At 68.7% G+C, this 54,333-nt stretch carries 59 protein-coding genes and 1 tRNA gene (2 of these 60 only partly in view); 36 read left to right on the top strand and 24 right to left on the bottom strand.

All coding sequences use genetic code 11. The annotated features are described in order from the left end of the window. The 5 genes in view from LT972_RS02985 to secY are tightly spaced (at most 3 nt apart) and all read left to right on the top strand, a layout consistent with a single transcriptional unit that may run on beyond the window. A protein-coding gene (locus LT972_RS02985) for a 50S ribosomal protein L18 (protein ID WP_232571714.1) crosses the window boundary here: on the top strand, window positions 1-391 show its 3' portion. It extends 161 nt beyond the left edge of the window; only the last 391 of its 552 coding nucleotides appear in the window; its start codon lies off the left edge, out of view; the stop codon is at window positions 389-391. A 3-nt stretch (window positions 392-394) separates the two neighbouring features. Next, window positions 395-1,033 carry a 30S ribosomal protein S5 gene (locus LT972_RS02980; protein WP_232571713.1) on the top strand — a complete coding sequence of 213 codons (639 nt, stop codon included), beginning with the start codon at window positions 395-397 and terminating at the stop codon, window positions 1,031-1,033. Further along, window positions 1,033-1,497 (top strand): 50S ribosomal protein L30, encoded by a 465-nt coding sequence (gene rpmD, locus LT972_RS02975; protein WP_232571712.1) that lies wholly within the window; start codon window positions 1,033-1,035, stop codon window positions 1,495-1,497. Before LT972_RS02980 ends, rpmD begins: the two co-directional genes overlap by 1 nt. A 2-nt stretch (window positions 1,498-1,499) precedes the next feature. Beyond that, window positions 1,500-1,961 carry an uL15m family ribosomal protein gene (locus LT972_RS02970; protein WP_232571711.1) on the top strand — a complete coding sequence of 154 codons (462 nt, stop codon included), beginning with the start codon at window positions 1,500-1,502 and terminating at the stop codon, window positions 1,959-1,961. A gap of 3 nt (window positions 1,962-1,964) precedes the next feature. Next, a complete protein-coding gene (gene secY, locus LT972_RS02965) occupies window positions 1,965-3,428 on the top strand; it encodes a preprotein translocase subunit SecY (RefSeq protein WP_232571710.1) in 1,464 nt (487 codons plus the stop codon). Between the two features lie 52 nt (window positions 3,429-3,480). Here secY and LT972_RS02960 read toward each other — a convergent pair whose 3' ends face one another. Continuing rightward, on the bottom strand, window positions 3,481-6,096 hold the full coding sequence (locus LT972_RS02960) for a PAS domain S-box protein (protein ID WP_232571709.1): 2,616 nt from the start codon (window positions 6,094-6,096) through the stop codon (window positions 3,481-3,483). Window positions 6,097-6,203: 107 nt separating this feature from the next. Between LT972_RS02960 and trkA the strand changes: the two genes are divergently transcribed. Genes trkA through LT972_RS02945 form a run of 3 tightly spaced genes read left to right on the top strand, consistent with a single transcriptional unit; the run spans window position 6,204 to window position 11,485 of the window. Continuing rightward, window positions 6,204-7,547 carry a Trk system potassium transporter TrkA gene (gene trkA, locus LT972_RS02955; RefSeq protein WP_232571708.1) on the top strand — a complete coding sequence of 448 codons (1,344 nt, stop codon included), beginning with the start codon at window positions 6,204-6,206 and terminating at the stop codon, window positions 7,545-7,547. Then, a complete protein-coding gene (locus tag LT972_RS02950) occupies window positions 7,544-9,109 on the top strand; it encodes a TrkH family potassium uptake protein (protein ID WP_232571707.1) in 1,566 nt (521 codons plus the stop codon). The genes trkA and LT972_RS02950 overlap by 4 nt, the downstream gene beginning before the upstream one ends. A 48-nt stretch (window positions 9,110-9,157) precedes the next feature. After that, complete coding sequence (locus LT972_RS02945; protein WP_232571706.1) at window positions 9,158-11,485, top strand: amino acid permease; 2,328 nt, start codon at window positions 9,158-9,160, stop codon at window positions 11,483-11,485. A gap of 3 nt (window positions 11,486-11,488) precedes the next feature. On the opposite strand, the gene LT972_RS02940 is transcribed toward LT972_RS02945, so the two are convergent. From LT972_RS02940 to LT972_RS02930, 3 genes are all read right to left on the bottom strand, one after another. Continuing rightward, window positions 11,489-13,717 carry an amino acid permease gene (locus LT972_RS02940; protein WP_232571705.1) on the bottom strand — a complete coding sequence of 743 codons (2,229 nt, stop codon included), beginning with the start codon at window positions 13,715-13,717 and terminating at the stop codon, window positions 11,489-11,491. Beyond that, complete coding sequence (locus tag LT972_RS02935) at window positions 13,710-14,147, bottom strand: universal stress protein (protein ID WP_232571704.1); 438 nt, start codon at window positions 14,145-14,147, stop codon at window positions 13,710-13,712. The genes LT972_RS02940 and LT972_RS02935 overlap by 8 nt, the downstream gene beginning before the upstream one ends. A gap of 187 nt (window positions 14,148-14,334) precedes the next feature. Next, entirely contained in the window at window positions 14,335-14,745 is a 411-nt protein-coding gene (locus LT972_RS02930) for a hypothetical protein (RefSeq protein ID WP_232571703.1), read from the bottom strand. A gap of 113 nt (window positions 14,746-14,858) precedes the next feature. On the opposite strand from LT972_RS02930, the gene LT972_RS02925 reads away from it, so the two are divergent. From LT972_RS02925 to LT972_RS02900, 6 genes are all read left to right on the top strand, one after another. Then, on the top strand, window positions 14,859-15,506 hold the full coding sequence (locus tag LT972_RS02925; RefSeq protein WP_232571702.1) for an adenylate kinase: 648 nt from the start codon (window positions 14,859-14,861) through the stop codon (window positions 15,504-15,506). A 142-nt stretch (window positions 15,507-15,648) separates the two neighbouring features. Beyond that, window positions 15,649-16,527 carry a DUF106 domain-containing protein gene (locus LT972_RS02920; protein ID WP_232571701.1) on the top strand — a complete coding sequence of 293 codons (879 nt, stop codon included), beginning with the start codon at window positions 15,649-15,651 and terminating at the stop codon, window positions 16,525-16,527. A gap of 245 nt (window positions 16,528-16,772) precedes the next feature. Continuing rightward, window positions 16,773-17,351 (top strand): (d)CMP kinase, encoded by a 579-nt coding sequence (gene cmk / locus LT972_RS02915; protein ID WP_232571700.1) that lies wholly within the window; start codon window positions 16,773-16,775, stop codon window positions 17,349-17,351. A 2-nt stretch (window positions 17,352-17,353) separates the two neighbouring features. Then, window positions 17,354-18,247, top strand: a complete 894-nt coding sequence (locus LT972_RS02910) for an RNA-guided pseudouridylation complex pseudouridine synthase subunit Cbf5 (RefSeq protein ID WP_232571699.1) — start codon at window positions 17,354-17,356, stop codon at window positions 18,245-18,247. Window positions 18,248-18,299: 52 nt separating this feature from the next. Next, window positions 18,300-18,370, top strand: a tRNA-Pro gene (locus tag LT972_RS02905). Window positions 18,371-18,783: 413 nt separating this feature from the next. Further along, window positions 18,784-20,934, top strand: a complete 2,151-nt coding sequence (locus LT972_RS02900; protein WP_232571698.1) for a PAS domain-containing protein — start codon at window positions 18,784-18,786, stop codon at window positions 20,932-20,934. A gap of 12 nt (window positions 20,935-20,946) precedes the next feature. Here the strand turns inward: LT972_RS02900 and LT972_RS02895 are convergent, their stop codons facing one another. Next, window positions 20,947-21,321, bottom strand: a complete 375-nt coding sequence (locus tag LT972_RS02895) for a hypothetical protein (protein WP_232571697.1) — start codon at window positions 21,319-21,321, stop codon at window positions 20,947-20,949. 75 nt (window positions 21,322-21,396) lie between these two features. Further along, on the bottom strand, window positions 21,397-22,545 hold the full coding sequence (locus tag LT972_RS02890) for an NAD(P)/FAD-dependent oxidoreductase (protein WP_232571696.1): 1,149 nt from the start codon (window positions 22,543-22,545) through the stop codon (window positions 21,397-21,399). 97 nt (window positions 22,546-22,642) lie between these two features. On the opposite strand from LT972_RS02890, the gene LT972_RS02885 reads away from it, so the two are divergent. Next, window positions 22,643-23,617: an ornithine cyclodeaminase family protein gene (locus LT972_RS02885; RefSeq protein WP_232571695.1), complete on the top strand. Its 975-nt coding sequence runs from the start codon at window positions 22,643-22,645 to the stop codon at window positions 23,615-23,617. Here the strand turns inward: LT972_RS02885 and LT972_RS02880 are convergent. The 6 genes from LT972_RS02880 to LT972_RS02855 form a co-directional block, all read right to left on the bottom strand. Continuing rightward, window positions 23,614-24,318: an ABC transporter ATP-binding protein gene (locus LT972_RS02880; RefSeq protein ID WP_232571694.1), complete on the bottom strand. Its 705-nt coding sequence runs from the start codon at window positions 24,316-24,318 to the stop codon at window positions 23,614-23,616. The genes LT972_RS02885 and LT972_RS02880 overlap by 4 nt on opposite strands. Before the next feature lie 85 nt (window positions 24,319-24,403). After that, a complete protein-coding gene (locus LT972_RS02875; RefSeq protein ID WP_232571693.1) occupies window positions 24,404-25,159 on the bottom strand; it encodes an ABC transporter ATP-binding protein in 756 nt (251 codons plus the stop codon). Beyond that, window positions 25,156-26,199, bottom strand: a complete 1,044-nt coding sequence (locus tag LT972_RS02870; RefSeq protein ID WP_232571692.1) for a branched-chain amino acid ABC transporter permease — start codon at window positions 26,197-26,199, stop codon at window positions 25,156-25,158. The genes LT972_RS02875 and LT972_RS02870 overlap by 4 nt, the downstream gene beginning before the upstream one ends. Next, window positions 26,196-27,104: a branched-chain amino acid ABC transporter permease gene (locus LT972_RS02865; protein ID WP_232571691.1), complete on the bottom strand. Its 909-nt coding sequence runs from the start codon at window positions 27,102-27,104 to the stop codon at window positions 26,196-26,198. The genes LT972_RS02870 and LT972_RS02865 overlap by 4 nt, the downstream gene beginning before the upstream one ends. A gap of 3 nt (window positions 27,105-27,107) precedes the next feature. Next, window positions 27,108-28,403, bottom strand: a complete 1,296-nt coding sequence (locus LT972_RS02860) for an ABC transporter substrate-binding protein (RefSeq protein WP_232571690.1) — start codon at window positions 28,401-28,403, stop codon at window positions 27,108-27,110. A gap of 93 nt (window positions 28,404-28,496) precedes the next feature. Next, window positions 28,497-29,210 carry a helix-turn-helix domain-containing protein gene (locus LT972_RS02855; protein WP_232571689.1) on the bottom strand — a complete coding sequence of 238 codons (714 nt, stop codon included), beginning with the start codon at window positions 29,208-29,210 and terminating at the stop codon, window positions 28,497-28,499. A gap of 91 nt (window positions 29,211-29,301) precedes the next feature. Between LT972_RS02855 and LT972_RS02850 the strand changes: the two genes are divergently transcribed. The 4 genes from LT972_RS02850 to LT972_RS02835 all read left to right on the top strand — a co-directional run bounded on the left by LT972_RS02850 (window position 29,302) and on the right by LT972_RS02835 (window position 31,649). Continuing rightward, window positions 29,302-30,081 carry an MOSC domain-containing protein gene (locus tag LT972_RS02850; protein ID WP_232571688.1) on the top strand — a complete coding sequence of 260 codons (780 nt, stop codon included), beginning with the start codon at window positions 29,302-29,304 and terminating at the stop codon, window positions 30,079-30,081. 142 nt (window positions 30,082-30,223) lie between these two features. Continuing rightward, a complete protein-coding gene (locus tag LT972_RS02845; protein WP_232571687.1) occupies window positions 30,224-30,706 on the top strand; it encodes a DUF6789 family protein in 483 nt (160 codons plus the stop codon). Between the two features lie 180 nt (window positions 30,707-30,886). Beyond that, window positions 30,887-31,153: a phage repressor protein gene (locus LT972_RS02840; protein ID WP_232571686.1), complete on the top strand. Its 267-nt coding sequence runs from the start codon at window positions 30,887-30,889 to the stop codon at window positions 31,151-31,153. 109 nt (window positions 31,154-31,262) lie between these two features. After that, the gene (locus tag LT972_RS02835) at window positions 31,263-31,649 is read left to right on the top strand and encodes a hypothetical protein (RefSeq protein WP_232571685.1); all 387 of its coding nucleotides are present in this window, start codon (window positions 31,263-31,265) and stop codon (window positions 31,647-31,649) included. Window positions 31,650-31,740: 91 nt separating this feature from the next. Here the strand turns inward: LT972_RS02835 and LT972_RS02830 are convergent, their stop codons facing one another. Beyond that, the gene (locus tag LT972_RS02830) at window positions 31,741-31,935 is read right to left on the bottom strand and encodes a cold-shock protein (protein WP_232571684.1); all 195 of its coding nucleotides are present in this window, start codon (window positions 31,933-31,935) and stop codon (window positions 31,741-31,743) included. Window positions 31,936-32,129: 194 nt separating this feature from the next. On the opposite strand from LT972_RS02830, the gene LT972_RS02825 reads away from it, so the two are divergent. Genes LT972_RS02825 through LT972_RS02815 form a run of 3 tightly spaced genes read left to right on the top strand, consistent with a single transcriptional unit; the run spans window position 32,130 to window position 33,991 of the window. Then, window positions 32,130-32,819, top strand: a complete 690-nt coding sequence (locus LT972_RS02825) for an RAD55 family ATPase (RefSeq protein ID WP_232571683.1) — start codon at window positions 32,130-32,132, stop codon at window positions 32,817-32,819. Next, window positions 32,819-33,259 (top strand): hypothetical protein, encoded by a 441-nt coding sequence (locus LT972_RS02820; protein ID WP_232571682.1) that lies wholly within the window; start codon window positions 32,819-32,821, stop codon window positions 33,257-33,259. Before LT972_RS02825 ends, LT972_RS02820 begins: the two co-directional genes overlap by 1 nt. A 39-nt stretch (window positions 33,260-33,298) precedes the next feature. Beyond that, entirely contained in the window at window positions 33,299-33,991 is a 693-nt protein-coding gene (locus tag LT972_RS02815; protein ID WP_232571681.1) for a DUF4097 family beta strand repeat-containing protein, read from the top strand. Window positions 33,992-34,002: 11 nt separating this feature from the next. Here LT972_RS02815 and ilvD read toward each other — a convergent pair whose 3' ends face one another. Further along, window positions 34,003-35,709: a dihydroxy-acid dehydratase gene (gene ilvD / locus LT972_RS02810; RefSeq protein ID WP_232571680.1), complete on the bottom strand. Its 1,707-nt coding sequence runs from the start codon at window positions 35,707-35,709 to the stop codon at window positions 34,003-34,005. Between the two features lie 721 nt (window positions 35,710-36,430). Between ilvD and LT972_RS02805 the strand changes: the two genes are divergently transcribed. The 7 genes from LT972_RS02805 to LT972_RS02775 all read left to right on the top strand — a co-directional run bounded on the left by LT972_RS02805 (window position 36,431) and on the right by LT972_RS02775 (window position 41,865). Next, window positions 36,431-37,396 carry a glycosyltransferase gene (locus tag LT972_RS02805; RefSeq protein WP_232571679.1) on the top strand — a complete coding sequence of 322 codons (966 nt, stop codon included), beginning with the start codon at window positions 36,431-36,433 and terminating at the stop codon, window positions 37,394-37,396. A 227-nt stretch (window positions 37,397-37,623) separates the two neighbouring features. Further along, entirely contained in the window at window positions 37,624-38,589 is a 966-nt protein-coding gene (locus LT972_RS02800) for a beta-ribofuranosylaminobenzene 5'-phosphate synthase family protein (protein WP_232571678.1), read from the top strand. A gap of 53 nt (window positions 38,590-38,642) precedes the next feature. Further along, complete coding sequence (locus LT972_RS02795; protein ID WP_232571677.1) at window positions 38,643-39,482, top strand: RAD55 family ATPase; 840 nt, start codon at window positions 38,643-38,645, stop codon at window positions 39,480-39,482. 43 nt (window positions 39,483-39,525) lie between these two features. Continuing rightward, window positions 39,526-40,509, top strand: a complete 984-nt coding sequence (locus LT972_RS02790; RefSeq protein ID WP_232571676.1) for a hypothetical protein — start codon at window positions 39,526-39,528, stop codon at window positions 40,507-40,509. Next, window positions 40,502-41,026, top strand: a complete 525-nt coding sequence (locus LT972_RS02785) for a hypothetical protein (protein WP_232571675.1) — start codon at window positions 40,502-40,504, stop codon at window positions 41,024-41,026. The genes LT972_RS02790 and LT972_RS02785 overlap by 8 nt, the downstream gene beginning before the upstream one ends. Window positions 41,027-41,034: 8 nt before the next feature. Then, a complete protein-coding gene (locus LT972_RS02780) occupies window positions 41,035-41,349 on the top strand; it encodes a transcription factor S (RefSeq protein WP_232571674.1) in 315 nt (104 codons plus the stop codon). Between the two features lie 90 nt (window positions 41,350-41,439). Then, window positions 41,440-41,865, top strand: coding sequence for an NUDIX hydrolase (locus tag LT972_RS02775; RefSeq protein WP_232571673.1), 426 nt, complete (start codon window positions 41,440-41,442; stop codon window positions 41,863-41,865). Here the strand turns inward: LT972_RS02775 and LT972_RS02770 are convergent, their stop codons facing one another. After that, window positions 41,866-42,726: a ZIP family metal transporter gene (locus LT972_RS02770; protein ID WP_232571672.1), complete on the bottom strand. Its 861-nt coding sequence runs from the start codon at window positions 42,724-42,726 to the stop codon at window positions 41,866-41,868. A gap of 82 nt (window positions 42,727-42,808) precedes the next feature. Here LT972_RS02770 and LT972_RS02765 point away from each other — a divergent pair, with 82 nt between their 5' ends. After that, a complete protein-coding gene (locus LT972_RS02765; protein ID WP_232571671.1) occupies window positions 42,809-43,492 on the top strand; it encodes a YqjF family protein in 684 nt (227 codons plus the stop codon). Window positions 43,493-43,501: 9 nt separating this feature from the next. On the opposite strand, the gene LT972_RS02760 is transcribed toward LT972_RS02765, so the two are convergent. Then, complete coding sequence (locus LT972_RS02760; RefSeq protein WP_232571670.1) at window positions 43,502-44,176, bottom strand: SDR family oxidoreductase; 675 nt, start codon at window positions 44,174-44,176, stop codon at window positions 43,502-43,504. A 48-nt stretch (window positions 44,177-44,224) separates the two neighbouring features. Next, window positions 44,225-45,043 carry a rhodanese-like domain-containing protein gene (locus LT972_RS02755; RefSeq protein WP_232571669.1) on the bottom strand — a complete coding sequence of 273 codons (819 nt, stop codon included), beginning with the start codon at window positions 45,041-45,043 and terminating at the stop codon, window positions 44,225-44,227. Between the two features lie 118 nt (window positions 45,044-45,161). Here LT972_RS02755 and LT972_RS02750 point away from each other — a divergent pair, with 118 nt between their 5' ends. Beyond that, entirely contained in the window at window positions 45,162-46,025 is an 864-nt protein-coding gene (locus LT972_RS02750) for a DUF6159 family protein (RefSeq protein WP_232571668.1), read from the top strand. On the opposite strand, the gene LT972_RS02745 is transcribed toward LT972_RS02750, so the two are convergent. Beyond that, a complete protein-coding gene (locus LT972_RS02745) occupies window positions 46,022-46,396 on the bottom strand; it encodes a cupin domain-containing protein (protein WP_232571667.1) in 375 nt (124 codons plus the stop codon). The two genes, LT972_RS02750 and LT972_RS02745, sit on opposite strands and share 4 nt — an antisense overlap. 316 nt (window positions 46,397-46,712) lie before the next feature. On the opposite strand from LT972_RS02745, the gene LT972_RS02740 reads away from it, so the two are divergent. The 3 genes from LT972_RS02740 (at window position 46,713) to sugE (ending at window position 49,043) form a co-directional block, all read left to right on the top strand. Further along, complete coding sequence (locus LT972_RS02740; protein WP_232571666.1) at window positions 46,713-47,372, top strand: HAD family hydrolase; 660 nt, start codon at window positions 46,713-46,715, stop codon at window positions 47,370-47,372. A 73-nt stretch (window positions 47,373-47,445) separates the two neighbouring features. Further along, window positions 47,446-48,636: a redox-regulated ATPase YchF gene (locus LT972_RS02735; RefSeq protein WP_232571665.1), complete on the top strand. Its 1,191-nt coding sequence runs from the start codon at window positions 47,446-47,448 to the stop codon at window positions 48,634-48,636. A 77-nt stretch (window positions 48,637-48,713) separates the two neighbouring features. Continuing rightward, window positions 48,714-49,043, top strand: coding sequence for a quaternary ammonium compound efflux SMR transporter SugE (sugE, locus tag LT972_RS02730; RefSeq protein ID WP_232571664.1), 330 nt, complete (start codon window positions 48,714-48,716; stop codon window positions 49,041-49,043). 48 nt (window positions 49,044-49,091) lie between these two features. Here the strand turns inward: sugE and LT972_RS02725 are convergent, their stop codons facing one another. After that, on the bottom strand, window positions 49,092-50,036 hold the full coding sequence (locus LT972_RS02725; RefSeq protein ID WP_232571663.1) for a PAS domain-containing protein: 945 nt from the start codon (window positions 50,034-50,036) through the stop codon (window positions 49,092-49,094). Between the two features lie 125 nt (window positions 50,037-50,161). Between LT972_RS02725 and LT972_RS02720 the strand changes: the two genes are divergently transcribed. Next, the gene (locus tag LT972_RS02720; protein WP_269780543.1) at window positions 50,162-50,446 is read left to right on the top strand and encodes a translation initiation factor eIF-1A; all 285 of its coding nucleotides are present in this window, start codon (window positions 50,162-50,164) and stop codon (window positions 50,444-50,446) included. Window positions 50,447-50,547: 101 nt separating this feature from the next. Here the strand turns inward: LT972_RS02720 and LT972_RS02715 are convergent, their stop codons facing one another. Together LT972_RS02715 and LT972_RS02710 are read right to left on the bottom strand one after the other, a co-directional pair. Beyond that, on the bottom strand, window positions 50,548-50,979 hold the full coding sequence (locus LT972_RS02715) for a universal stress protein (RefSeq protein ID WP_232571661.1): 432 nt from the start codon (window positions 50,977-50,979) through the stop codon (window positions 50,548-50,550). Window positions 50,980-51,042: 63 nt separating this feature from the next. Next, complete coding sequence (locus LT972_RS02710; protein ID WP_232571660.1) at window positions 51,043-51,270, bottom strand: hypothetical protein; 228 nt, start codon at window positions 51,268-51,270, stop codon at window positions 51,043-51,045. Between the two features lie 178 nt (window positions 51,271-51,448). Here LT972_RS02710 and LT972_RS02705 point away from each other — a divergent pair, with 178 nt between their 5' ends. Further along, a complete protein-coding gene (locus tag LT972_RS02705) occupies window positions 51,449-51,814 on the top strand; it encodes a rhodanese-like domain-containing protein (RefSeq protein WP_232571659.1) in 366 nt (121 codons plus the stop codon). A 100-nt stretch (window positions 51,815-51,914) separates the two neighbouring features. Here LT972_RS02705 and LT972_RS02700 read toward each other — a convergent pair whose 3' ends face one another. The 3 genes from LT972_RS02700 to LT972_RS02690 form a co-directional block, all read right to left on the bottom strand. After that, the gene (locus LT972_RS02700) at window positions 51,915-52,202 is read right to left on the bottom strand and encodes a hypothetical protein (RefSeq protein WP_232571658.1); all 288 of its coding nucleotides are present in this window, start codon (window positions 52,200-52,202) and stop codon (window positions 51,915-51,917) included. Window positions 52,203-52,208: 6 nt separating this feature from the next. Further along, window positions 52,209-52,775 (bottom strand): hypothetical protein, encoded by a 567-nt coding sequence (locus tag LT972_RS02695; protein ID WP_232571657.1) that lies wholly within the window; start codon window positions 52,773-52,775, stop codon window positions 52,209-52,211. A gap of 223 nt (window positions 52,776-52,998) precedes the next feature. After that, window positions 52,999-54,333, bottom strand: the 3' portion of a protein-coding gene (locus tag LT972_RS02690) for an alkaline phosphatase D family protein (protein ID WP_232571656.1). 420 nt of this gene lie beyond the right edge of the window; 1,335 of the gene's 1,755 nt are visible here — the last part of the coding sequence; the start codon falls outside the window, past its right edge — the gene reads right to left on this strand; its stop codon occupies window positions 52,999-53,001.

Here is a 54,333-nt window from a genome sequence, read left to right as displayed (position 1 = left end):
CGGCGACGAGACTATCGCGAGCGCACACTCCAGTGACTTGGCCGAGTACGGCTGGGACGCCCCGACGGGCAACCTCCCGAGCGCGTACCTCACCGGCCTGCTCGCTGGACAGCGCGCAGTCGAAGCGGGCGCGGAGGAGGCCGTCCTCGACATCGGCCTCAACACCGCGACGCCCGGTTCGAAGGTGTTCGCAGTGCAGGAGGGGGCCATCGACGCCGGCCTCGACATCCCGCACAACGACTCGGTCCTCGCGGACTGGTCGCGCACGCGCGGCGAACACATCGCGGAGTACGCAGAGCAACTCGACGACCCGCTGTACAGCGGCGAGTTCGACGCAACGGAGCTTCCCGAGCACTTCGACGAGACGCGGGAAGCCATCATGGAGGACTAACACATGAGCTACGACGACACCTGGCAACCGAAGACGCGCCTGGGTCGCCTCGTTCAGGACGGCGAGATCGAAGACATGTCCGCCGCCCTCGAGAGCGGACTCCCGCTGAAGGAGCCGGAGATCGTCGACCACCTCATTCCGGGGATGGAAGACGAGGTTCTGGACATCAACATGGTCCAGCGCATGACCGACTCCGGTCGACGCGTGAAGTTCCGCTGCGTCGTCGCCATCGGCAACCGCGACGGCTACGTGGGGTACGCCGAAGGTCGCGACGACCAGGTCGGCGGCGCCATCCAGAAGGCGATCGAGGTAGCGAAACTGAACATCATCGACGTGTCCCGCGGCTGTGGGTCGTGGGAGTGTGGCTGTGGGCGACCCCACACCGTCGCGCTCCGTTCGACCGGCAAGGCGGGCAGCGTCGAGGTAGAACTGATTCCCGCGCCGCGCGGCCTCGGCCTCGCGGGCGGCGAGACGGTCCGGAACGTGCTCGAACTCGCGGGCATCGACGACATCTGGACGCGCTCCTCGGGGAAGACCCGGACGACCGTGAACTTCGCGAAGGCGACGTTCAACGCGCTCCGGAACACCGCGGAGGCCCGCGTCCCCCAGCACGCTCGGGAAGAGCGTGAGGTGATCGAGTGATGAAGGCGGTCGTTCAGGTTCGCGGCGAAGTGAACATGAGCGAGGACGTCTCGGACACGCTGGAGATGCTGAACATCCACAGCGTGAACCACTGCGCGCTCGTCCCGGAGACGGACACGTACTCCGGGATGGTCGCGAAGGTCAACGACTACGTCGCGTTCGGCGAGCCGAGCGAGGACGTGTTGACCGAACTCGTCGAGCGTCGCGCCGAACCCCTCGAGGGGTCCGCGGACGTCGACGATGAGTGGGTCGCCGAGAACACCGAGTACAGCGACGTCGCCGACCTCGTCGGCGCGCTGCTCGACGACGAGACGACGCTCCGCGACGCGGGCCTCGCGCCCGTGCTCCGCCTGCACCCGCCGCGTGGCGGTCACGACGGCATCAAGCAGCCGGTCAGCGAGAAGGGCGAACTCGGCAAACACACCACCGAGGAGATCGACAGTCTCCTCACCGACATGCGCTAACCATGACGAGCAAGAAACGACGACAGCGCGGTTCGCGCACGCACGGCGGCGGTTCCCACAAGAACCGTCGCGGCGCCGGTCACCGCGGCGGTCGCGGACGCGCCGGTCGCAAGAAGCACGAACAGCACAACTACGAGGACGTCGGCAAGTCCGGGTTCAAGCGCCCGGAGAAGACCGAGGAGGACGTCCGCGAGGTGTCCGTCCAGAAGCTCGACGAGGACATCGCGCTCCTCGTCGCGGACGGCGTCGCGGAGGAGACCGACTTCGGGTACCGCGTCGACGCCCGTGACGTCGCCGAGGACGGCTGGGACGCCGACGTGGTGAAGGTGCTCGGTGGCGGACAGGTGTACGAACAACTCGAAGTCACGGCGGACGCGTTCTCCGCGGGCGCCGTGGAGCTCATCGAGGGCGAGGGCGGGGACGCCGTCGTCTCCGAGCGAGCCGAAGAGGACAGCGAGGAGTAACTCATGGGATGGAAGGAGGCTGCTGCGCCGGTCCTCACGCGGATGCCCGCAGTGCAGCGTCCGGAGGGGCACGTGCCGTTCCGTCGGAAGATGTACTGGACGGCCGGCGTCCTGATTCTGTACTTCTTCCTGACGAACGTCACGCTCTGGGGGCTGGCCGGGGGCGACGACTTCTTCGGACAGTTCCGGAGTCTGCTCGCCGGCGGTCAGGGGACGGTACTCCAGTTGGGTATCGGTCCGATCGTCACGGCGAGCATCGTGTTGCAGTTGCTCGGCGGCGCGAACCTGCTGGGGCTGGACACCAACGACCCGCGTGATCAGGCCATCTACCAGGGTCTCCAGAAGTTCCTGGTGTTGGTGATGATCGTGCTGACCGGGCTGCCGATGGTGTTCCTCGGCAACTTCCTCCAGCCGAGTTCGGCGCTCGCGTCGAGTCTGGGCGTCGGCCTGTTCGGCGTCCGGGTGCTGTTGTTCGCCCAGATAGCCGCCGGTGGCCTCCTCCTGTTGTTCATGGACGAGGTCATCTCGAAGTGGGGCGTCGGCTCCGGTATCGGCCTCTTCATCGTGGCCGGCGTGAGCCAGCGGCTCGTCGGTGGCCTGTTCTACTGGGAGGGCGGCGTCGGCAATCAGGGCTTGATTCCGACGTGGTTCGACATCGCCATCGGGAACGTCACGAACATCCCGCCGCTGCTGTCGGGCGACGGCGTGAGTTATCTGTTGATGCAGGCCGGAATCCTCGGGCTCATCACGACCGTGTTCATCTACGTCGTGGTCGTGTACGCAGAGAGCGTACGCGTCGAGATTCCGCTGTCTCACGCTCGCGTGAAGGGCGCTCGGGGCCGCTTCCCGGTGAAGCTCATCTACGCGAGTGTGTTGCCCATGATTCTCGTTCGCGCGCTGCAGGCGAACATCCAGTTCCTCGGGCAGATTCTGAACAACACCATCAACATGCCGGCGTGGCTCGGCGTGTACGCGAACGGCCAACCCGTCAGCGGGTTCTTCTACTACCTCGCGCCGATCTACAATCGGCAGGCGTGGATGTGGTGGACGGCCGGGACGTCGGCCGAGCCGTGGCAGGTGTTGATTCGGGTGGCCGTCGACCTGACGTTCATGATCATCGGCGGTGCCATCTTCGCGATCTTCTGGGTCGAGACTGCGGACATGGGCCCGGAGGCGACCGCGAAACAGATTCAGAATTCGGGGATGCAGATTCCCGGGTTCCGGAAGAACCTCGGCGTCATCGAGAAGGTGATGGAGCGGTACATCCCGCAGGTCACCGTAATCGGTGGCGCGCTGGTCGGCTTGCTCGCCGTGATGGCGAACATGCTCGGCACCATCGGTGACGTCACCGGAACGGGTCTGTTGCTCACGATCTCAATCACGTACAAACTGTACGAGGAGATCGCCGAGGAGCAGATGATGGAGATGCACCCGATGATGCGGGACATGTTCGGCGGCGGCGACTGACGCCACCACCCGCTTTCTGCGGTTCGCGAGTCCTGGAGTGCCGACAGTGCCGTCAGCGGTTTCGCGTCGGCGACTCCGGCGGCTCGGTCTCGAACTCGAAGCGCGCGCCGCCGTCCTCGCTCTCGGTGAGTTCGACGCGCCAGCCGTGGTTCTCGGCGACGTTCTCGACGATGGCGAGGCCGAACCCGGTGCCGTCCTCGGTGCTGGTGTGTCCCATCTCGAAGACGTCCTCGCGTTCGCACTCCGGGATGCCGGTGCCGTCGTCGGCGACGAAAAAGCCCTCGCGGTCGGTCAGCGGACAGACGCGTATCTGGAGTTCCGACCCGGTGTCCGCGACGGCGCTGTCCGGGCGGGTGCGTGCGGCCCTCGCGGGGGCGTGTTCGACGGCGTTCCGGAAGAGGTTCTCGAGTAACTCCTGGAGGCGTCCGCGGACCGCGTCGACGGTGACGCCCTCCAGGTCGAGGCCGAGGACCGCTTCGCCGGTGTCGACGGAGTCCCACGCCGAGATGGCGGCGACTTGGAGCGGGACTTCCGTCGTCTCACGGGCGGTCGTCCCGCTTCGCGCGAGCGTGAGGAGTTCCTCCAGAATCTCGTCCATCCGGTAGAGTGAGTCCTCGACGCGGTCGAGCGCGTCGTCGTCGCGGGTCTCGCGGTACTGTTCGAGCCACCCGGTGGCGACGTTCAGCGGGCTGCGGAGGTCGTGGCTCGCGACGCTCGCGAACTCGTCTAAGCGCTCGTTCTGGGCTTCGAGTTCGCGCTCGCGGCGCTTGCGTTCGGTGACGTCCCGGAGGACGCCGATGCTCCCGCGGAACTCGCCGTCGTGCGGGCGGAGCGCGAGGTGGCACTCGAAGACGCGTTCGTCGTCGCCGTCCCGCGGGTAGACGTGGAACTCGAATTTCCCCTTGGCGTCGTCAGCCCGCGAGGACAACAGGGTCGCGACGGTGTCCTCGTACCGGGGGACGACTTCGGGGTCGAAGACGCCCTCGGCGACGAGGTCGGTGACGCTCATCTCGGCGAGTTCGGCCTGCGAGTAGCCCGTGAGTCGCGCTATCTGTTCGTTGCCGCTGACGTAGTTGGCGTTCTCGTCGACGATGAACACGCCGTCGGGCGCCGTCTCGACGATTGTCTCGTACTGGCGGCGCTCCCGGTCGCGCCGCCGCCGGTCGCTGACGTCCCGGCAGATGGCGAGGACGGCGGGGTCGCCGCGGTACGTGATGGTGGACGCGCTGAACTCGATGGGGACGCGGTCGCCGTCGACGGTCTGGGCGGTGAACTCGTAGCGGCGTTCGGGGGCGTCCCCGTCGAGGCGCCGGCGGAGCCGTGAGACGACAGTGTCCCGGTCCTCGGGCGCAATCACGTCCGCGACGGGCGTCCCTTCGATGTCGCCGGGGTCGGCGTCGAGGATGCTGGCGGCTTGCTGGTTGGCGAACTTCAGGCGGTCGTCTTGGGCGACGAGGACGGCGTCGCTGGCCTCCTCAACGACGGTGGCGTACTTCTCCTCGCTCTCACGGAGTTTCCGCTGGCGTCGCTCGCGTTCGGTGACGTCCCTGACGACGCCCGCGGTGCCGTTGAACTGGACGTCGTAGGGGAGCAACGCGATGTGGGCTTCGACGTGTTCGACGTCGTCGGCCCAGTCGTCGGCATCGATTTCGAGGACCGCGGTCTCGTCGTCGCCGCTCACGAGGCCGGCAATCAGGCGTTCGCCCTCGTCGATGTCGTCCTCGGTGAGTACGACCGAGCAGTGTTCGCCTTCGAGGTTTTTGCGGCCCGTCAGTTCCTCGAAGGCGTCGTTGACGAACGTGAACACGCCGTCCTCGTCGAGCGTGTAGACGGCGTCGCCGACGGCCTGCACGACGGTCTGCACGCGCTCTATCTCGTGTTCGTGTTCGACGCGGTCGGTGACGTCCGTGAACGACGCGACGACGCGGTCGACGTCGCCGGCTTCGTCGAACAGCGGCGCGCAGTGCATCACGAGGTACTTCTCCCAGCCGTCCGGCCACACGACCGCGAGGCGTTCGCCGTGCAGCGACTGGCCGGTGCGCGCGACCTTCCTCGCGGGGTGGTCTTCCGGCGGGAGCGGGTCGCCGTCGAGGGTCGCGAACGCCCAGTCGGGGTCGACGGGGAGCGTTTCGCCCGCGAGGCCGAGCGTCGCTTTCGCGCGGTCCGTGGCCGACGCGACGCGGCCGTCCGCGTCGAAGACGACCGACCCCGGAGTGGTCGCCAGCACCTGTTCGAGGAGGTGTTTCTCCTCGCGGAGCGCCTGCTGGGAGCGTCGCTTCTCGACGGCGTTTCGCACGCGGTTCGCGAGCACCGTGTACTGGTCAGTGCCGGTTCCCTTCTGGAGGTAGTCGGTGACGCCGGCGGAGATGGCGTCGCTGGCTATCTCCTCGCTTCCCTTCCCGGTGAACAACACGAACGGGAGCTCCGGGTGGGTGTCCCGGACCTCGCCGAGGAACTCCAGGCCGTTCATCCCCGGCATGTCGTGGTCGGAGACGACGCAGTCGACGGCGGCGTCGTCGAGGCGGTCGAGCGCCGATTCGGCCGCGTCGCGCGTCTCAACCTCGAATGCGTCGTCCTCGCGTTCGAGGAACTCGACTGTGAGGTCGGCGAGCGCGTCGTCGTCCTCGACGAGCAACACGCGAATCGAGGACCCTCCTCCCATCGTCATTTGCGCTCAATGTGTAATCATAGACAATAAACGTTGCAGTCGCATCCGAAGGGCTATTGACCGGGGAGCGAGAGGGCCCGGACATGCAAATTGGGGGCACGAACTGAATGCGCATCCTCATCGTCGGCGCCGGCGAGGTCGGGTCGAGCATCGCAGCGAGCCTCGCGGACGCCCACGAAATCGTCGTCTTGGACATCGACGGCGAGCGCGTGGAGTCCCTCCAGTACGCCCACGACGTCCTCGCGTTGACCGGCGACGGCACCGACCTCGACGACCTGATCGACGCCGAGGTCGAGCGCGCGGACGTCGTCATCGCGAGCACGGACGACGACGAGACGAACCTCGCGACGTGTGGCACGGTGAAGACGGTGAGCGACGCGTTCACCATCGCGCGCGTGAAGAACACCACCTACCTGGAGACGTGGCGGCGTCACCGCGGGGCGTTCGGCGCGGACTTCCTCGTCTGCACGGACTTGCTCGCGGCCCAAGCCATCGTGCGCGTCATCGACCTGCCGACCGCCCGCGACGTCGACCCGTTCGCGGACGGGAGCGTGCAGATGGCGGAGTTCGAGGTGCCGGCCGACAGCCCGATTGCGGGCCAGACCGTCGCCGAAGCCGACCGGTTCGACGAACTGACCTTCGTCGCGGTCATCCCGGACGGCGCCGACTGCGCGGAAGTACCGCGTGGCGACACCCTCATCGAGGGTTCGTCCCGGGTCGTCGTCGTCGGTCAGCCACCGAGCGTCCGCGAGTTCGCGCGCGCCATCGACCCCGACCACGCCGTCGACGAGGTGGAGGACGCGGTCATCGTCGGCGGGTCGACCACCGGCGCGCTCACCGCCGAGTTGCTCGCCGAACGCGGCATCACGCCGCGCATCGTCGAACTCGACGACGGGCGTGCGCGGGACCTCGCCGAGCGCGTGCCGGCGGCGACCGTCCTCTCTCACGACGCGACCGACCCCGAGTTCCTCGCGCGCGAACACGTAGCGGACGCCGACGTGGTGGTGGCGACACTCGGGAGCGACGAGCGCTCGCTTTTGGTGGCGCTGCTCGCCAAGCGCGCCGGCGCGACGCGCGCCATCGCCGTCGTCGAACAGCCGCGGTACGTCGACCTCTTCGAGACGGTCGGCGTCGACGTCGCGGTGAACCCCCGAGAGGTCACCGCCGAGGAGATTACGCGGTTCACGCGCGAGCGCCGCGCGGAGAACGTCGCCATCATCGAGCCGGGCGGCGCGGAGGTGCTGGAGGTGGAGGTCGACGACGAGAGCGTCCTCGCCGGGCGCCCGATTCGGGACGTCGTCGAGGACCTCCCGGAAGGCGTCGTCGTCGGCGCCATCACGCGGAACGGCGAGTACGTCACGCCGCGCGGCGATACGGTCGTCGAGGTCGGCGACCACGTCGTCGCGTTCGTTCGCGCGAACGCCCTCGACGAAGTCACGTCGAAACTATGACCCTGCGCGTGGACTACCGCGCGAGTTTCGCGCTCGTCGGCACCGTCGTGAAGTGGCTGTCCGTGCCACTGGTCGCACCGCTCCTCGTGGCGGTCTACTACGGGGACGGCGGCATCGCGGCGTTCGCGGCGACCATCGTCGTGGCGTACGCCGCCGGTGCGGCCCTGGAATCCGTCGGGGACGTCGAGGACATGGGCGCCCGCGAGGGGTTCCTGATGGTGGCGGCGACGTGGTTCGCGGTGAGTCTCGTGGGCGCGCTCCCGTACCTGTTCGCGGCCCACGGCGTTCCGGGCGTCGTCGAAGCGAGCGCGCCGTCGTCGGCGCTCGGCCACCCCGTGGACGCGCTGTTCGAGACGATGAGCGGGTTCACGACGACCGGCGCGACGGTGATGGAGTCTATCTCCTTCGACACGCACTCCCACGCCATCCTGCTGTGGCGGCAACTCACGCAGTGGCTCGGCGGCATGGGTATCGTGGTGCTGGCCGTCGCCATCCTCCCCGAGTTGTCCGTGGGTGGCGCGCAACTGATGGACGCCGAGGCGCCGGGGCCGGGCATCCAGAAACTCACGCCGCGCATCGCGGAGACGGCGCGCGCGCTCTGGCTGGCGTACGCGGGCATTACCGCGCTCGAAATCGTGTTGCTGTACGGCCTCCACGTCGGCGGTCTCGCGCCGAACATGGGGCTGTACAACGCCGTCGCCCACGGCCTGACGACGCTGTCGACGGGCGGTTTCAGCCCCGAAGCGCGCTCCATCGAGGCGTTCTCCGCGGCGGTGCAGTGGCTCATCATCCCGTTCATGGTGGCGGCGGGGACGAACTTCGCGCTGTTCTGGCACGTCCTCCAGGGGGAGCACGACCACCTCTTCGAGGACGGCGAGTTCCGGGCGTACGTCGGCGCCGTCGGCGTCGTCACCGCGGCGCTCGCGGCGCTGCTGTTCACCGGCCCCGAACTCGGCCTCGGCGAGGCGCTCGCACCGATTTCGGGGCACCTCGAACCGGCGCTCCGGCACGCGGCGTTCCAGGCCGCGGCCATCGTGACGACCACGGGGTACGCGAGCCTCGATTTCACCGCGTGGGGCGTCGACGCCCAGTTCGTGTTGTTCGTCGCGATGTTCATCGGCGGGAGCGCGGGGAGCACCGGCGGCGCAGTGAAAATCGTGCGCTGGGTGGTCATCGCGAAGGCGCTGAAACGCGAGTTGTTCACGACCGTCCACCCGGACGCCGTCGAGCCGGTGCGCCTCGGCGGGAATCCGGTCGACGAGCAGGCGATTCGCGGCATCTACGCGTTCACCGCCGTCTACTTCGCGTGTTTCGTCTTCGGCACCGCGTTCGTCGTCCTCGACTCGACGCACATCCAGAACTTCAGCATCCTCGAAGGGATGAGCGCCGTCGCGGCGACCGTCGGGAACGTCGGGCCGGGGTTCGGCGTCGTCGGCCCGATGAACAACTACCAGCCGTTCACGGACGCGTCGAAACTCCTGATGGTCGGCTTGATGTGGATCGGACGTCTCGAAATCCTGCCCGTACTCGTGTTACTGACGGACGCCTACTGGCGGTCGTAGCCCGCCGGCAACAGGTTTTAACGGTTCGTCCGGAAAACAGGAGCGTCGATGGTAGAGCACACCCGTTCGCTTGGGTTCACGGTCGCGTACGCGATGGGGCTGGGGACGATGATTGCAGCGGGCATCTTCTCGCTGTCGGGGCTGGCGGTCGCGCGCATCGGGTCGAGCGCCGTCGTCGCGTTCGTCCTCGCCGCAGTCGTGGCGTCCATCACCGCGGCGTCGTACTCCGAGTTCGCCTCTATCTACTCGGAGAACGGCGGCGGTTACCTGTTCTCCTCACGGACGTTCGACCACGACCTCCTGACGTACTTCGTCGGCGCGACGCTCTTCTTGGGGTACACGGGCACGACGGCGTTCTACCTCGCGACGATGGACGAGTGGTTCTTCGCGTTCATCATCCCGGAGACGCTGCGGGTCGCGGGGACGACGCTCCACCTGCACTCGGCGCTCCCGCACGGGAGCGTCGGCGTGCTCGCAGCCGTCCTGCTCGGTGCGCTGAACGCGCAGGGAACCGAGGAGAGCGGGAGTTTCCAGGTCATCGTGACGGGCGCGAAGGTCGCCGTGTTGTTCGCGTTCGTCGGCGGCGCGTTCGCGTACACCGGCCCGACGGCGGCGGCCGGCGAGTTCGCGACCCAGTTCTCGACGGACGTCGCGGGCATCGTCTCCGTGGCGGCGCTCGCGTTCATCACGTTCTTCGGATTCTCCGCAATCGCGGCGAGCGCGGGCGAAATCATCGAACCGCGGAAGACGGTGCCCAAGGCAATCGCGGCGAGCATCCTCACCGTCACCGTCCTCTACACGTTCGTCATCGTCGCGATGGTGAACGCGCCGGTCGGCGAGTCGGTGCTGCGCGCCGGCGAGACGGCGATGGGGACGGTCGCCGCCTCCTTCCTCGGGTCGTGGGGGCAGGCGCTCATCGTCGCCGGCGCGGTGTTCTCGATGGTGTCAGCGTCGAACGCCTCGGTGCTCGCGGCGTCGGGCATCGGTTCGCTGATGGGCGACCGCGGGCAGGCGCCGCGGCCGTTCTCGCGCATCCACCCCGACTACGGCACGCCGTTCTGGAGCGTCGTGGCGGTGACGGGCACCATCGTTGCGCTCGTCGTCGGGTTCGTCGGCGTGTTCTCCCAGCACGGCCTGCTCGCCGGCGTCAGCGTCGCGTCGACGGAAGTGTTCGGCGTCACGCTGTCGCTCACCCCGAACCTCGGGTTGGACGCGCTCACCGGGTTCGCGACGTTCAATCTGCTCCTCCCGCTGTCGGTGGTGAACGTCGCGCTCGTCTACTCGCGGCGCACGAAACCCGACCTCGACCGCCCGCTGACGGTGCCCCTCGTGCCGCTAGTGCCGGCGCTCGGCGTCGTCGCGAATCTCGCGCTCATCACGAATCTGCCGCCGTCGGGCGTCGCAGTCGGCGTCCTCGTGGCGGTGCTCGCGGTCGCCGTCTACGAGTCGTGGGGCGGCGCGCCCGAGAGCGAGGAACTCCGCGAGGCGGTCGTCGAACCGACGGCTACGGAGGCCAACGAGGAGCGCCACACCGTCCTCGTGCCCATCGCGCACCCGGACAACGCCGTCGGCCACGTCTCGGTCGCGGCGCGGCTCGCCGACGCGACCGACGGCGACGCGGTGGTCCGCGTCCTCACCATCACGCAACTCCCCGACCAGACGCCGAACGAGGTCGCGCGCGACGCCGCCGAGGGCCGCGTCGACGCCATCGAGTCGGCACTCGCGGACGCCGACCTCCCAGTCGACTACGAGGTCGCGGGCCACCTCTGTCGGGACGTCACCTTCGACATCGTGGAGACGGCGCGCGCCTGCGACGCCGACCGCGTGCTGATGGGGTACCCGCAGGAGAGCGCGGACGTCGCCGAGGGCGTGCAGTTCGGCGCGCCCTGCGACGTGGTGTTCGCCGACGGCTTCGAGGACGCGGACGCACTCGACACGCTGTGTGTCGGCGCGGGCGGCGGCCCGCACCACCGCGCGCTCCTCCCGCTCGTGAACGGGCTCGGGCGACAGGGGTCGACCGTCCACGTCGTTCGCGTGACGCCGACCGGCGAGCACGGCACGCGGGAAGCAATCGAGGACACGCTCGCCGCGCTCGACGACTCGGTGTCGGTCGAAATCCACGAGGAGGAGTCCGAGCAAATCGCCGACACGCTGGTCGCGCGAGCCGCCGACGAGGACGCCACACTGCTCGTCGGCGCGACGCGGACGCGCGCGCTCCGCCGGTGGCTGTTCGGGAGCACGACCGACCGCGCCGCGCAGGCGGCGCGGCGCCGCGACGTTCCCGTCCTCGTGTACGCGGAGGAGACGGGCGTCGTCGGGCGCGCCACGGAGTTCCTGTTCCCGGCGTACCGGTACCTGCGGAAACTCGGCGAGTAGCCGCTACCCGAACAGGCGCTCTCGAAGCGACTTGGAGCGCTGTTTCTCCGCGAGGACGACCGAGCAGTCCACGTCGTCCACGACGTCGAGGACGAGCGACCCGGTGACGAGGCGACCGAGCAGGCCGCGTTCGGTCGCGCCGACGACGAGCATCGACGCGTCCGCCGCGGCGGCCTCGATGGCGGCCTCCACGTCGCCGGTCTCGACGCGGCGCTCGGCGTCCGGCAGGCCCTGGGCGCTCGCCCACTCGTCGAGGAACGCCTCGCCCTCCTCGACGTCGTCGGCGACGTGCAGGAGGGTGACCTCGCTGTCGTACTGGTCGCGGAGGTAGCGCGCGACGGCGGCGCCGAGTTCGGTGTCCGGGCCGCCCGCGGTCGGCAACACGACGTGCGAGGGGTCGAACCCGCGGTCTTTCATCACGAGCACGTCGTATGGCAGGTCGCCGGACAGTTCCTCGATGGCGGACTCGGCGCGTCCGGGCGACCCGTGGGCGTCCTCGCCCCACCCCATCACGAGCATGTCGGCGTCGTGGGACTCGGCGGCGTCGAACACCTCCTCGAAGGAGCGATGCGAGAGGATGGTGTGGGTCTCGACGGGGACGCCGAAGTCCTCGGCGTCCGCCTTCGCTCGCGCGAGCAGTCCCTCGCTCTCGGCGTCGATTTCGTCGACGTGTTCGGCGCCGTACTCCAGGCTCGTCTGGTCGGGCACCTGCACGACGTGGACCGCGACGACGCGGCCGTCGTTGGCCTTCGCGGCGGCCGCCGCCAGCGAGATGAGGTCTTTCTCGGTCTCGGGGTTCGCGAGCGGGACGACGACGCGGTACTCGCCGCCGTCCGGCTGGACGCCGCTCGCCGCGGAGACGGCGGCGTCGGGCATCTCCTCGGAGCGCGAGAGGACGTACTCACCGAGGATGCCCTGTTTGGTGGTGCGTTCGCGGGCGTAGACGAAGTACCAGAGGATGGCGCCGACGACGAGCGCGAAACTCAACGCGATGATGACTCCGTCGATGAACGCGATGAGCGCGAACGACGTGAGCATCCCGAGAATCGGCGTGACGGGGTAGAACGGCACCTCGTAGTCCGGGTCGTAGCCCGCGGGGTCGGCTTCGCGCATCACGACGAGCGCGACGTTCAACAGCCCGTAGATGACGAGGTGGAGCACGCTCCCCATCGTCGCGAGCGCCTCGACGGTGCCGGCGGCGATGAACGCGAGGATGAGGGCGCCGGTCACCGCAATGGAGCGGTACGGCGTGGAGAACCGGGGGTGAATCTCGTTCAGGTCGGGCGTGACGATGTTGTCCCGGCCCATCGCGAAGTTGATGCGCGAGGACGCGAGAATCGACGCGTTCGCCGACGACGCCGTCGCGAGCAGGCCGCCGAACAGGAGGGCGGCGCCGCCTATCGGCCCGATGAGGAGTTTCGCCACCTCCACGACCGCGATTTGGTCGGTGGTCAGCCCCCCGATGAAGCCGGGTTCGACCGCGGCGCTCATCGCCACGAGGACGAGCGCGTAGATGACGGTGACGAGGAGGACGCTCCCGATGACCGCACGCGGGAGGTTCCGGCCGGGGTTCTTGATTTCCTCTGCGACGCTCGTAATCTGGACGAACCCGAGATACGAGACGAAGATGATGCCGGTGGTGGTGAGCATCGGTCCGAAGCCCTTGCTGTCGGGGAGGTTCGCGGTCTCGGCGTTCATCGCGCCGAACGCCGTGAACACCGCGAGGATGGCGACGAGGACGACCACGATGACGTTCTGGAGGCGGCCGGTCTCCTTCGCGCCGACGTAGTTCACCGCGATGAACAGCGCGGCGCCGAGCAACGCGACGACCTTGACCGACGGCAGCGTCACGCCAGCGACGACGTACGCGTCCGGGAGGCCGACGATGTTCTGGATGTACTTCCCGAAGCCGACCATGTAGAACGCGGACGCGAACGCGAGGCCGAGCCAGTTCGACCAGCCGGCGATGGAACCGAACAGCGGCCCGAGCGCGTGGTTGACGTAGTAGTACGCGCCGCCGGATTTGGGCATCGCGGTGCCGAGTTCGCTCGCGGACAGCGCCGTGAGCAACGCGATGCCGCCCCCGAGCAGGAACGAGAGGATGGCGAACGACCCGGCGTCCGTGATGGCTTGCCGCGGCAACACGAAGATGCCGGCGCCGATCATCGTCCCGACGCCGATTGTCAGCGCGGCGAGCGGTCCGAGGTCCTTCGCGAGTTCCTCGTCACTCATCGTCGTCCTCCGCCGGGAACACGACGACCGGGATGTCGGCCTGCTTCACGATGTCGCGTGCGTGGTCACCGGTGAGGAGGTCGAACCACCGACTGCCCCCGCGGGGCGTGAACGCGACGGCGGTGGCGTCGTGGTCTCGGGCGGCGTCGAAGATGGCGTCCTCGACGTCGGTGTCGAATCGGAGGTCGGTCTCGACGGGGACGCCAGCGTCGGCGCAGGCGTCCTCGACGATGGCGAAGACGTCGTCGGCGAACTCCTCGCGCTGTTCGACGCCCGCTTTGTCGATGCCGCCGCCGGCCTTCTCGATGACGTGGACGGCGATTACCTCGCCGCCGGCCTCGGCGACGTGCGGGAGCGCGGCGCGGCAGGTCGCGCGAGCGTCCCCCTCGCTCGCGACCGGGAGGACGACACGGGAGAGGAGGTCACCCATGTGGCCCACCTCCGGGTTCGAGCGTGGCTGTCGGGACACCGGTGGCTGACTGGGTTCTGCGTACAGGAATCATACCCGACCGTCCGGCCCGGAGGGACTTATAACTTCGACTCGTCGTATCCGCGTTCGGGCAGTCGGCCCGCGGGACGACTCCGGGGCCGGCGGGCGCCGGGCGGCGTGCCCCGGTTCAGATTTCGACCGCCCACAGCCGGAAGTCCTCGGAGAGACCGTACGCGTCCCGGAAGGCGGCTTCGACGAACTGCGCGACGCGGTCGTCGTCGGTCTGCGCCTCGACGCGGACGTTCGTCCCGGGGTCCTCGTCGGCCATCTCCGCCGGAATCGTCTCTCGTTCGACGATCGTGAACGCGCCGAACCGACTCACCACGTCGCTGAGCGCGTCGAGTTCGTCGTCCGTGCAGTCCAGATTCAGCGTGCCGTCCGCGAACTGCACCCACGGCGGCAGGAACTCGGGGTCGCCACTCGGGTCCTCGTCGGCCTCCAGCGTGCAGAACGCGCTGTCGCGCTCGCGGTGGGCGGCGATGGCGTCCGCGACGAGGTCGATGCGGTCGGCTTCCGTGTCGGCGTCGAAGCGAGTCATACCCGGCCTTCGCGGCCCGCGCACTAATCAGGCGGGGTGTGCGAGCGACGAGCGGGAACGAGGATTCGGCCGGGAACGACACGCCCTTAATAGCGGCCGCTGAATCAATTCGTATGTCCAGTCCGAACGTGTTGCTGCTCGGCGCGCCGGGTGCCGGGAAGGGCACGCAGAGCCGACGACTCACCGAGGAGTTCGGCATCGAACACGTCACGACCGGCGACGCGCTCCGAGGGAACAAGGAGATGGACATCAGCCATCTCGACCTGGAGTACGACACCCCCGGCGAGTACATGGACGCCGGCGAACTCGTCCCGGACCCCGTCGTGAACGAGATCGTGAAAAAGGCCCTCAACGACGCCGACGGCTACGTCCTCGACGGCTACCCGCGCAACGAGAGCCAGACGGAGTACCTCGACTCCATCACCGACCTCGACGTCGTCCTCTACCTCGACGTGGCCGACGACGAACTCGTGGGTCGGCTCACGGGCCGCCGCGTCTGCGAGGACTGCGGCGCCACCTACCACGTCGACTTCGACCCGCCGGCGGAAGCCGGCGTCTGCGACGACTGTGGCGGCGACCTCTACCAGCGCGAGGACGACACCGAGGAGACCGCCCGCGAGCGCATCAACGTCTACGAGGAGAACACCCAGCCGGTCGTCGACTACTTCCGCGAGAAGGGCGTGCTCGTCGAAATCGACGGCGAACAGACCCCCGACGAGGTCTGGGACGACGTCCGCGACGCCGTCGCCGAGCGCGCGTAACGACTCGCGACGTCGCTTCTCTCAGTTCCCGAGTACGCGCCAGCAGCGCCGCCAGCACCGCGACCGGCCGAACGCACGCGCCCGACTTCCGGGGTTCCGCGTTCCGTAAGAGGTTCAAGCGGTCACTGCAAACAGTCACGCAATGGCACGAACCGCGGAGAAGGTCCGCTCGCTGGTCCGCGAGGACCCCGAGATGGCCACCATACTCGACGACCTCCTCGCTCACGACGGCGAGATCCGCTGGCGGGACGTCAAAGACGACGTCTCCAGCGGCCAGTGGGGTCGCCTCCTAGAGAAAGACATCCTCGTCGAGGCCGACGAGGGGTTCGAGTTCGCCGACCCCGAGGGCGTCGAGCAGGGACTCGAACCGGACGAGGAGCGCGGCGACGACGAGGACGCGCCCGAATCGACCTCGTGGTCGACGTGGGACAAACTCGCCGGCGTCGGCGCGGTCGGCGCGATGATCGGGTACAGCGTCCAACCCATCAAGGAAGCCGTCGGTGGCGCCGTCGAGTTGCTCGTCGGCCCGCTCGACGCGATGCTGCCGTTCTACGCCGTCGTGATGGTCCTCGCCGTCCTCACCGGCCTCTACTCCACGCTCCTGCAAGCGAACCTCACGGACATGGAGAAGATGTCGAAGTACCAGGAGCGCGCGAAAGACCTCCAAGACCGCATGCAGGACGCGAAAGACCGCGGCGACGAAGCCGAAATCGAGCGCCTGCGCGAGGAACAGATGGAGGCGTTCGGCGACCAGGCCGGCATGCTCAAAGAGCAGTTCCGGCCGATGGTGTGGATCATGCTCCTCACCATCCCGGTGTTCCTCTGGATGTACTGGAAGCTCGGGTCCGGCCAGGTCCCGGACGAGGAACTCAACATGGTCCTCCCGCTCATGGGCGACGTGAACCTCAAGAGCGGCCGCGCGCTCGTCTTCCCGACGTGGGTCATCTGGTACATGCTCTGCTCCTTTAGCTTCTCGAACATCATCCGCAAAGCGCTGAACATCCAGACGACGCCCACATAGACGCACTTTTTGCGCTGCGTGATGGGCGCGCTCCGCGCGCCCCTCACTCGGCAAAAACTTGCGGAAAAAGCACTCCTCCTTCACTTCGCGCCTGCGGCGCTCCGTTCAGTCGTCGGCCTCCGCTCACTACGTTCGCGGAGTGAATCGCGCTCGCTTCGCTCGCGCGAACGCTGTGCGGCCGCCGCTACCGAACGCGAACGCGAGCGCTTCAAAACCTCTTTGTCGTCGCCGGCCCCAGCACGGATATGTTAGTCACCATCTCCGGGCCGCCGGGCAGCGGGAAGAGCACCGTCGCCTCGGCGCTCGCCGACCACCTCGAATACGACCACATCTCGGGCGGTGACATCTTCCGCGGGCTCGCCGACGAGCGCGGGCTCTCCCTCGAAGAGTTCAACGAGCTCGCCGAGGAGGACCCCCAGATAGACAAGGACCTCGACCGACAACTCCGGGAGACGGCCCGCGACCGCGACGACGTCGTGCTCGAATCGCGGCTCGCCGGCTGGATGGCGGGCGAGTACGCCGACATCAAGATTTGGCTCGACGCCCCGCTCGGCGTTCGCGCGCGCCGCATCGCCGAGCGCGAGGACAAGACGCCTGCGGCGGCACGCGCGGAGACCGAGAAACGCGAGGAGTCCGAGACGGCGCGCTACGCCGAATACTACGGCATCGACTTCGACGACCTCACCATCTACGACCTCTCCGTGAACACCGCGCGGTGGGGGCCGGACGCCGTCACCGACATCGTGTTGTACGCCGTGGACTCCTACGAGCCGTCCAGCGACGAGGGACCGGCGCCAATCGAGGACGTCCGGTACCAGTTCTGAGGATGCTCCGCGACGCGCCCGAGGACCGCGACCCGGACGCCCTCTTCGAGTTCGGCGTGGTGAACCTCGACAAGCCGCCCGGCCCCTCCGCCCACCAGGTGTCGGCGTGGGTGCGGGACATGGTCGGCGTCGAGAAAGCCGCGCACGCCGGCACGCTCGACCCCAAAGTGACGGGCTGTCTCCCCGTCCTCACGGGCGCAGCGACCCGCCTCGCGCCCGCGCTCCTCGAAGGCCCGAAGGAGTACGTCTCCGTCCTCGAACTCCACGCTGACCCGCCCGCGAATCTCGAATCCGTAGTCGAGGAGTTCGAGGGCCCGACCTACCAGAAGCCGCCGCGGAAGTCCGCGGTGTCCCGCCGCCTGCGCGTCCGCGAAATCTACGCCCTCGACGTGCTCGAAGTACGGGACCGGCAAGCACTCCTGCGCATCACCTGCGAGTCCGGCACCTACATCCGGAAACTCTGTCACGACCTCGGTCGCGCGCTCGGCACCGGCGCCCACATGGGCCACCTCCGCCGGACGGCTACCACGCCGTTCGACGACACCGACCTCGTCACCCTCCACGACCTCTCGGACGCCCTCGCGTGGTACCGCGACGAGGACGACACCGAACCCCCGGAAGGCGACCCCGAGGCCGCGCTCCGCGACGCGATTCAGCCCGCCGAGCGCGCGCTCGAACACCTCCCGAGCGTCACCGTCGCGCGCTCCGCCGCCCGCGAAATCGCCGACGGCGCACCCGTCTACGCCCCCGGCGTCCTCGAAGCCGACGACGCCGACCGCGACGCCCTCGTCGCGTGCTACACCCCCGACGGCGCCGCGGTCTGCCTCGGCCGCCTCGTCGGCGACCCCGACGCCGACTCCGGCACGGTCGTCGACCTCGAACGCGTCCTCGTCTAGGCCGTCTGCGAAACGAAGGCCTTAATGCCGGAACCCGTGTCTGTCCGAGTGCGGGACCGTGGGGTAGCGGTATCCTCGGCGCATGGGGTGCGTCGGACTCGAGTTCGAATCTCGACGGTCCCACTTCTCGCGACGCGAAAGTGGACCACGAGGGCGGCCAGCGGGCGACCTCGACGGCCCCACTCACTTTCGTACTGCTTCTACACACTTAGCGGTAGCAGCGCCATCAATCCAAATTACTTCTTTCCAGAACTGGAAGGAAGTCAGTTTTCCAGGGTGGTCGGCGTGAGTCTCGCCACGGCCGGCGAAGTCACCGAGTACGTGCTTGACCGCGCCACTACGTTCGTACTGCGAGTAGCGGCGGTACTGTAACTTTTTCAAGGGCCGGGGGCGTTTGGTCGGGTCATGCGCTGGAAGGGCTCGGGTACCGGGCCGGTTTCGGGTGGCCGGTCCGCTTGGGTGGCGGTCGGGCAGTTCGGCGAGTGCGAGCGAGCGCGAGATCGAGAGGTGCGTGCGTCCGCACGCGGGGGGCGTCAGTGACGGACGGAGAGGGCGTGTCGGTCTGTTGCGTGGGCGGTGAGCGCGTCGCCGACGCGGCCGCGACGTTGGAGGCGGGCGTCGACCGAGTGACGACGACGGTGGTCGAAAGTGTGGACGAGGCGGTGGCGGCGCCGGATTGCGTCCTCGTCGACGAGGCCGCGCTGGACGACGTCGCCGGAGCAGTGGGCCGGCTACGGGACGCTCGGGCGTGCGGCCCCGTCGTGGTGTACGGCGACGGCGGCGGGTTCGAAGCGGCGTTGGAGGCGGGTGCGGCGGCGGTGGTTCGCCGGGACGCGGCCGCGGCGGTGCTGTGCCACCGCGTCGAGAGCGCCGTCGAGGAGACTGGGTCGACGCCGGTGGCGACGGGCCGCGACCGCGCCCTGCAGTCGTTGATGGCGTACTCGACGGACCGCTTGAGCGTCCTCGACGAGGACGGCCGGTACGTGTTCGCGAGTCCGGCGGTGGAGCGGACGATGGGGTACGCGCCGTCGGAACTGGTGGGGACGGCGAGTTTCGAGTACATCCACCCGGAGGACCGCGCGGCGGTGCGGGAGACGTTCGAGGCGATTCTGTCGGACCCCGAGGCCACGTACGAGACGGAGTACCGATTCCGGAGCGCGGACGGGGAGTGGCGGTGGGTCGAGGCCCGGGGGCAGAACTGCCTCGACGACCCCGCCATCGAAGGCGTGGTGGTGAACTCGTGGGACGTGACCGAGCGGAAGGAACGCGAGGAGGCGCTCGCGGCGGAGCGGGCGTTGACCGAGAGCGTGTTCGCGGCGCTGCCGGACGTGTTCTACGCGTTCGACCGGAACGGGAACTTCCTCCGGTGGAACGACCGCTTGCTCGAGGTGACGGGGTACGGCGACGACGAAATCACGGATATGCATCCCGCGGACTTCGTCGCGCCGGAGGACCGCGAGGCGGTGTTTGAGGCCATCACGACGGTCGTCGAAGAGGGGACGGCGGTCACGGTGGAAGCGGATTTCGTGACGAAAGACGGGGAACGCGTGCCCTACGAGTTCACGGGCGCGGAGATGACCGACAGCGACGGCGAGACGCTCGGACTGGTGGGTATCGGGCGGGACGTCTCGGAGCGCAAGGAGCGCCAGCGGCGCTTCGAGGCGGTGTTCGACAACACCTACCAGTTCACGGGGTTGATGGAGCCGGACGGGACGCTCGTGGAGGCCAACGAGTCGGCAATCGAGTTCGCTGGCGTCGACCGGGAGGACGTCCTCGGGCAGAAGCTCTGGGAGACGTTCTGGTTCCGGGTCGACGAGGAGAGCCGGGAGACGGCGCGGGAGGCGGTGTCGGTGGCACGGGAGGGCGAGTTGTACCGCGAAGAGACGACGGTCCGAGGGAACGAGGACACGGAAATCATCGACTTCTCGGTGCGACCGGTGGTGGACGAACAGGGCGACGTGACGTTGCTCATCCCGGAGGGACGGCTCATCTCAGAGTTGAAGCAACGCGAGCGCCACCTGAAGGTCCTCCACCGGTTCCTGCGGCACAACCTCCGGAACAAGCTGACGGTCATCGACGGGAACGCGGATTACGTGCGCAGCCAGTTGGCCGACGAGGCGCTGGCGAGCCAACTGGACGAGATTCTCGGGGCGTCCCGGAGCCTCATCGAGTTGAGCGAGACGGCACACGAACTGTCGAAGGTGGTCATCGAGGCGGAGGGCGACCGGCGTCCCGTCGCCCTCGATTCGGCGCTGTCGTCGGCGGCGGCGGACGTGCGCGAGGAGTACCCGTCGGCGTCGATTCGGTTGCCCGAGGACGCGAGTTACGCCGTGCGCGCGGACTGGCGGCTGACCGTGGTGTTCCGACACTTACTGGAGAACGCGGTGGCGCACGCGGACTGCGAGGAGCCGACGGTGGCGGTGTTCGCAGCGGAGACGGACGACGGCGTCGCCGTCCGGGTGGCCGACGAGGGGCCGGGCGTTCCGAAGTCGGAGCTGGCCGGCATCACGACCGGCGAGGAGCGCACGCAGTTGACCCACGGCACCGGCTTCGGTCTGTGGCTGGTGCGGTCGGTCGTGGACGACTACGGCGGCGACCTGGACCACGAGTCGCCCGAGGAGTGGGGGAGCGTCTTCGTGGTTCGGCTCCACGCCGCGGACGGCGAGACGAACGAAAGCGACGAGTGAGAGTCGAGGGCGTCAGTCGTCGAGGTCGGCGAGCATCTGTTCGGCTTCCGAGACCGTCTCGGCCTTCGCGACCTGGTACCCTTCGGCGCCGCCGACGCGGTCGAACTGCATGTCGCCGAGCGCGGAGTCGCCGGTGACGCGGACGAGCGCGCCGGCGCCTTCGCTGGCGAGAATCTCCTTGCCGTCGGCGATAGTGTCGGCGACGTCCTGCGAGAGCGGTTTGAACTCCGAGATGTCGTTTATGACGCCGAATCCGGGGGAGAGTTTCGCGGCCTCGCTCTCCACGCGGTCGACGGCGGCGCTCGCTTGGGATTCGTCGAGTGACCCGGCGAGTTTCATGTGAAGTCGATTCTGTGAACTGTCGGCTTCGATATCGAAGTCTGCCATGGCCCGGACACACGACGGGAATCGGTCTTGTTAATGTTTGTGACACGCGAGGCCACTCGCGTCGCGTTCACTCGGTCACGCGACGTTCTGCTCGACGAGGTCGTCGCCGTCCTCGAAGCGGTCGCTGGCGAGCGCGGAGACGTCGACGAGCGAGAAGTCGCCGTCGAGGACGCGCTCGGCGACGAGTTTGCCGGTGGCGGGCGCGTGCTGGAAGCCGTGCCCGGAGAAGCCGGCGGCGGTGACGAGGCCCGGCGTCGTCTCCTCGATAATCGGGTGGTGGTCGGGCGTGACGGCGTAGAGGCCGGCCCACCCGCGCTTGATGCGGGAGTCGCCGTCGAAGTACGTGGTGTAGTCGGCGGCGCGCTCGACGGCGGTGGCCGCCCAGTCGATGTCCATGGACTCGGAGTACCGGTCGGGGTCGACCGCGGGGTCGTCGCCACCGAAGTGTCCGCCGACGAGCGCGGCGCCGTCGCGTTCGGGCCGGAAGTACGACCCCGTGTCGAGGTCGATGGTGAGCGGGACCGACTCGGGGAGCGACTGGCTGGGGTCGACGACGGCGACCTGTCGGCGGCGGGGCTCGATTGGGAGCGAGACGCCCGCGAGGTCGGCGAGGCGCCCCGCCCACGCGCCGGCGGCGTTCACGACGAAGTCGGCGTCCAGACTGGCGTCCTCCGTCTCGACGCCGACGACCGCGCCGTCCTCGGTTCGCACGTCCGTCACCGCGGTCTTGGTTCGGATGTCCGCGCCGGCCTCGCGGGCGGCGGCGCTGTACCCCTGCACGGCGAGGTTCGGGTCGGCGAAGCCGTCCTCGGCGTTGTACGTCGCGGCGACGAACTTCTCGTGGCGGAGGCCGGGACAGAATTCGGTGGCGTCGCCGGGGTCGAGGAACTGGCTGGGGACGCCGCGGTCGTTCTGCATCGCGACGTTCTCCCGGAACTGGGCGGCCGTCTCGTCGTCGCGCGCGAGGAAGAGGTAGCCGGGTTTGCGGTACGCGATGTCGACGCCGAAGTCGGCCTCGAAGTCGTCCCAGACCTCGCGGCTGGCGACCGAGAGGTCGACGTTGACGGCGGTGGAGAACTGACTGCGGATGCCGCCCGCGGACCGCGCGGTGCTCTGGTTGCCGAGCGTTCCCTGCTCGCAGAGCGTGACGTCCGCGCCGCGGTCCGCGAGGTAGTAGGCCGAGGAGAGGCCGACGATGCCGCCCCCGACGACGACCACGTTCATGGTAGTGAAACACACGCCCGAGGGGAGATAAGTCTACGGTCCCGGCAACCGTGACGGCCCGGCGAACACCTAACACGGTGGAGCGACACCCCCGAGTATGGTCCTGGTACTGAGTGACGCGGACGTGCGCGAAGTCGTCGACCTCGCGGAACTGGCGCCGGTCGTGGAGCGCGCGCTCGTCAAGCAGGGCGCGGGCGACGTCGAGCGCCCGGAGCGCCCGCACTACCCGGTCGGTGAGGGCATCGAGGGCGAGGACCCGCTCGGGACGGGGCTGGCGATGCCAGCGTACGTTCACGGCGACGACTACTTCGCGACGAAACTGGTCGGCGTCCACGACGGCAACGCCGAGCGCGGCCTCCCGACGATTCACGCGCAAATCGTGCTCGCGGACGCGAGAACGGGCCAGCCCGTCTCCTTCCTCGACGGCTCTCGAATCACGAACGCGCGAACGGGCTGTGTCGGCGGGCTGGCGGCCCGCGACCTCGCCGCCGGCGACTCGGTGACGCTGGGCGTGCTCGGGTCGGGCGCGCAGGCGCGCTGGCAGACGCGGGCAATCGACGCGCTCGCCGACCTCGATTCGGTTCGGGTCTACTCGCCCAGCGACTCGAGGGAGGACTGCGCGAGCGACCTCCGCGACCACGGCATCGATGCGACCGCCGTGGACTCGCCCGAGGAAGCGGTGTCGGGCGCGAACGTCGTGGTCACCGCGACCACCAGCACCGAACCGGTGTTCTCCGTCGACGCGCTCGCCGAGGGCGCGCTCGTGGTCGCGGTGGGCGCGTACACGGCGGAGATGCAGGAACTCGAACCAGCGGTGTTCGACCGCGCCGCGCGCGTGTTCGCGGACGTCCCCGAGGAGGTCGCGGCGGTCGGCGACCTCACCGCGACCGACCTCGACGAGGACGACTTACTCGACTTCTCGACGGCGTTCACGGGCGAGGAGGGGCGCGAGAGCGACGACGAGATTCTCGTCGTGAAGAGCGTCGGGTCGGCCGTGATGGACGTGGCCGCCGCCACTCACGTGTACGAGAAGGCAACAGAGAGAGAACTGGGAAGCGACCAGTCGTTCTAGCCGCCGAGGAACTGCTGGCGGACCTCCTCGTCGTCGAGGAGTTCGTCGCCCGCGCCCTCGTAGCGGTTCTCGCCCTGCGAGAGGACGTAGCCGCGGTCGCACCGGCGGAGCGCCTCTTTCGCGTTCTGTTCGACCATCAGAATCGACGTGCCGGCGTCGTTCACGTCGTCGACGCGGTCGAACATCTCGTCGACGAGGTCGGGCGCGAGGCCCGCCGAGGGCTCGTCCAACAACAGCAGGTCGGGGTCGAGCATCAGCGCACACCCCATCGCGAGCATCTGCTGTTGGCCGCCCGAGAGCGTGCCGGCGTTCTCGTCGAGTCGGTCGGCGAGCACCGGGAAGCGGTCGAACACCGCCTGCTTGCGCTCCTCGGGCACGTCGTCGAGGATGTACGCGCCGAGTCGGAGGTTCTCCTCGACGGTCAGCGACGGGAAGACGTTCTCCGTCTGCGGGACGTAACTCATCCCCTCGTGGATGACCTCCTCGGGCTGGAGGTCCGTGATGTCGTCGCCCGCGAACGAGATGGTGCCGTCGAAGCGGTCGGCGAGCCCGAACACCGACTTCATCGCGGTGGACTTCCCGGCGCCGTTCGGCCCGACGATGGTGACGTACTCGCCGTCGTCGACGTGCAGGTCCACGTCCGTGAGAACCCGCAGGTCGCCGTAGCCGGCGTCCAACTGGGAGACGTCGAGGAGCGTCACCGCTCCACCTCCGCGACCATCGGGTCGCTGTCCGTCGGCTCGTCGCGCGTCGCGGTGTCGTCGTAGCGTAGTGTTTCCTGCATCGTCACTCACCGAGGTAGGCTTCGATGACGCGTTCGTCGTTCAGTACGGTCTCCGGGTCGTCGTCCACGAGCACGCTGCCCTGCTGGAGCACCACGAGGCGGTCGACCAACTCGGTGAGCGTCTCCAGTTCGTGCTCGATGACGACGACGGTCATGCCGTCGTCGTTCAAGTCCCGAATGCGGTCGGCGATGTCGTTCGTGAGCGTCGGATTGACGCCCGCGAACGGCTCGTCCAACAGCAGCATGTCGGGGTCGAGCATCAGCACGCGCGCCATCTCCAGGAGTTTGCGCTGGCCACCGGAGAGGTTGCTCGCGTACTCGTCGGCGAGGTGGTCGAGTTCGAACGCCTCGATGAGTTCGTCCGCGCGCTCGGCCACGTCGCGCTCGACGGACTGCATGCCGTCCGAGCGAACGAGCGCTGGAATCGTGCGCTCGCCGGGCTGGTCGGGCGCGGCGAGCCGGACGTTCTCGCGGACGGTCATCGTGTCGAGTTGGCGGGTGTGCTGGAACGTCCGCACGAGCCCGCGGCGCGCGAGCGTCTCCGGCTGCTCGCCGGTGACGTCGTCGCCGTCGAACGTGACGGTGCCGGCGTCCGGCTTCACGACGCCGCTGACGCAGTTGAAGAACGTCGACTTCCCGGCGCCGTTCGGCCCCATCACGCCGACCAGTTCGCCGCGGTCGACGGACACCGAGAGGTCGTCGATGGCGAGCAAGCCACCGAACTCCTTGACGACGCCGTCGACGTCTAGGAGGGTCACGTGTCCACCCCCAGTTCTTCGGCGTCGCCCCAGATGCCCGCGGGCCGGTACCGGATGACCAACACGAGAATCATCCCGACCACGATGAGCCGAACCGAGGCGAACTCGCCCGACGTGACGGGCGCGTAGTCGTTCGCGAACCGGGAGAACAGCCGGAGGCCCATGATGACCGCGAGGCCGCCGAGCACCGCCCGGTGGTTCGACGCGCCGCCCAACAGCATCCCGATCCAGACGGTGACCGTCACCTGAATCGTGAAGTAACTCGGCGCGACGGCGCCGTTGTACAGCGCGAACAGCCCGCCGGCGAGGCCGGCGAGCGCGGCGCCGTAGACGAACGCCTGCATCTTGTACCGGAACGTCGACTTGCCGACCGACCGCGTCACGAGTTCGTCGGAGCGAATCGCGCGCAGCACGCGACCGTACGGCGCTTCCGTGAGTCGCGTGACGGCGGCGTACGTGAGCGCGGCCAGCCCGAGGAACAACACGAGCGTCGCGAGCATCGTCTTCTCGAAGCTCCCCGCGAGGTTCGAGACCGGCTGTGGAATGCCGAGGATGCCGGTGTTCCCGCCGAACGTGTCCGTGAAGTTCACCGTGACGGTGTGGAAGATTTCGGCGGTGGCGAGCGTCGCGATGGCGAGGAAGTCGTCGCGCAGCCGCAGCGACGTGGCGCCGACGACGGCGCCGACGACCGCCGCGACGAGGACGCCCGCGACGAGCGCGAGCGGCCACGGGTAGCCCAGGCTCGTGCCGGCGAAGGAGTCCTGCGCGGCGAGGATGGCGACCGTGTACGCGCCCACCGCGAAGAACACGACGTGCCCGAAGTTCACCAGTCCCGTGTGGCCGTACTGCAGGTCGAGGCCGAGGACGAGGATGGCGTACAGCCCGAAGAGGATGCCGACGTCCACGAACACGCTGAATTCGCCGGGGACGCTGGCGGTGAGCGGCGACACCGCGAACAGTAACGCGGCGGCGACGGCGACGACGCCCGCGACGCCCGCGAGCGTGCCGTCGCCGTCCCGGATGCGGTCGACGACGCTCACGCTTCACGCACCTCCTGACCGGCGATACCGCTCGGTTTCACCAGCAACACGCCGACGAGCACGAGAAACGCGATTGCCGACGAGATGCCGGTCATCGACGGCGGGAGGAACGCCGTGGACAGCGCGAGCACGAGACCGATGATGTACGACCCCGCGATGGCGCCGTAGGGGCTCCCCGCGCCGCCGAGAATCGCGGCGGCGAGTATCTGGAGAATCTGGCTGAAACCCGTGGTGACGCTGACGTTCGTCTGGATGCCGATGAGGACGCCGGCGAGGCCGGCGAGCACGCCCGCGAGAATCCAGACGCTGTTCCGAATCATCTGGGTGTCGATGCCGCGGACGCGCGCGAGGTCCTCGTCGTCGCTCATCGCGCGCATCGCGATGCCGACGTCGGTGCGCGTCAACAGCGTGTGCAGGATGGCGAAGACGGCGACGGCGCACGCGACCACGACGAGGTGTTCGGACGTGACGAAGAAGTTCCCGAACAGGTCGACGGAGCCGACCGGCACGTCCGGGATGCCCGTGAACTCGTAGGTCGTGGTCTGCGTGTCGTAGTACCGCGCGCTCCGCCCGGCGGTGAGCCGGATGACGTTCCGCAACACGAGGCCGAGGCCGATGGACGTCAACAGCATCGGGACGGGCCCGGTCTCGTTGATGGGCGTGAAGAACAGCTTCGCGAGCACGATGCTCGCGACGCCCGCGCCCACCATCGCGACGAGCGCGGCGACCGGGAGCGGGAACAGCCCCGCGGCTATCACGCCGACGAACGCGCCGATGGTGAGGTACTCGCCGTACGCGAAGTTGATCATGTTCACGATGCCGTAAATCATCGTGAACCCGATGGCCGCGATGGCGATGTACGACCCCTGAACCAGTCCGAAGACGACGTTCTGTACCAGACCCATTGCCTAGTACTCGCCCTCCGGCACGAACTGGCGGAGTTCCTCGGCCGAGATGGTCTCGACTTGCGTGAACTCGCCGTCCTGGACTTGGTTGATGACGACGGAGCCGACGACGTTCCCGAAGTCGGTGAACGTCACGTCCGTGGCGGCGCCCTGGTAGTTGATTTCGTCGCCGTTGTTGAGGGCTTCCTTGCCCTCCTGGAACGTCGCGACTTCGGTGCCGGGGCCGCGGCTCACCGGGCCGAGGTTCTGCTCGACGGCTTCCGCGGTGGCTTCGCCGGCGCGCTCGATGGCGAGCGCGGTGACCATCGTGGCGTCCCACGCGGGCGGCGTCCACGCGTTGATGGTGGCTTCCTTCCCGGCGTCGTTGTACGCGCTCTCGAACGCGTCGTAGTTCGGGCCGGATTCGCCGGGGCTGGCGGCCCACGCGCCGTTCAGGGGGTCACCGACCTGGTCGACGAGGTCCTGTTGGGCGAGCGGGTCCGAGAGGATGGGTTGGCTGCCGTAGTTGCCGTCCGCCCAGTCGCTCATCATCGTGATGGCGTCCTCCAGGGGGAGGCTCACCGCGAACGCGGAGAAGTCGTTGCCGAACAGCCGGTCGAGCGCGGACTGGTAACTGGCCGCGCCCTGACTGACTTCGACGCGCTCGGCGATGGTGCCGCCGTTGGACTCGTAGGCGTTGATGAAGCCGTCCGCCCAACTGCGCGCGCCCTCGGTGTTGCCGTTGATGACGCCGACCGTCTCGTGGTCCTGGTCGAGCGCGCGGAGCGCCGCGCCCGCGGTGTGGACGGTGTCGCTGATGACGGTGCGCCACACCCAGCCGTCGTCGGAGAGGTCGTCGGGCGTCCCCTTGTCGCCGCCGCGGGTGTCGAGGAAGTTCGACCCCGGCCACGGCGTGACGACGGGCGTCTCCTGTTCTTGGAGGAACTCGAAGAGGGGGTTGATTTCGCTGGAGAACAGGCCGAGGAGCGCGACGGCGTCGTCGTTCTCGATGAGTTGGGTGACGACCGTGCGCGCCTCGTTCGGATTCACCGCGGTGTCGCGGCGCTGTAGGTCGATTTCGCGGTCGAGGGGGCCGCCCGCGTCGTTGATGTGTTGAATCGCCACGTCCGTCGCGGCGGTGACGCCGGGCTGGAGGAAGTCCCACTGGCCGGTCTGTGCGGCGGGCTGTCCGATGACGATGTCGCCACCGCTTCCGCCGCCGCCGAGGCCGATACAGCCGGCGGTGGCCGCGAGGCCGCCGCCGCCCGTAATCTTGAGGAACGTCCGCCGGTCGAGACCGTTCGTGCCATCTGATACCATGACTCTATACTGGTTCTCCTTGAGGGACAAATACCTCGTCCCGACCATGGTAGGGACGTCGCCGTTCGGCGGTCGTGGCGCCGTCGACAGAAGTTAGGGGTCTAACAGTTTCGCTTCGGCCTTCCGGAGGTGTTCGAGGAGCGTCGTCTTCGACACGTCGAGTTCCGACGCCAACTCCCGCGTCGAAGCCTCCCGCGGCCACTCGTAGTAGCCGCGCTCGCGCGCGAGCTCGAACGCCTCGCGCTGACTCGGCGTGAGCGCGTCGAGCCGGTTGGCGTCCCGCGTCTCCCGGCCCACCGACCCGATGCGCTCGATGTCGATGTCCGCGTTGGCCTGCTTCTCGATGCTCGCCAGTTCGTCCTCGATGTCCCCGCGTTCGCCGGCGTACCTGACGTTCCAGTACTCGCGGCCGCCCTCGATGCGGCCCGGCGAACTGTGGACGAAGCCGTGTTCGAGCAACAGCGGACAGATCATGTCCGTCGGGTCGTGTTCGAGGAAGAACTCGCGGGAGACCTCGCCCGGGGCTACCGGGTCGGTCCGGGTGTCGAGTTGCGTGTGGAGTTCCCGAACCGTCTCCGTGAGCGGCGACTCGTCGATGCTGTCGAGGAGCGCCTCGACCTCCGACTCTGTCTCGCCGTACGCGGTGAACAGGCTGTTCACGGAGCACTCGCCGCTCGTCGGCGAGTCGTAGACCGCGTGTGCGAGTATCCCGCCGGGGTTGTCTTCGGTCGCCTGAATCGCCCAGCAGTCCGGATGCCAGAGGTCGAGAGTCAGTCGCGTGCCCGTCGCGGACGTGCCTCTGCTCATGGGGCGGCGTAGGAAACGCACGGACTTACGTTGCGTGTTGCCACACGTCACTTGCGAACAGATATACGGCGCGCGCGACTCCGGGCGAGTGATGGCGCGAGTCGAGGGGCTCCGCGTGTACCCGGTGAAAGGACTGGACGGCGTCGACATCGAGGCGGCGACGGTCGGCGCGGGCGGCACGCTCGCCGGCGACCGCGAGTTCGCACTGGTCGACGGGGACAGCGTAATCAACGCCAAGCAGGCGCCGAGCCTCCACGAGGTCGACGCCGACTTCGACCCCGAAACCGGCGAACTGTCTGTCGAGGCGCCCGGTCGCGACTCGCGGACGTTCGCCCTCCGCGACGACCGGACGGCGGCGTCGGCGTGGTTCTCCGAGCACGTCGGCGCCGACCTCTCGCTCGAACGGGACGCCGAGCGCGGCTTCGTCGACCGACCGGAAATCGGGCCGTCCGTGGTCAGCACGGCGACTCTCGAAGCGGTGGCGTCGTGGTTCGACGACCTCACGACAGCCGGCGTGCGCCGGCGCCTCCGCGCGAACGTCGAGGTCGGCGGCGTCGAGGCGTTCTGGGAGGACCGGTTCCTCGGCGACGACGCGCCCGCGTTCGAGGCGGGCGGCGTCCGCGTCGATGGCGTGAAACCCTGCGGTCGCTGCGTCGTCCCGACCCGCGACCCGGACACCGGCGACCCGCTCCCGGGGTTCCGCGAGCGGTTCGTCGAGCGGCGCCGCGAGACCCTCCCCGAGTGGGTCGACCGGGACGCCTTCGACCACTTCTACGTGGTGATGTTGCTCGCGAGCGTGCCCGAGGCCGACCGCGGGAAGACGATTCGCGTCGGCGACGACGTGACCGTCGTCGAGAGCGCTCGTCGGTAAGCCCGGTCGTGTCGGCGGCGGCACCCGAAGTGAAGCCGACGCCCGTGCGTCAGTAAGCCCGGCGATATTGACGTAACCCGGCCGTACAGCCGCGGTACGCTGCAAATTACTTTCCGCGCTCGTCGCGTACGGTCGGGCGACTATGGCCACAGAGACCGGCGCACAACGAGAGGTAGCGGCCGAGACGCTCTCCGGAAACTGGCGGGCGGGCGTCGTCGGCGGACTCGCCGGCGGCCTCGTGTTCGGTGCGGTGCTGTCCGTGATGGCGACCGCCGTCATCGAGGTCGCGATTCCGTCGCTGTACGCGCTGGCGCCGCCCGCGAACGGGACGCTCGGCTGGGTCGTCCACATGAGCCACGCGGCGGTGCTGGGCGTGGTGTTCGCGGCCGTCGTCGACGTGGCGGGGTGGGGGGAGCGGTCGTCGGCGACGCTCGCCGGCGCGGGGTTGGCGTACGGCGTGGTGCTGTGGGTGGTGTTGGCCGTGCTGGTGATGCCGGTGTGGTTGGACGCCGTCGGGTCGCCCGCGAACCCGCCGCTCCCGAACGTGAGTTACACGAGTCTGCTCGGGCACCTCGCGTACGGCGTCGTCCTCGGCGCGGTGTACGCCGCGGCGCGAGACCTGTGAAGGGGTGGACGCGAGGACACCGGCCGCCGGTCGCTGTGCCTCCGTGTGCCTCCGTGTCAACCGTGACGACAGTCGTACTTAATATTTACCTACGGTAACGTAGTCCAGAACCGTCAATACAGTAATTATACTTTAGAAATCCATTTGATATATCTGCCTGTGGCCGTTCGAGAGAAGTGCATGCACCGACAGGTGGCGTGGCTGAAACCCTCCGACCGACCGATACTCGTAGAGATACGCGAGTACGGCGGATGGGTGAAACCGGCCACGCTCGGCCTGAACGTCCCCTACACGCAACGACACGTCGCGACCCGCTGTCGGCGGCTCGCAGACCACGAGTTCCTCGAACGCCACTCCGAACCAATCGCGGGATACCGACTCACCGACCGCGGGCGGGCGTTCCTCGACGACGAACTCGCCGTCGAAGACCTCGACGACCGGACCTGACCGGCCACGAGCCGAATCGGGGACGGCGTCGAGGCGGCCGCTCGGCCCAAATTTCACGCGTGATACTCACACACCTAGACTGAAGTCCGTCCGTATGCGAGCGCGAGGCATGACCGTGACGTTCCGGCTCGAACTCCGGTCGACGGAGACCCGACCGTCGGCCGAAACACAGGAGAGTGTCCTCCCCGCGCTCTCCCAGAAGTTCGGCCAGCGCGTGAACGTCCACGCCGCGGAACTCACCGACGCCGACCGACTGCGCGCCGCCACCATCGGCACAGTCGCCGTCGACACCTCGGACGACCTCGGTGCCGTCTACGAGTACGTCAAACCACACAACCTCGTGAAGGTCGGCACCGTCGAGACGGACGGCGGCCACGTCTTCACGCGGAAGTCACACGAAGTCGACCGACGGCAGTTACAGCGCCGCCCGGACGCCGCCATCGTCGCGGAAGTGCGCGGGGACCTGCTCGTACACGTCGGTGAGCAGTCCGACTGAGACTCGGCGCGTCAGACGACACGCGTCGCTACGGGGCGTCGCGTCGCGCAAAAATTTCGGTGAGTAGTCGGTTCGTCTACGGAAGACCGCCTTACAGGCGGGTGAGGTTCGTCGCGCGCGGGCCCTTGTCGGCCTGCTCGATGTCGAACTCCACTTCCTGCCCTTCCTCGAGGTCCGGACCGCCAACGTCCTCCATGTGGAAGAAAACGTCCTCGTCCGCGTCCTCAGTCTCGATGAAACCGTAACCGCCAGTGTCGTTGAAGAAGTCAACCTTCCCTTCTGCCATTGCGAGTGTACACAAGCCCGGTACACGGATAACACTTGCGCGTGGCGGACTAGCACGACCCGCGACCTGGGGGTCTGCCTCGAACCCCGCGAGAACGACGGCGAAGAGTGCGCTGTGCCGTATTTCGCGGCGCCGTCCGGCGGCGAGCGCCGACCCCGAGAGAATATTAAGGCTCGACCGCGTGGCTTCCGGCGATGAGGATATCGACTGGCGTCTCCGGACTCGACAGCCTCCTCGACGGCGGGCTGCCGGCGCGCCGGCTGTACACGCTGAGCGGGCCGCCGGGCAGCGGGAAGACCACGCTCGCGTCCCAGTACGTCACCGAGGGCATCCGGAGCGGCGAGGACGTGCTGTACGTGACGATGCACGAGACGCGCAACGAACTCGTCGAGGACATGGCGAACTACGAGTTCGGGTTCGACCGCGCGGCGAACTCCGACCGATTCGAGTTCCTGAATCTCACGATGGAGCGCGCGCGCCGGTCGCTCACGCAGTACGGCCGCGAGTCGGGGCTGTCCTCGCGGCTGGCGTCGATGATTCGCCAGGAGGACTACGACCGCGTGGTCGTCGACTCCACGATGCTGTTAGACCACTTCGCGGAGGACGCGGACACCGAGGTCACGCACTTCGCGACGGGGCTCAAGCAGACGGACGCGACGGTGCTCCTGATCTCGGAGATGACCGACCCGAGCGCGTACGCGGAGGAACACTACCTCGCACACGGCGTCGTCTTCCTCCACAACTTCCTCGAGGAGGGCGGGATGACGCGGGGCATCCAGTTGGTGAAGATGCGTGGGACGAACATCGACTGCGACATCCGGGACGTGACGTTCACGGGCTCGGGGCTGCAGGTCGACCCTGGACGGAAAGTCCGGCCGCAGTGATGTACGAGGAGTCGTTTTCCACGGACTGGGACGGCGAGGAGTTAGACCGCGAGGAGGCCATCTGGCGGGCGTACGCGCTCGGCGTCTCCGCGGCGCTCGGCGAGACCAACCCCGAGGAGTACCGGGAGTTGGTGGCGGCGACCGGGCGGTCGCTCGTGGAGATGGCCTACGACGAGGGGAAGAGTTCGGCGGCGGACCTCGACAGCCGCATCGCGTCGGGCGCCGCCGACGAGGACGCGAGTGACTTCCCGTCCCGCGAGAAGGCGGTGTGGTCGAAACTCATCACGTACCGCGAGGAGAGCGGCGGCGAGTTCGAGACGGCGGGCGGCGGCCGCGACCGGGACGATCTGCCGGAGTTCCTCTACCACATCGACCTCGACGCGCTGGACCGCGACGACCTCGCACGGCTGCGGCTCCCGGAGTTCCTCTCCCGCAAGTAATAGTTAGATTCTTAACCGTTCGGCATGAGGGAGAACGACATGGACGAGGGGAGCGAGCGCGGCGAGGCGTCGGTGTCCGGCTGTCTCCACCACCCGTGCGTAGCGTTGGACTCCCGCACGCGGGAGTTGTCCGTGGCGACGAACGACCGCGTGTCGGTCCACACGCCGGACGGCGCGGTCAGCGTCGAGCGGGGCGGGGACGCGCGCGTGGCGGCAGCCAGCCGCGACCCGTTCTCGATTCGCACGTGGCGCGAGGACGGCGGCCTGAACGTCGCCGTGGAACGCGACCACGACCGCCGCGTATACGTCGAACTAACGCTCCCCGCGGGCGTCAGCCTCGGCTCCGCGTCGACCGGCTGTGGCGCGGTGAGCGTCGAAGGCGTCGCCGGGACTCCCGTGGTGGAGACCGGCCGCGGAAACGTATCGGTTCGCGGCACCGACGGCGTCGCGGCGGTTCGAACGGGGAGCGGCGACGTGGACGTCTCGATTTGCCGCCTGCCCGACCACGCCACCGTCGAGACCGCCGACGGCGACGCGACGCTGACGCTCGCCGACGACCTCGACGCCACCGTCGAACTGTCCGTGCAGGGCGGGGACGTGGCGGCGTCCCCGCAGACGTTCGACGAACTCGCCGCGAAGTCCGCGGGCTACGTGCGGGGCGTCCTCGGCGACGGCGACGCGTGGCTCACGGCGAAGACGGGCGGCGGCGACGGCATCGCGAGACGCACCTGAGCGTCCCGAACCTACTCCTTCGCGCCCGGGTTCGTGACCGCGCCGTCCGCGGCGGACGCGAACTGGTCGCCGTACTTCCGGAGGACGCCCGCGTCGTACCGCGGTTCCGGTTCCTCCCAGTCGTCGCGGCGCGCGGCGAGTTCGTCGTCGCTCACGTCGACCGAGAGTTCGCGGTTCGGCACGTCCACGGTCACCTCGTCGCCGTCTTCGAGGAGGGCGATTGGGCCGCCGACCGCGGCCTCGGGCGCGACGTGCCCGACCATCGGGCCGCGGGTCGCCCCCGAGAACCGGCCGTCGGTGAGGAGCGCCACGTCGTCCTCGTGTCCCTGCCCGACGACGGCGGCGGTGACGCCGAGCATCTCACGCATCCCCGGCCCGCCCCGCGGCCCCTCGTTCCGGATGGCGATGACGTCACCGGACTCGATGCGCCCCTCCTGGACGTACGCCATCGCGTCCTCCTCGCTCTCGAAGACGCGCGCCGGCCCCGTGTGCTGGGTCTCGTCTTTCCCGGTGACCTTGAGCACGGCGCCGTCGGGCGCGAGATTCCCCGTGAGCACGGTGATGGCGCCCGTCTCGTGGAACGGGTCCGAGACCGGGCGCAGGAAATCCACGTCCTCGTCCACGGAGCCGTCCACGCCGAGGTGCTCCAATTCTTCGGCGACGGTGCGCCCGGTGACCGTCAGCGCGTCGCCGTGAACGAGGCCGGCGTCGAGCAGGCGCGCGAGCACGACCGGGACGCCGCCGACCTCGTGGAGGTCGTTCATCACGCGCGAGCCGCCGGGCTGGAGGTTCGCGATTTTCGGCGTGCGGTCGCTGATTTCATTGAAGTCCTCGACGTCGAGGTCGACGCCGGCCTCCGCCGCGAGCGCGAGCAAGTGCAGGACGGCGTTCGTCGACCCGCCGAGTGCCACCTGCACCGCGATGGCGTTCTCGAAGGACCCCCGCGAGAGCACGTCGGAGGGCCGGCGGTCCTCGCGCACGCACTCGACCGCGAGGTCGCCAGCGCGCTCGGCGACCGCGTACCGCTCGTCGCTCTCCGCGGGCGCGCTCGCCGACCCGAGCGGCGCGAGCCCGAGCGCCTCGGAAATCGAGGCCATCGTGTTCGCCGTGAACATCCCGCCACAGGAGCCGGCGCCGGGGCACGCGTGGCGCTCCATCTCCTCGAGTTCGTCCTCGCTCATGTCCCCGGACGCCACCGCACCGACGCCCTCGAAGACGTTCTGGACGGTGATTTCGCGGCCCTCGTGTTCGCCCGGCATTATCGAGCCGCCGTAGAGGAAGACCGACGGCAGGTCGGTGCGAATCGCGGCCATCATCATCCCCGGGAGGTTCTTGTCGCAGCCCGCGACCGTCACGAGCGCGTCCATGCGCTCCCCGAACGCCACCAGTTCCACGGAGTCAGCGATGACCTCGCGGGATATCAGGGACGCCCGCATCCCCTCGGTCCCCATCGAAATCGCGTCCGAGATGGTGATGGTGCCGAACTCGATTGGCATCCCATCGCCGTCCTCGACGCCGTCGATTGCGCCCGCCGCCACGTCGTCCAAGTGGACGTTACACGGCGTGATGTCCGCCGCCGGATTCGCCACGCCGACCATCGGCGAGGAGAAGTCCGCGTCGTCGTACCCCATCGCCCGGAACATCGCTCGGTGGGGCGCTCGCTCTACGCCCTCCGTCACCTCGTTGCTCGGGAGGCTCGGGTCCTTCTCGTGGTCCATGCACGTTCGAGGGGGCTGTGCGTGTTAAGGTGTATCGACCGAACAGATGTTGCCGGCGACTGGGAGCGCGACGGCGCGACCTGCTCGCCGGAATCGACCGAACAGATGCTGCCGGTGGCCCGCCGGAACGACGGTGGAGGCGGCCCACCGGAATCGACCGAACAGATGTTGCCGGTGTGGAACTCAGACGCTGCCCCTGTCGTCGTCAGCAATCACTCCTGAAAGCCCTCGGAACGCTCGGCTCGGGGGCCTCCATGCGCTCCTCGTCGTTCGCTTCGCTCACTCCTGCGGTGCTTTCGTCGGCCGCCGTCGCCGAGCGTGCCTCGCCCTTTCAACCCACCAGAGTTACCGGCCTCCCAGTCAGCCGACCAACGTCACCCGACTGACCAGCCGGCACGGGCGGGACTGAGGGGTCGCGCAGCGACCGCGAAGGTCGGAAGACGAGCGACGCGAGTCTTCCGGGACTGAAAGGGGCCGGGTGCTCGGGGAAACACGCCGACGCAAGCACGGAAGCGAACGGAGTGAGCGACGCGCGCAGCGAGGGTCACGCGAGGGAACCGAGCGTGACCTCGGAAGACGAGCGAAGCAAGTCTTCCGGTGCTCCCGACCCGAGCACCCGGGGGCTTTCGAGGAGACGTTCACGGGAGCGCAGACGTAGAACGCGAACCCAACCCAGCCTAGCACCGAAATTCCCTTGCGGGGAGAGCAAGCAGGAGAGACTATGAACAGAACCGTCGCCGTCGTGCATTACCCGGAGGGCGCGGGGCACGCGACGCGAATGCTGGCTATCGCGCGGGAGTTGGAGGAGCGCGGGGCGACGGTCGAACTGGCGGGCGGCGGGCCGGGCGAGCGGTTCGTTGAACTGCTGGGGTACGAGGAGTACGTGCCGACCGTCGTGGATTTCATCGGCGACTATCAGGGCGACGGGTCGCTGGCGGACGTGGTGACCGGGAGTATTCCCGACTCAGTGCGCCGAATTCGTGACGTGCGCCGGTGGCTGAAGGCGGTGGACGCGGACTGCGTGGTGACCGACGACATGTTCGCGTCGATGGCGGCGACGCTCGCTCGGGTGCCGCAGTTCGTCTGCACGCACAACACGCCGGGGTACTACGACGAGTTCGCGGAGCGCGCGGGCGCAGCAGTCCTGACGAAACAGCAGGTGCTGGCGAGCGAGGCGTTCTACTATCCGGCGGTGTGGCCCGCGCAGGATGGCGACCCGAAGGGCGTGGAACGCGTGCCGCCGCTCGCGCTGGACGCGCCCGTGGAAGACGTGCCCGAGGTGGACGTGCTCATCTCGCCGAGCACGTACTCGACGGCGCTGGACGAGGTGGCCGACAGACTCGAAGAGCGGGGGCGGGACGTGACCGTCGTGGGGGGCGAGGGCTGGGAGACGGTGGCGTCGATGCTCCCGGTGCTCCGCGAGGCGAACGCCGTCGTCTGCCCGGGATACTCGACGGTGATGGAGGCCGCCGTCGCGGGCACGCCCTGCGTCGTCTACCCGTTCACGAGCGAGCAACGCGGCGTCGCGCGGTTCGTCGAACGCGGCGGCGAACCCGGGTTCGCGGTGGCCGAGACGCCGAGCGAGGCCGTCGACGCCGTCGCGAATCCGCCCGCCGACCCCGACTTCGAGAACGGCGCGCCCGTCGTCGCGGAGCGCGTGGTCGAGCGACTGCGAGACCACGTTTAGACGAGCGGCGACGCAGGAGCCGCGAACGCGTGACCGAACGAATGTGAGGCCACGGTTGGACGAGCGGCGAAGCCGCGAGCGCGTCGCCGAGCGGATGCGAGGCGACGGCTTGTAGAGCGGCGACACAGGAGCCGCGAATAGCGAGACCACTCACTCCCCGGCTTCGCATAGCGGGCAGGCTTGCCACCGACACAACCGCCTTCGAGTAGTCGCCCGACTGTTCGGGTATGAGCGTGCGCGTGGAGTCCGGGGGCCGCTTGCACTTCGGGTTCCTGAACCTCTCGCTGGCCCGCGAGCGCCTGTACGGGAGTCTCGGGGTCGGACTCGACGAGCCGCGGGTCGCGGTCGAGGCGTCGCGCGCGGAGGGCGTGCACTGCGACCACGAGCGGGCGCGAGAGTACGCGGCGCGGGCGTGTGACCTGCTCGGGGTGCCGGGCGTCGACCTGCGCGTCGAGTCTGAACTCCCGGTTCACACGGGCCTCGGGTCGGGGACGCAACTCTCGCTGTCGGTGCTGGCGGCGGTCGCGCGGGCGTACGACGAGGAGCCCCGAGTCCGCGAGCGAGCGCCGCGCCTCGGGCGGGGCGGGCGGAGCGGCGTGGGCGTCGCGACGTTCGAGTCCGGCGGGTTCGTGTTCGACGCGGGCCACCCGACCGAGCGGTTCACGGCCGAGCGCCCGCCGCGGGGCGAGTGGGCGGTGCCGCCGGTGGCGGCGCGCCACGACGTGCCCGAGGACTGGCGGTTCGTGTTGGTGTTGCCCGACACCGAACCGGGGAAGGCGGACGGCGAGGAGGACGCGAGCATGCGCTCGACCGTGGAGTCGGCGGACCCGGCGCTCGCCGACCGCATCTCGGGCGTGGTGACGCGGCGCGTCCTCCCGGCGCTGGCGACCGGGGACGTTGACGCGTTCGGCGCGGCGGTCGCGGAGGTCGGTCGATTGAACGGCGCGTGGTACGCCGACGAGCAGGGCGGCGTCTACCGGCCGCCGGCGGGCGCGCTCGTGGACGAACTCGGGTCGAATCCGGCGGTCGCGGGCGCGGGGCAGTCCTCGTGGGGGCCGGCGGTGTACGGCGTGACCGACGCGTCGCGGGCGGACGCGGCGGCCGAAGCGGGGTGGCTGGCGCTGGACGAGGCTGGCGTGGGCGGCGACGTGCGCGTCGTCGAGGCCCGGAACGAGGGTGCGAGGACGGAGTAGTCGGCGGGCGAGCACGGCAAAAGAGATAACCGCCGGCCCGCCGAGACCGAGGTATGGCGACGATTCCGTTCGGCATCTCGCGGTTGGACGCCCGCATCGGCGGCGGCGCGCCCGAGGGCAGCGTCGTGTTGCTGTCGGGGGAGGCGGGCGCCGGCGCGCGGGAGTTCGTCTACACGAGCGCGATGTTGAACGCCCTGCACTCGGCCGCGCCGGACCTCTTCGACTTGCACTACGGCGACCTGCACGCGAACGCGGTGCCGCCCGAGGACATCCACTACGTGTCGTTCACGGGCGACGCGAGCGAACTGCGCCGCGAAATCGCGTTCACGATGGACGAGGAGATCGTGGACGCGGGGATGGACGCCATCACGTTCACCGACCTGTCGCCGGAGTACTTCCAGTTGAGTCCCGTGCCGCGGGCGTGGTACGAGGGCGAACACCGCTCGATTCGGGACCTCGGGCAGACCGACGACGACCGCCGGGACGTCCTGGAGCGGTTCGCGGACTATCTCGACGAGCACGCCCACGGGAGCCTCGTGGTGGTGGACTCGCTGACCGACCTCATCGGCGCGCGCAAGCGGGACATGGAGTTCAGCGACGTCGTCTTGACGCTGAAGGGTCTGCGGAAGGCGGCCCGCGAGTGGGACGGCCTCATCCTCCTGCACTTGACCCGGGACGCCGTCACCGACGAGGAGTACGGGAGCCTGATGACCTCGGTGGACGGCACCGTGCAGTTCGGCTGGGAGCGCGGCGGGAACGAGCGCGTGCGGACGATGTTCGTCCGCGAGTTCCGGGGCGTGTTGAGCCGACTGGAGGAAGAGGACATCGTGCAGTTCGAGACCGAGATTCACGACGCCGGCTTCGACGTGAGCGACGTGCGGAAGATCCGGTAATCGAGCCGAACGGTTAAGGCCGGTGCGTGCAAAGACCGCACGAATGGCCGACGGAACGTCGGACGGTGTCGAGAGCGCCACGCTGGAGGGGCCTGCGGCGGCGTGGCTGGGGGAGCGCGCCGACGACCTCGGCGTGAGCACCGAGGAGCTTCTACAGCGAGTCGTCGCGGCGTATCGGCGCGTCGAGGACGACGAACTCGCGGCGGGCCTCGTGACGGAGGACGACCTCGATTCGCGACTGGACGAGGTCGAGGGGGAGTACGACGAGAAGATTCAGGACGTCCGCGAGCGCGTTATCCAAGTGAAGCGGGAGGCCGACGGGAAGGCGCCCGCGGACCACGGGCACGCCGACGTCGAAGCGACCGCCGAGGACGCGGCCGAGACGGCAGAGCGCGTGGCCTCGGAGTTCGAAGCGCTGTCCGCGGAGGTCGAGGAGATGTCGGGCCGCCTCGACGCCGGGTTCGAGAACTTCGAGGAGGTATTGTCCTACCTCCGGGACGAGACCGACGAGTTGGGGGACCGAACGACGACGCTGGCGACCGCGGTGTTGTCGATGCGGGAGTCGGTGCGGGCGCTCGCGGCGGCGGAGGCCCAGCGCGGGCGCGCCGAGCAACTCCAGCGCGAGGCGAACGTGGAGGGCGTCGAGGTGGCGGCCTGCGAGAGTTGCGAGCAGTCCGTGAGCGTGGCGTTGCTGTCGGCGCCGGAGTGCCCGTTCTGCGGCGCGACCTTCGAGGGCGTCGAAGCGAAGACCGGCTGGTTCGGCGCTCACACCCTCGAGACGGGGACGAAGCCGGCGTTGCCCGCGAGCCGCGAGTGGCTCGGCGACGAGGCGTCGGAGGGCGCGTGGCTCGGCGGCGACGAGGAGAGCCTCGAGGCGATGGTCGAGGAGAACGCCGAGGGCGCGAGCGACGACTCCGACGTGGCGCCGGACCCGGACCCGGAGCCGACGGCGCGCGCCGAAGCGGAGGTCGTGGACGTGGACGAACCACTGGCGGACGCGACGACCGAGGAGGCTCGCGATGAGTGAGGACGACCCGCGGGACCGGCCGAGCGACGACGAGAGCCGCGAGGACGACGCGGAGACGCCGAGCGGCGAGCGCTCGTCCGGCGAAGTCGGGCCGGGGAGCACGGCGAGCAGCCCGCCGGGCGAGGACGCGCCGCTGTCGGGACTCCGGGACGACGTCGACGAGCGCCGCGGCCGCGACGACGACGAGTTCGAGGAGTTGTTCTCGGAGATGTCCGTCGGCGAGGTGGACGAGGACGCGGTCTGGGAGGAACTGTCGGACGCCGCCGACGACCCGGTGGTCGAGACGGCGCCGGCGACCGACTCGGCGGCGGACGCGAACCGCGACGTGACCGTCGTGGACAAGCGCCTCTGTCACGGCTGTCCGCACTTCGCGGACCCGCCCCACCTCGGCTGTACGCACGACGGCACGACAATCGAGGCGGAAGTCGACACGGAGCAGTTCCGCGTGGCGGACTGCCCAGTCGTCGCGGAGCGCCGGGAGATGGAGGCGAGTGACTTTTCAGCCGACGACGAGTAGCCGCGGGTATGCAGTTCTGCGACGAGTGCGGGTCGATGATGCACAAGCAGGGCGACGAGATGGTGTGTTCGAGTTGCGGCGCGAGCGCCGCAAGCGAGAGCGACGAGGGGTTCGTGAAGACGGCCGAACAGGACACCAGCGACGTCATCGAGACGAGCGAGGACGCGAACTTCGAGGGGAAGCCGACGGCCGAGGAGACGTGCCCCGAGTGCGGCCACGACGAGGCGTGGTACACCATCAAGCAGACCGGGAGCGCCGACGAACCGCCGACGCGGTTCTTCAAGTGTCAGGAGTGCGGTGCGCGCTGGCGGGACTACAGTTAGATTCTACCGACGCGGGTCGCTCGGGCGTCGCCACGTGAGTGCGTACCGAGCGTACGAAACACTGATTCTCCGAGCGCCGACAGCGGGCGTATGGACGACTACGCGCTCGTCGTGAACGTCGACGCCGCCGTGGTGCGCGGCGACGAGTATCTCGTGATAGAGCGGAGCAGCGAGGAGGACCACGCCCCGGGGACGCTCGCGTTCCCGGGCGGGAAAGTCGAGGCGGACGTGGGCGCAGACGCTGTTGAGGAGACGGCGCGCCGCGAGGTCCGAGAGGAGACGGGGGTCGAAGTCGGCGTCGTCGAGTACGTCACGAGCGGGACGTTCGTCGCCGACGAGGGCACCGACTGTCTGAACGTGGTGGCGCGCTGCGAGTACGAGTCCGGGGAGCCGGAAGTCCGGGAGCCCGAGGAAATCGCGGACGCGTTCTGGATTGGCTACGAGGAACTGCTCGCGCACTCGGACGTGCCGGAGTACGTCGCGGCGTACGCGGAAGGCGTCGAGGAGAGTCGCTGATTACTGCAGGAGAATCCACGCCGCGGCGACGGCGACGCCGCCGACTGCGGTGGAGAGAACGGCCTGCTGGCGGAGGTCGTCGAGCAGGTCGTGGTCGTGAGCGTCCTCAGAGCGCGTGACGGCGGCGTGGACGTCGCTCCCGGTCTCGCAGTGCGGGAGGAAGTCCATGGCGACGTGGAGGAAGATGCCGGCGGCGAACCCGAAGACGACGGCGCGGAACGTCGCGCCGGTGGGGAACGAGAAGACCGTCACCGCGAGCGCGGTGAGGCCGACGCCGGAGGCGGGGAGCAGGAGCATCAGCGGCGAGCGGCCGTCGGCGGCGAGGCGGCGCGCGGCGGCGTAGCCCGCGGGGCCCTTGTGGGAGACGATGGCGAGGCCGAGGAGCGGGCCGAGTTCGGGCATCGCGGTGTAGACGACGCCGATGATGGAACCGGCGGCCAGCGAGTGCGCGGAGAGTTCGGCGGTGGTGCGGTCGAGGGGCAGGTCGAGGTGCGTGAGGCGGTGACCGACCGTGTGCGCGCCGAACCCGACGAGGATGCCGGCGGCGACGCCGAAGCCGCCGGGTTTGGGCGCGTAGCCGATGGCCTGCGGGAGCAGGAACGCGGCGGAACTGGTGACCATCGCGCCGGAGGCGAGTCCGTACCCCCAGACGAGGCCGCGGGGGTGTTCGGTGTCGGCGCGCGCGCCGAGGACGGCGGCGCCGGCCATGGCGGCGAAGGCCACCCACGCGATGCCGAGGAGCTTGGTGGCGGACGCGGCGTACAGCACGTACGCGGACAGCGCGACGAACGCGAGAACGCTGACCGCACCGAGGCGGACCGTCCGGGTCCGGGCGACGCCCGCTGACTGTGTGACTGACATTCGATTAATAACACCATATCTGTTTTTAATAATCTGTCGGTCGGGGCGCCACACCGAAGGCATCGCGGTCCGAACCCCGCGCATGGACGTGCTCTCGATGACGTGGCGGGACGTGCTCGTCGCGAGTCGGCCCGTCGACCCCGGCGTCGTCGCGCCCCGCCTCCCCGACGGCGTCGAGGTCGACACCTACGACGGCCGGGCGTGGCTCTCCGTCGTCCCGTTCGTCATGGCGGACGTGCGCCCTCGGGGCGTCCCGCGCGCCGTCGGCCCGACGTTCGGCGAACTGAACCTCCGCACGTACGTCACCGCAGGCGGCCGGCCGGGCATCTACTTCTTCAACCTCGACGCGAACGACCCGGTCGGCGTCCGAATCGCTCGCGCGCTGTTCAAACTCCCGTACTACGACGCCGACATGACCGTCGAGCGCGACGGCGACGCCGTCCGCTTCCAGAGCGAACGCACCCACGGCGGCGCTCCCGACTGCTCGTTCGACGCGACCTACGAACCCATCGGCGACCCCGAACCCGCCCGCGAGCGCTCGCTCGCCGAGTTCCTGCTCGAACGCTACCGCTTCTTCGTCGCGGGCGGGAACCGCGTCTACCGGGGCGAAGTCCGCCACGACCCGTGGGAACTGGCGCCCGCCGAGTACGACGTCCGCGAGAACGACCTGTTCGCCGCGAACGGCTTCGAGACGCCCGCGAGCGCGCCACACGTGCTGTACAGTCCGGGCGTCGACGTCACCGCCGCGCTCCCGCGACGACTCTGACGAGACAGTCTAACGAGTCGCCTGCTTCCAGTCCTTCAGGCCGAGAATCTCGCCGTCCAGTTCCTCGGGGACCGACGCCGCCCACGTGAACAGGTCGGCGGCCTCGCTCGGGTCGCGGCCGCCCAGCCCGTGAAGGGCTGTGTCGACGGTGCCGGGGTCGACACAGCCGACGGCCTGCTCGCAGTCCGCCGCGAACTGCCGCATCGCGCCCTCGGCGGCGGCCTTCGAGACGGCGTACGCGCCGAATCCGGCCTTCGCCTCGCGGGCGACGGAGCCGGTCGGAATCAGCACGCGCCCGGTCTCGTCCATGTGTGGGACGGCCTCGCGGACGGCCGCGAACACGCCCCGGAGGTTCGTGCGCATCGTGTCGTCGAACGCGCTGTACGCCGTCTCGTCGAGGGGCGCGTTCCCCGGGTCGCCGTGGAAGACGGCGGCGCAGGGCACGACCACGTCCACGCCGGACTCCTCGCCCGCGCGGGACGCCTCTTCGAGCAAGCGCTCGACCTCGAACTCGTCGCGCACGTCGGTGCGCAGCGCCACCCCGCCGAGTTCGTCGGCGAGCGCCTCGATCGCGTCGCGGTCCCGGCCGCCGAGCGCGACCGTCGCGCCGTCGTCGGCGAACGCTCTCGCGATTGCTTCGCCGAGGCCGCCCGCCGCCCCAGTCACCGCTACCGTAGTCGTCATAGAAACAGCGACGCGCGCCGACCGCGTAAAACCCCCGGAGGCGGCCGGCTACTCCGTGAGGACGCCGCCGGTCAGGTCGCCCAGCGGCCGCGTCACCTCGAATTCGGGCGTCTCGACCCGAATCGGCGTGTCGTCGGTGAGGTCCGCGAACCGCAGGTGAATCTCGAAGGCGCCGTCCTCGCCGATGGGCGCGGCCTCCTGCTGGCCGGAGTCGGGCTGGGTCGCCCACGCGTACTCGCCGGCGTAACTCGCGGCGACCTCGCCGTCGATGACGCGCGCGGCCGACGACTCGAAGGAAGTCCCCATCAGCGGGTAGCCGAGGTCCCGCCACTCGAAGAACCCCTCGTCGATGACGTAGACGTTCGAGAACCCAGACTTCTGGAGGCCGGCGGCGCGAATTGAGGAGAGGTGGTGGGGACAGCCACAGTAACAGACGACGCGGTCGTCTTCGTTCCACCCGGAGATGCCGCCGCCCTGCGAGTTCCGCGTCGCGGGGCTGTTGACGGCGCCGTAGATGTGGGAGTTCTTGTACTGACTGAGCCCGCGGGCGTCCACGAACCGCGCGGCGCCCTGCTGGTGCCAGTAGTGGCTCACGTCAACCGGGACGAGCGTGACCGTCTCGCCGTTGACCTCGAGGGCTCCGAACCGGGACTCGTCGACGGAGCGAGTCTCGGGGTCGCCGTACTGGGGCGAGTAGCCGTCGCTCGGGTCGTCGTCCGCGGGGAGGTCGGCGTTCGCGGCGAAGTCGGCGTCCAGATTCCCGACGTGGTTCACGCTCGACGAACCGGACCCGAGCACGCCCAGACAGCCCGTGAGGGCCGCGAGCGCGCCGGTGCCGCTCGCGGCGAGGTACGCGCGGCGTTTCATGCCCGAGTAGTAGGCCGCCCGGGCTTAAGGCCTGTCGCTGTCAGCACGCTCGGCCGGGGAGTTTCGCGGCCTGCGAAGCCGGCGAAAGGACTTACCGGGCGGCGTCGTAGCCGCCCCCATGGGTCTCCGTCGCCGCCTCTACACCGGGATACGAATCGCGCGGGACAGCATCGACGTGCTCCGCGACCACCCGAACCTCCTGTGGTTCCCGGTGCTCGCGGGCGTCGCCGGCGTCGCGTTCGTCGCGCTCCTGCTCGGCGGGGCGCTGGGCGTCGTCCCCGTCGTCGGCGCAGAGAACGTTCCCGACGCAGCCGTCTGGGCGGCGCTCGCGGCGGCCTACCTCGGCACCTCGTACGTCACGGTGTTGTTCACCGCGGGCCTGATGTACGCCGCGAAGGACGCGCTCGAAGGCCGCCAGCCGTCGGTCCGGGGCGGCCTCCGGGGCGCGTGGGAGCACAAGTGGACGCTGCTCGCGTGGGCCGTCGTGAGCGCAGTCGTCGGCCTCGTCTTCCGCGCGCTCCAGGAGTCGGACAACATCGGGAGCGTCGTCGCTGGCGTTCTCCTGAGCATGTCGTGGGCCGTCGTGACGTACTTCGCCGTGCCCGTCGTCGTCTTCGAGGACGAGGGGATTCGCGGGCTGTTCGGCCGGAGCGTCGACATCGTCCGGGACACGTGGGGCGAGTCCCTCGGCGCCGAGTTCGGCCTCGGGTTCGTCTACGCGCTCGCGTTCCTCGGCGTCGCCGTCGTCGCTGCCGTCGTCGGCTTCGTCTTCGGCGTGGGGACCGCAGTCGCCGTCGGCCTCCCGCTCGGCGTCGTGTTGTTCGTGTTCGCCGCGACGCTCAACGGCATCGCGAAGGTCGCGCTCTACGAGTACGCCACCACCGACGAGCCGCCGAAGTACTTCGAGAACATCGACTTCGACGTGGGAGGGGACGGCGACCGCCGGCAGACGCCGACGGGGTACGTCCGCGGGCGAATCTAGAGGCGGTCCAGTTCTGTTATCGTGCGGTCGCTGTCCGCGGCGTCACCGGTGTTCGTCGTGCCCGCCGGTTCGAACAACAGGACCTTCGTCTCCTCGTGGGCGACCGGGCGGTGTTCGACGCCCGCCGGCGCGACGGCGAGGTCGCCGGGGCCGAGGTGAACCGCGTCCTCCCGGTCCCCGTCCCGGTACTCGATGCTGAGGTCGCCGTCCACGACGTAGAACAGTTCGTCGGCGTCCTCGTGGGCGTGCCAGACGAACTCGCCGTCGAGTCGCGCGACCTTGACGTGCTGGCCGTTCAGTTCCGCGAGAATCCGGGGTTCCCACGTCTCCTCGAACGAATCGAACGCCTCGGCGAGCGATTTCGCGTCCATGCGCCCTCGTGGGGCCGGCGCACGCATAGTCGATTCGGCGGCGAGAGATTGCAGGTGCCCGCCGCGACCAGGTCCGGGTCGGCGTGTCGACTCGACCGCCAAGCTGGCGGATTGCAAGGGCGAGGGGCGCTCGCGCTTGCCTGTTCGCTCGCCAGCCGCTATCGGGAACGCAGTGAGCGATATGCTGGCGAGCGGACGCGAGCGTCCCGAGGGCTTGCAGATGAGTCGGAGAGCAAACGCCAACGCTCCGCCCGGCCCGATTTCTACGCCAACGAACCGCGAAACGACTTTCAGGGGAGTGGGCGAACCCCCGGACGTGACCTACGACGCAGTCGTCTTCGACAACGACGGCGTGCTCACGCACCCGACGCCCGTCGAACGCCTCCGAGCGGCCACCGTCGAGGGGTTCGCCGCCGCCGGCGTCGAGGACCCCGCCCCCGAGCACGTGGACCGGATGACGTTCCACGTCACGCCCGAGGACCTCCAGACCGCCAGCGACGCGTACGGCGTCGACCCCGAGACGCTGTGGTACGAGCGCGACGCCGCGTTCTCCCGGACGCAAATCGCGGACATGGAGGCCGGCGAGAAGCCGCTGTACCCGGACTACGACGCCGTTCCGGCCATCGACGCGCCCCGCGGCATCGTCTCCACGAACCAGCACCGCACCATCGAGGCGATTCTGGACTTCTACGAGATTCGCGGGGACTTCGCGACCCACTACGGCCGCGAGATGGAGCCGGCGAGCCTCCACAAGAAGAAGCCGAACGCCCACTACCTCGACCGCGCGCTCGCCGATTTGGGCGTCGCGCCCGAGGACGCGCTGTTCGTCGGGGACAGCCAGAGCGACGTGGAGGCCGCGCACAACGCAGGCACTGACTCGGCGTTCCTGTGGCGGGACCACCGCGCGGACTACGACCTCGGCGTCGAACCCGACCACGAACTCGACAGCCTCCGCGACCTCCAGACCGTCCTCTGACGGGCGTGCGACGGGTTCGCAGACGGCCGACAGGTAGCAATCCGTTTAGGCGACACGCCCGTTTCCGGTGTCAATGAGTCACCGAATCGGTCTCGTGGGCAAGCCCTCGGTGGGGAAGTCCACGTTCTTCAACGCGGCGACGATGAACGACGTGCCGGAGGGCGCGTACCCGTTCACGACAATCGACCCGGCGGTCGGCGAGGCGTACGTGCGAGTGGAGTGTGCGGCCCCGGACTTCGGCGAGGAGTGTACCCCGTCGACGGGGTACTGCGAGGACGGCATGCGATTCGTGCCGACGAAACTCGTGGACGTCGCGGGCCTGATTCCGGGCGCCCACGAGGGCAAGGGCCTCGGCAATCAGTTCCTCACTGACCTGAACGAGGCGGACGTGCTCGTCCACGTCGTCGACTTCTCCGGCGAGACGGACATCGAGGGCGAACCGACCGAGGGCCACGACCCCCGCGAGGACATCGACTTCCTCGAGGACGAACTCGACCAGTGGTACCTCGACATCTTAGAGAAAGGCATCGAGCGCTACGAGAGCCAGCACATGGTCGAGGCGGACATCGAGACCGAGCTCGCGGAGCAGATGAGCGCGTTCCGCACCAACGAGGACGAAATCAAGCAAGTGGTTCTGTCCCTCGGCCTCGACTTGGACCCCGACGCGTGGGAGGCCGACGACCGGATGGCGCTCGCCCGCGAGATTCGCAAGCGCACGAAGCCGATGGTCGTCGCCGCGAACAAGATGGACACCCCCGAGGCACAGGCGAACTGGGACGAAATCACCGAGGACGACGACTACGACCACCTCGACTTCGTGCCGGTGAGCGCGCACGCCGAGAAGGCGCTCAAGCAGGCCGCGGAGAACGACGTCGTGGAGTACCGGCCGGGCGACGGCGAGTTCGACATCGTCGGCGACCCGAGCGACGACCAGCGCGCCGGCCTCGAAGCCATCCGCGAGTTCGTCGCCGAGTACGGCGGCACGGGCGTCCAGGACGCCATCGAGACCGCGCTGTTCGACGCGCTCGGCGTGAAGCCCGTGTTCCCGGGGTCCGCCAACGGCCTCGGCACCGCGGACGGCCGCGTCCTCCCCGACGTCTTCTTGCTCCCGGACTACGCGACGGCGGAGGACTTCGCGTACGCCGTCCACTCCGACATCGGCGACGGCTTCCTGCACGCCAAAGACTGCCGCGCGAAGCGCCAGATAGCCGCCGACCACGAACTCGACGCCCGGGACGTGGTCGAAATCATCTCCACGAACTGACCGAGAAGCGACGGCCGCGAGCTCGCTGCCCGTTCCCGACCGACGGCTTCACGGCGCCCGGCCCCATCGGCCCGGCCATGAGCGCGTGGCTGGTGTTGTTCGTCGCGGGACTGTTCGAGGCGGTGTGGGCAATCGGCCTCGCGTACACCGACGGCTTCACCGAACCGGCGCCGTCGGCGGTCACGCTCGCCGCGATGGCCGTCTCCGTCTACTTGCTCTCGCAGGCAGTCCAGGAACTCCCCGTCGGGACGGCGTACGCGGTGTGGACCGGCATCGGCGCCGTCTCCACGGCGATACTCGGCGTCTACCTCTTCGACGAGTCCGTGTCACTCCTGCGGGTCGCCTGCATCGGCCTCGTCGTCGTGGGAATCGCGGGCCTCCAAGTGACCTCAAGCGCCCACGGCTGACCGACGTTCGGGCCGAACGAGGCGGTCGCCCTCGCACCGAGACGCGTACTAGTCGCTGTCGACGCGGTCGGCCACCGCGATGTCGCGCGCCGCCGAGACGAGCGACCCCACGCGGTCGTCCCCGTCGTGGACCGCCAGCGCGTCCGAGAGCAGTTCCGCAATCTCGTCGACGCGGTTCCGACGGGTGACCTCGCCGGTGACGTCCCCGGCGACGACGAGCACCGACGAGTCCTCGCGCGTCGGCGTCTCGAACGGAATCTTGCGTACGTGTTCGACGCGCTCGGTGCCGTCCGGGTTCCGGACGCGCTGTTCGCCGACGTCCAGGGGTTCGCCGGCGGCCACCACCTCGCGGTCCTCGGCCCGGAACCGGTCGGCGAGGTCGTCGCGGAGAAACTCGCGTTCGTTCCGGCCTTCGAGTTCCGCGGGCGTGGCGTCGTAGTGTGCGGCGCCGGCCTCGTTCACGAGGAGGTACTCGCCGTCGAGCGTCTTCACGAGCACGCACTCCGGGAGCGCGTCCACGACCCGCCTGAGGCGGCGCTCGCCGAGTTCGGCGTCCCGGCGCGCGACGCGGCGTTCGACCGCGTTCCGAATCGTGTTCGCGAGCACCGCGAACTGGTCGCTGGAGCCGTCTTTACGCACGTAGTCCGTGACGCCGGCACTGATGGCGTCGCTCGCTATCTCCTCGCTCCCGCGCCCGGTGAGCAAGACGAACGGCAGGTTCGGGTGTTCGTCGCGAACGACGCCGAGGAGGTCGAGACCGTTCATTCCGGGCATGTCGTGGTCCGACAGCACGCAGTCCACGTCGCCGATGGCGTCGACGGCGTCCCGCGGGTCGGTCTCGGTCCAGACCTCGATGGGTGCCCCTCGGTCGTCGCGTTCGAGGAACGTCGCGGCGAGGTCGGCGAACGCCTCGTCGTCTTCGACGTGGAGGAGACGAATCTCGCCGGTCGCCCCGGACGTTCCGCCGCCGGACGACTCGGCGAGCCAACTCATACCCCCTCTTCAGAGGTCAGACACTTGGCCGTTCCCCCTCGTGTCAGCCCGCAGCCACCACCCCCCGTGTCTCGTGCTAGCATGGTTCGCCGATGACTTAACCGTCTCGCGGTTCTAGGACAGGTGTGAGTGACGAATCAGGGCGTCGAAACCTTCGAATGCCCAACGGAGACGAACTCTTCGCCGTAGTGACGGAACACAACGGCGGGAACCACGTGCGCGTGCGCTGCGAGGACGGCGAGGAACGGATGGGTCGCATCCCCGGCCGCATGAAGTACCGGACCTGGATCAACGAGGGCGACGTCGTCCTCGTGGAGCCGTGGGACTGGCAGGACGAGAAGGCGAACGTCGAGTGGCGCTACGACGAACAGGACGCGGACCAGCTCCGCGAAGAAGGCCACATCAGTTAACTGTGCGACGCGCCGGGCGGCCCCGCAGCCACCTCGTTCGCTGAACTACTCGACACTCGGCGGTGTTCTCGCCGACGGTCGTTTCCGCCCCGCAGCGACCGCTACTCCTCCGCGACGGACATCGTGAGCACGGGGACGTCCGCGGACTCCACGACCTGCCGGGAGACGCTCCCGAGCATCGTCTGTTCGAAGTTCTCGCGGCGCGTCCCCATCACGACGAGGTCGACGGCCGCCTCGTCGGCGTACGTCAGAATCTCCTCGGCGGGGTCGCCCTCCCGGGTCGCCGTCTCCACGGACACGCCGGCGTCCTCGAACTGCTCGGTGGCGCGCGCGAGCGCCGCGTCCCCGCCCTCGCGCAGTTGTTCGGTGGCCTCGTCCTGCATCTCCTCGTCGAGCGTGAGGAACGCGCGGTCGTCGAGCACGTACAGCACGTGGACGGTCGCGTCGCGGCGCGCGGCGATGTCCGCGGCGTGTTCGTAGACTCGCGACATCGACTCGCTCTCGTCGGTCGGCACCAGAATCCGGTCGTACATGGGCGGCGCTACGAGCACGCGGGTAATAGGCGACGGGATTTCGTCGCGTGTCTCGGGCGTCGGTCACGCGCCGTCGACGACCGCGTTCTCGCCGTCGACGAGGTTGCCCAGACGGCGGTCGCTGTCAGAGAACTGGCGCTGGCACTTCGCCACCCACGACTCGTCGGTGTCTGGCGGCGAGGTGCCTGTATCACGGGCGGCGTCGTCGGTGGGTTCGGCGGGCTTGGTCGTGTCGGTCGGTTCGACGTCGGGGAGGACGGCGTCGACTGTCGTGTCGGTGGCTGTCTTCATCTGGTGGGTGTCGGATACGGTCGGCGGCGATTTGTCGGCGGTCCGTCGGGGCTGGCGTCGGGTGCGAGTACGAGATGCATCGGTGTCGGCACCGACGACCGAATCTATAATAAAAGTTCGTGTTGGTTGGGGCGGTCCCGAAGCAACGCTTTACCGACCCCGCTCACTAGCGGGGACGATGAGCAAAATCCGTCCAGCCGAACTGGACTCCCGTCCCGACGGAGACGACACGTTCCTCCTCGACATCCGACCGCGGGACGACTACCGAGCAGGGCACGTCGACGGCAGCCACAACGTCCCGGTCTACGACGACCTGCGCTCCGGCGACGACGACGCGCTCCGAGACGCGCTCGACGACGTGCCCCGCGACCGCGAGGTCGTGACAATCTGCAAGATGGGCATCGTCGCCAAGCGCGCGACCCGCGTTCTCGACGCTGAAGGCTACGACGCCGCGACGCTCTCGGGCGGCATGAGCGGCTGGCGAGGCTACCAGAAGGGCACGCTCGGCTACCGGCTCCGGTCGATTCTCTGGAAACTGTTCTGAGTACGCGTCGAGAACCGGTCGGCCTCGGTACTCGAATCATCGACCGTGTAACAACGCTACTCTGGGCGGGGTCACCACCGGAACACAGTCGGTCGAATACTCAGATTTGGTCGTTGACCTTCGCGCTGAATTCGTCTCTAGTCATCTCGCCGGCATTGTACTGTTCGGCCCACGCTCGCTGTACGATGACCTCGGCATCGATGATGCTCACGTGCAACTGAACGACCAAATCCCCGATGTCGTATCCGTCGTCGACGAGGCGAGCGTAGACATCCAGCAAATTGATTCGCTCACCCTCTTCTTGCTGCGTGTACCAGACTCGAACCTCGACGTCACTGTTTTCTCGGGCTGTCGTCTCAATCCGGTTGACGTCTTCGTGTGCTTCCACCTCGTTTTAGAGTTCCGTGGCTGCTCGCTCGGTGGTGAACTTCCCTGAGCCGCCACCGCCCAACCCAAGTACTCGGTCACCGACCAGCAGGGCGCCACCCAAAACGCCGACGCCGCCCCCAATCAGTAACCGGCGACGAGTCCAGACCCCCTCAGTATCATCTTCTTGTTCGTCGGAATCGACCCACGATGTAGACTCCGAAGAGGGCTCGGACTGCGTTCCACCACGTCCATCCGAACTGTCGCCCGCAACAAGACCGGTACTGATTGTGCCAATTCCGTGTTCCTTCGCTGCCTTCTCGATGGGGTCGCCGATTCCGAACTCCGCAGTGATCACCACTGTATCCGCGTCCTGTTTCCGAGCAGTCTGCAAGAGATACTTGAGATGGTCTTTCGTCACGCTCCCCGCAGCCGCCGTCACGACCATCGCCAGCAATCGCTTTTCGCCCTCGAGACCGGTTTTCGCCCCCAGTACGAGAAACGTCCCCTCTCGAACTCGCTTCCGAGAGGTGTCCCAGCCATTACTGTTCAGATACGTAGTTGCCTCACGTAGATAGGCTGGAGCCTCACTCATCGCCGTAACTACAACACGTTAGCAAAACCCCATAATATAGGTTCGTATCGCGGACCCCGTCCTGAAATCGCCGGCTCACGAACAGGTGAACGGTCGTCTTCGGTAATAGTTCGGCCTCGGTACTCATAGGGCTCGTCGTCCCGCGGGAGCCACCCCGGGTCGGCCCGGTGGCGTCGTCATCGGCCACGCGGACGTAGTCGGCGGGGCGAGAAGACGCTGGCGGTCAGCCGTCGAACTCGTCGGTGACGTCCTCTAAGTTGACGACGCCCTCGGGGACGCGGTAGGCGGTGACGACGTCTCGGTCGGCGTCCGGGGAGTTCTCGGTCTTGTCGACGGCGTAGCCGACGTACGTGCAGTCTTCGCGCGTGAACTCCACGACCGAGTACCCCCAGTTGTGGCTGTCGAAGAACTCGATGTGGGGGTTCATCGCGGTAATCAGCCACGTCAGCAGGGGTTCGGTGAGTTTCCCGCGCCAGCCCCGAGTGAGGTGGAGCGCTTCGGCGACGTTCAGCGAGGTGACGGCGGGCGTCATGAACTCCACGCCGATGCGGTCGCCGGCCGCGACGCCCTCGCCGCCGGAGACGCGGCCGGGGTACGAGGACTGCTGGTAGGCGGCGACGTAGCAGTGCATGTCGCCGGTGAGCGTGACGAAGTTCTCTACGTCGGCGGCGTCGACGGCTTCAGTAATTTGTTGGCGCTCTCGGGTGTAGCCGTCCCAGCCGCCCTGCACGGGGTAGACCGAGAGCGGGCCGGAGCCGAAGCGGAACGGCACCGTCAGCACCTCGTCGGCCCACACCGTCCACGTCGAGTCGGACTCGGTGACGGTGTCTATCAGCCACTCGCGTTGCTCGTCGCCGAGCATCGTCCGACCGGGCGGTTCGTACTGCGGGCCGACGTTGTCCGGCGTCGGAATCGCCTCGCGGGGCGGGTCCCGGAAGAGGCGCTCGTCGGTCATCGCGAGGGTCACGAGGTCGCCGAACTCGAAGTCACGCCACAGCCGGAAGCGGTCCTGCAGGCGGTCGCCGCTCGGGTCGTAGTCGACGCGAGCGGGCATGTACTCCCACCACGCGTGCATCCCGTCGGCGACGAGTTCGGTCATGAACTCGGGGTCGTCGCCGCGCGGGTGGTCGCCCGCCGGCGCGTCGGTCCGGGAGTCCCAGTAGACGTCGTTGACGAGTTCGTGGTCGTCCCAGCCGGCGACGAGCGTGTGGGATTCCAGCGCCTCCTGCAGGAAGTCGTCCTCGCGGTACGTGCGGTAGAGGTAGCGGTAGTCTTCGAGCGTCCACACGCGGTCGTGGCCGCTCGGGAGCGAGAGGTCTCGACCCGGATAGTCGTAGGAGCCGAGACCCTTGAAGTGGCCGTCGTCGGACTCGTAGACGAAGTCGCCGACGTGCACGAGGAAGTCCACGTCTTCCTCGGCGACGTGGTGGAACGCGGGGTAGTAGCCGTTGAGGTAGTTCTGGCACGCGAGCACCGCGAAGCGCACCGACTCCGGGGAGTCGTCGGGACGCGGGAGCGTGCGACACCGCCCGGTTCGGGTGGCGACGCCGTCGTAGAC

This window comes from Halobacterium litoreum (assembly GCF_021233415.1).
Lineage (GTDB): Archaea > Halobacteriota > Halobacteria > Halobacteriales > Halobacteriaceae > Halobacterium > Halobacterium litoreum.
This window is presented reverse-complemented; position numbering and strand designations above follow the sequence as displayed.

Bases quoted from the DNA above. Each gene is read 5' to 3' on its own strand.
- LT972_RS02735 (WP_232571665.1), top strand. From the start codon at position 47,446: ATGAGTCACCGAATCGGTCTCGTGGGCAAGCCCTCGGTGGGGAAGTCC.
- LT972_RS02815 (WP_232571681.1), top strand. From the start codon at position 33,299: ATGGACGAGGGGAGCGAGCGCGGCGAGGCGTCGGTGTCCGGCTGTCTC.
- LT972_RS02830 (WP_232571684.1), bottom strand. From the start codon at position 31,935: ATGGCAGAAGGGAAGGTTGACTTCTTCAACGACACTGGCGGTTACGGT.
- LT972_RS02960 (WP_232571709.1), bottom strand. From the start codon at position 6,096: ATGACGATGGGAGGAGGGTCCTCGATTCGCGTGTTGCTCGTCGAGGAC.
- LT972_RS02715 (WP_232571661.1), bottom strand. From the start codon at position 50,979: ATGTACGACCGGATTCTGGTGCCGACCGACGAGAGCGAGTCGATGTCG.
- LT972_RS02835 (WP_232571685.1), top strand. From the start codon at position 31,263: ATGACCGTGACGTTCCGGCTCGAACTCCGGTCGACGGAGACCCGACCG.
- secY (WP_232571710.1), top strand. From the start codon at position 1,965: ATGGGATGGAAGGAGGCTGCTGCGCCGGTCCTCACGCGGATGCCCGCA.
- LT972_RS02850 (WP_232571688.1), top strand. From the start codon at position 29,302: ATGGCGCGAGTCGAGGGGCTCCGCGTGTACCCGGTGAAAGGACTGGAC.
- LT972_RS02890 (WP_232571696.1), bottom strand. From the start codon at position 22,545: ATGAACGTGGTCGTCGTCGGGGGCGGCATCGTCGGCCTCTCCTCGGCC.
- ilvD (WP_232571680.1), bottom strand. From the start codon at position 35,709: ATGGACCACGAGAAGGACCCGAGCCTCCCGAGCAACGAGGTGACGGAG.
- LT972_RS02925 (WP_232571702.1), top strand. From the start codon at position 14,859: ATGTCCAGTCCGAACGTGTTGCTGCTCGGCGCGCCGGGTGCCGGGAAG.
- LT972_RS02800 (WP_232571678.1), top strand. From the start codon at position 37,624: ATGAGCGTGCGCGTGGAGTCCGGGGGCCGCTTGCACTTCGGGTTCCTG.
- LT972_RS02770 (WP_232571672.1), bottom strand. From the start codon at position 42,726: ATGTCAGTCACACAGTCAGCGGGCGTCGCCCGGACCCGGACGGTCCGC.
- LT972_RS02795 (WP_232571677.1), top strand. From the start codon at position 38,643: ATGGCGACGATTCCGTTCGGCATCTCGCGGTTGGACGCCCGCATCGGC.
- LT972_RS02725 (WP_232571663.1), bottom strand. From the start codon at position 50,036: ATGAGTTGGCTCGCCGAGTCGTCCGGCGGCGGAACGTCCGGGGCGACC.
- LT972_RS02710 (WP_232571660.1), bottom strand. From the start codon at position 51,270: ATGAAGACAGCCACCGACACGACAGTCGACGCCGTCCTCCCCGACGTC.
- rpmD (WP_232571712.1), top strand. From the start codon at position 1,033: ATGAAGGCGGTCGTTCAGGTTCGCGGCGAAGTGAACATGAGCGAGGAC.
- LT972_RS02910 (WP_232571699.1), top strand. From the start codon at position 17,354: ATGCTCCGCGACGCGCCCGAGGACCGCGACCCGGACGCCCTCTTCGAG.
- trkA (WP_232571708.1), top strand. From the start codon at position 6,204: ATGCGCATCCTCATCGTCGGCGCCGGCGAGGTCGGGTCGAGCATCGCA.
- LT972_RS02775 (WP_232571673.1), top strand. From the start codon at position 41,440: ATGGACGACTACGCGCTCGTCGTGAACGTCGACGCCGCCGTGGTGCGC.
- LT972_RS02820 (WP_232571682.1), top strand. From the start codon at position 32,819: ATGTACGAGGAGTCGTTTTCCACGGACTGGGACGGCGAGGAGTTAGAC.
- LT972_RS02755 (WP_232571669.1), bottom strand. From the start codon at position 45,043: ATGAAACGCCGCGCGTACCTCGCCGCGAGCGGCACCGGCGCGCTCGCG.
- LT972_RS02760 (WP_232571670.1), bottom strand. From the start codon at position 44,176: ATGACGACTACGGTAGCGGTGACTGGGGCGGCGGGCGGCCTCGGCGAA.
- LT972_RS02950 (WP_232571707.1), top strand. From the start codon at position 7,544: ATGACCCTGCGCGTGGACTACCGCGCGAGTTTCGCGCTCGTCGGCACC.
- LT972_RS02765 (WP_232571671.1), top strand. From the start codon at position 42,809: ATGGACGTGCTCTCGATGACGTGGCGGGACGTGCTCGTCGCGAGTCGG.
- LT972_RS02920 (WP_232571701.1), top strand. From the start codon at position 15,649: ATGGCACGAACCGCGGAGAAGGTCCGCTCGCTGGTCCGCGAGGACCCC.
- LT972_RS02705 (WP_232571659.1), top strand. From the start codon at position 51,449: ATGAGCAAAATCCGTCCAGCCGAACTGGACTCCCGTCCCGACGGAGAC.
- LT972_RS02790 (WP_232571676.1), top strand. From the start codon at position 39,526: ATGGCCGACGGAACGTCGGACGGTGTCGAGAGCGCCACGCTGGAGGGG.
- LT972_RS02785 (WP_232571675.1), top strand. From the start codon at position 40,502: ATGAGTGAGGACGACCCGCGGGACCGGCCGAGCGACGACGAGAGCCGC.
- LT972_RS02855 (WP_232571689.1), bottom strand. From the start codon at position 29,210: ATGAGCAGAGGCACGTCCGCGACGGGCACGCGACTGACTCTCGACCTC.
- LT972_RS02780 (WP_232571674.1), top strand. From the start codon at position 41,035: ATGCAGTTCTGCGACGAGTGCGGGTCGATGATGCACAAGCAGGGCGAC.
- LT972_RS02845 (WP_232571687.1), top strand. From the start codon at position 30,224: ATGGCCACAGAGACCGGCGCACAACGAGAGGTAGCGGCCGAGACGCTC.
- cmk (WP_232571700.1), top strand. From the start codon at position 16,773: ATGTTAGTCACCATCTCCGGGCCGCCGGGCAGCGGGAAGAGCACCGTC.
- LT972_RS02745 (WP_232571667.1), bottom strand. From the start codon at position 46,396: ATGGACGCGAAATCGCTCGCCGAGGCGTTCGATTCGTTCGAGGAGACG.
- LT972_RS02945 (WP_232571706.1), top strand. From the start codon at position 9,158: ATGGTAGAGCACACCCGTTCGCTTGGGTTCACGGTCGCGTACGCGATG.
- LT972_RS02865 (WP_232571691.1), bottom strand. From the start codon at position 27,104: ATGGGTCTGGTACAGAACGTCGTCTTCGGACTGGTTCAGGGGTCGTAC.
- LT972_RS02750 (WP_232571668.1), top strand. From the start codon at position 45,162: ATGGGTCTCCGTCGCCGCCTCTACACCGGGATACGAATCGCGCGGGAC.
- LT972_RS02930 (WP_232571703.1), bottom strand. From the start codon at position 14,745: ATGACTCGCTTCGACGCCGACACGGAAGCCGACCGCATCGACCTCGTC.
- LT972_RS02805 (WP_232571679.1), top strand. From the start codon at position 36,431: ATGAACAGAACCGTCGCCGTCGTGCATTACCCGGAGGGCGCGGGGCAC.
- LT972_RS02970 (WP_232571711.1), top strand. From the start codon at position 1,500: ATGACGAGCAAGAAACGACGACAGCGCGGTTCGCGCACGCACGGCGGC.
- LT972_RS02825 (WP_232571683.1), top strand. From the start codon at position 32,130: ATGAGGATATCGACTGGCGTCTCCGGACTCGACAGCCTCCTCGACGGC.
- LT972_RS02940 (WP_232571705.1), bottom strand. From the start codon at position 13,717: ATGAGTGACGAGGAACTCGCGAAGGACCTCGGACCGCTCGCCGCGCTG.
- LT972_RS02895 (WP_232571697.1), bottom strand. From the start codon at position 21,321: ATGGCAGACTTCGATATCGAAGCCGACAGTTCACAGAATCGACTTCAC.
- LT972_RS02695 (WP_232571657.1), bottom strand. From the start codon at position 52,775: ATGAGTGAGGCTCCAGCCTATCTACGTGAGGCAACTACGTATCTGAAC.
- LT972_RS02860 (WP_232571690.1), bottom strand. From the start codon at position 28,403: ATGGTATCAGATGGCACGAACGGTCTCGACCGGCGGACGTTCCTCAAG.
- sugE (WP_232571664.1), top strand. From the start codon at position 48,714: ATGAGCGCGTGGCTGGTGTTGTTCGTCGCGGGACTGTTCGAGGCGGTG.
- LT972_RS02935 (WP_232571704.1), bottom strand. From the start codon at position 14,147: ATGGGTGACCTCCTCTCCCGTGTCGTCCTCCCGGTCGCGAGCGAGGGG.
- LT972_RS02980 (WP_232571713.1), top strand. From the start codon at position 395: ATGAGCTACGACGACACCTGGCAACCGAAGACGCGCCTGGGTCGCCTC.
- LT972_RS02885 (WP_232571695.1), top strand. From the start codon at position 22,643: ATGGTCCTGGTACTGAGTGACGCGGACGTGCGCGAAGTCGTCGACCTC.
- LT972_RS02840 (WP_232571686.1), top strand. From the start codon at position 30,887: ATGCACCGACAGGTGGCGTGGCTGAAACCCTCCGACCGACCGATACTC.